Genomic DNA, 57,671 nt, shown 5'->3' on the forward strand with positions numbered 1-57,671 from the left:
CCCAGCCATGAAGCAGTCATTTACATGGGGGACTTTAATTCTGATGCGGGTAGAAAAGACGGAGAATCTGAAGGGGGTGAATATTTTCAAATCATGCTGGAAACCCTGTTCAGCCGCCAGGCAGCTGATTTTACCAATACCTCTTTGCCCTATTCCTTTGACATCCATAGCAATGGAATGGCCAAAGGAAAAGGTCCTCATCAGGGTACTCTGGATAATATTCTTTGTGACAGGAGAAATGTCTGTCCAGTGAGTGGTTACCTGAGAATTTTACAGGCCAATCAAACAAATACCCGATTAGGTGTGCTTTCGGATCATTATCCCGTTGAGGGTATCCTGTATTTCACTGAGGAATAAATCTTTAAGGTTCATATTCCTCTTCCCCGGAGGCTGTCGAAAAACTCTGGTTTCCACGCTTTCAGGTCCTGTAGGGCAAAGCGTGGGAAAGAGCTGTTGGAGTTTTGCGACTGCCTCCTTGGGGTGAGTTGGTTGATTGTCTCCGAATCGGAAAATAACTCTCAGGCGTCCAGCTTTTTCTTGAGAATCTGGTTAACCATACCTGGATTGGCTTTGCCTTTTGAGGCTTTCATGGCCTGACCCACGAAGAAGCCGATCATCTTGCCACGCTTTTCGGGAGGTGCAGCGCGATAGTTTTCGACTTGTTGGGCGTTGGCAGCAAGTACTTCATCAATCATGGATTCAATGGCGCCTGTATCGGTCACTTGCTTGAGACCTTTCTTCTCGATGATTTCATCCGCATCTTTGCCTTCGCTATTCCACAAGGCTTCAAAAACCTGTTTGGCGATCTTGCCAGAAATGGTGTTGTCCTTGATGCGGGCAATCAGGCCTGCCAGTGCTTCAGCAGAAACAGGGCTGTCTGAAATTGCAATGCTTTTGGCATTCAGGGACTTGGATACTTCACCCAGAACCCAGTTGGCAGCGAGTTTGGCGTCACCACTGATTTTCGCAGCGGTTTCAAAGAAAGTGGCCGTCGCCTGATCGCCTGACAGAATTTCAGCATCCACTTCGCTCAACCCCAGCTCTCTGACAAAGCGGGCTTTTTTGGTATCTGGCATTTCCGGCATTTCAGCACGGAGTTTTTTAAGACGACTGTCTTCTATCACAATCGGCAGCAGGTCCGGGCAGGGGAAATAACGGTAATCGTTGGCCTCTTCCTTGCTGCGCATGGAGCGGGCTTCGCCGGTGTCGCCGTTATAAAGACGGGTTTCCTGAATGACTTCGCCACCGTCTTCTATCAGATCGATCTGACGTTGCACTTCTTTCAGGATTGCTGCTTCCATGAACTTGAAGGAGTTCAGGTTCTTGGTTTCGGTGCGGGTACCAAGCTCTTTCTGACCCTTTGGGCGTACAGAGACGTTTACGTCAAAGCGCATGGAGCCTTGGGACATGTCACCATCGCAGATGCCGAGTGTGGTGACGATAGAGTGCAGTTTCCTGGCGAAGGCGACTGCTTCTTCGGCATTACGCATGTCGGGCTCTGTCACAATCTCAATCAGAGGTGTGCCAGCACGGTTGAGGTCGATACCGGTCATGCCGTGGTAATCTTCGTGCAGACTCTTGCCCGCATCTTCTTCCAGATGAGCGTGATGAATACGAACGGTTTTGGTCGAGCCGTCTTTCAGAGTAATCTCTATGTGACCTGCACCGACAATGGGCTTCTCCAGCTGAGTGGTCTGATAGCCTTTTGGCAGATCAGGATAGAAGTAGTTCTTACGTTCGAAAACGTTAACCTGGTTGATCTCGGCATCAATACCCAGACCAAACCTGATGGCCATGTTAATGGCTTCTTCGTTCACCACCGGCAGGACGCCCGGCAGGCCCAGATCGACCGCACAGGCCTGAGTGTTGGGCTCGGCGCCAAAAGCAGTAGAAGCTCCGGAGAAAATCTTGGTTTTGGTGGCCAGCTGAACGTGAATTTCCAGGCCGATAACGGTTTCCCATTGATCTGTTGACAGTGGCCAGTGATCAGTGGTCTGTTGACTCGGAGTTGTTTGAGACACTTTTCAAATCCTCGAAATGTAATCCGTTGTAAATTGTCTTTCAGGAGGTAAGTCTGAAGCACAATCTACCGCCCACTGTTAACCATTAACCGGGAACTGTTTATGAAAGTCGGTGGCCTGCTGGAAGCGGTGAGCAACGTTCAGCAGTCGGGACTCATCAAAGTGACGGCCAATCATCTGCAAACCTGCTGGTCGGCCACTGGCCATTCCGGCTGGTATCGACATGCCGGGCAGACCCGCCAGATTAACAGACAGGGTGTAAATATCGGACAGATACATGGCAACAGGGTCGTTGCTCTTCTCGCCAATGTTGAAGGCCGAGGTCGGAGCGTTAGGTCCCATGATAATGTCACACTGTTCAAAAGCATTTATAAAGTCATCACGGATCAGGCGACGAATCTTCTGGGCTTTTTTGTAGTAGGCATCATAGTATCCTGAAGACAGTGCGTATGTACCCACCAAAATACGACGTTTGACTTCTTCACCAAAACCTTCGCTACGGCTGCGCTTGTACATATCCATCAGGTCAACAGGATTATCACAGCGGTGACCAAAGCGGGCACCGTCAAAGCGTGACAGGTTGGAAGAAGCTTCAGCCGGTGCAATTACGTAATAAGAAGGAATGGACAGCTCCAGATTAGGCAGGCTGACTTCTTTGACCCTGGCCCCCAGCTTTTCGAATTCAGCAACGGCGTCTCGCACACATTGTTCAACTTCAGAGTCGAGGCCCGTTGAAAAATATTCTTTTGGTAAGCCAATTGTCAGACCGTCCAGAGACTCATTCAGATTGGCTGTATAATCGGGCACTTCACGATCCAGGCAGGTAGAGTCACGGTGATCGTAGCCAGCCATTACGTTCAGCATCAGGGCCGCATCTTCGGCGGTTTGTGTCATAGGGCCTGCCTGATCCAGACTGGATGCATAAGCAATCATACCGTAACGGGATACACGACCGTAGGTAGGTTTAAGGCCCGTGATACCGCAATGAGAAGCTGGCTGACGAATGGAGCCGCCAGTATCAGTGCCGGTGGCACCGGCTGCCAGTCGTGCTGCAACGCAGGCTGCAGAACCACCGGAGGAACCGCCGGGAATGGCCCGGGTATCCCAGGGGTTTTTCACAGCGCCGAAGTGACTGTTTTCGTTGGAGGAACCCATGGCGAACTCGTCCATGTTGGTTTTACCCAGCGTGACAGAGCCGACTTCCTTGAATTTTCGGGTAACCGTTGATTCATAAGGCGCTACAAAGTTGTCCAGGATTTTGGAGCCGCAGGTGGTTTTTACACCTTCTGTGCAAAACAGGTCCTTATGGGCCAGAGGAATACCCGTCAATGCCAAGGCATCGCCTGTTGCACGACGTTCGTCGGCAGCCCTGGCTTGTTTCAGTGCCAGTTCTTCGGTCACTGTTATGTAGCTGTTGTAATTGCCATCAAGCTGTTTGATTCGCTCAAGATAGAGCTGGGTCAGCTCAACACTGGACAGTTCACCGTCGGCCAGGGCGCGGCTTTGTTCTGAGAGTGATTTATCGTACATGATTCTGGGTAATCGCTTTAAAACAGGGTAAAGGGTTGAGGTTTCTGGTATCGAGCCAGCTCACTCAATCACCTTGGGAACCAGGAAGAGTCCGTCTTCAATGGCCGGTGCACAGCTCTGCAGCTGCTCGCGATTATTCTCTTCAGACACAACGTCTTCGCGCAGGCGCTGGATGGCATCCAATGGGTGAGCCATGGGTTCAACATGATTGGTATTAACTTTCTGCATCTGGTCAACCAGTTCGAGAATGCGGCTGATGGTATTGGCAGTGGTCTCTACCTGATTGTCGTCTATGGACAAGCGCGCCAAATGGGCAAGCTTCTGAATTTCAGAGGCATCAATGGCCATGGCTATCTCCGAATTCGGGCTTTAAAAAGCGGTCATACCCAGCTTTCACCTGCTTTTTGAGGCTAAGAGAGAGCTGGACGTGAAGAATAAAGGCTAAATGTATGGGCTATGAAGGTGAATCTCAAGATGCAGTCGAGATTAATTCTTGTAGACAGAAGTCATGGGTGTCGAGTCGGTCTGGGAAGAGGTGTTGAGAAGTCAGGACCAAATCGTCAGAAGCAGGTTTGAGTCGGAACCACAAAGACGAACGGACCTTTGTGGTCCCTTCAGGGTATTACGCCGCTTGCACATGGGCTTGGGCTTCGAGTTTTTCAACCAACTCAGGCTCGAGTTTCAGCTGTCTACCCAGTTCCTCAAGATAGTTTTTTTCCATAGCATTTTGTTCATCCACAACGAGAAGGGAGGCAAGATAGACCTCAGAGGCTTCTTCAGGACCGAACACTTCATTAGCTACTTCTGCCGGATCAAGAGGTTTCTTCAATTCCTGCTGTACAAATTGATTCAGTTCTTGACTGGTTCCCATTGACTCGAAGGCTTTATAGATTCTTTCTCTTTCGGCTTCATCCACGTGGCCGTCGGCTTTGGCGGCGGCAATCATCGCCATCAGAATCACCTGATTCTGCCTTTCTTCATTTTCCTGCTGCAATTCCAGATCGCTGGAGTCTTGTTGGTTATCTTCAGGCTGATTGGCCCAGCCCTTGTAGGTTTTCAGTGCTAATGCTCCCAGGGCTGCTGCACCACCCGCTTCGGCTGCTTTACCTGCCATCGTGCAGCCTTTTTTGGCGTCAAGTAGCAGAGACAAAGCACCGCCAGTCAGTGCACCTTTTCCGAAGCCAGAAAAAATAGAGCCGCCTTCTCTGCCTGATGAAGAGGTTTTCAGTTCTCCCTCAAGTTTGTGTTTACCTTCACTGATCAGGGAAGAACCTGAGCTAACAACTTGATTAAATAAACCTTTAAAATCCATAACGGCCTCCCGTTCAGATTGTGCTCATAACGGGGTTACTATACGTGTGTTCGTCTGCTTAGCATGAATAGGCGGGGTAAAGGTTTGTTAGCATCGGGTAAGGATTATCAAAATTTTAGTGTAAGCCATCACTAATGTCAGAAGTTCGGGCTTTTTTGTATGAAGTGCGCAAGGCATGTGATTTTTAATTGGAAACGAGTATAGCTCAAATAGTTCGAAAAAGGTGAGGAGCAGGTTCATGATTTTTTATTTTATTTCAAAATTATGAATGGCGGCCATTGAGAACGCAAGCTATCTGCATTAGGTTAATCTATGGTCTGTGTTGAATAGCTTAAGTGGCAATCCTCCATTTTGACCCTGAGTAACTCTTATTGGACCATACAGATTGCGGAATTGTTGCTTGCTCTGAGTACTGTGCATTGATAGAGTTTGCGGCATTTAAAGAAAGCCTTGAATCAAGGTAATACAGAAAATGCTGAAAAGGTTACGGGGTCTGTTTTCCAGCGATTTGTCAATCGACTTGGGAACGGCTAACACATTGGTCTATGTCCGCGAAAAGGGAATAGTCCTGAATGAGCCATCGGTTGTGGCCATTCGAAACTTGGGGCCACAGAAAAGCGTAGTCGCGGTAGGCGCTGATGCCAAGCGTATGCTGGGAAGAACACCAGGCAATATTACTGCCATCCGGCCCATGAAAGATGGTGTGATTGCAGACTTTGATGTCTGCGAGCGCATGCTTCAGCATTTTATTAACAAAGTGCATGAGAACAGTTTTATACAGCCCAGTCCTCGAGTACTTGTCTGTGTTCCCTGCAAGTCCACCAAAGTGGAACGCAGAGCCATTCGTGAATCCGTTCTGGGTGCTGGTGCTCGTGAAGTTTATCTGATTGAAGAGCCCATGGCAGCCGCTATTGGTGCTGGTTTGCCGGTAGAAGAAGCCAGTGGCTCCATGGTAGTCGATATTGGTGGTGGTACCACTGAAATTGCCATTATCTCTCTGAGCGGTGTTGTCTATTCCGAGTCTGTAAGAGTGGGTGGAGACCGTTTTGATGATGCGATCGTAACCTACGTTCGCCGCAACTATGGTAGCCTTATTGGCGACTCAACCGCTGAGCGCATCAAGCAAGAGATTGCTATTGCTTATGCCAGTGATGAGTTAATGGAAATCGACGTCCGTGGTCGTAATCTTGCTGAAGGTATTCCCCGCAGCTTTACCCTGAACAGCAGTGAAATTCTTGATGCCCTGCAGGAGTCCCTGAGTGCGATTGTTCAGGCGGTTAAAAGTGCACTGGAACAGTCTCCACCGGAACTGGCTTCCGACATTGCCGAGCGAGGTCTGGTGTTGACTGGTGGCGGTGCCTTGTTGCGTGACCTGGACAAACTGATCAGTGAAGAGACCGGCCTGCCCGTGCTGGTGGCTGAAGACCCGCTGACCTGCGTTGCCCGTGGCGGTGGTCGGGCTCTGGAAATGATGGACAAACATTGTATGGATTTACTGTCCACCGACTGAACGTCATTTGGGTTGCTTTCCAGCCAAACAACAGGCCAAGCGGTTTCCGCCTGGCCTGTTGTTATGAGTGAAGCCTGTATTTTTGTGAAATTAAAAGATTGAGTTCTCCGTGCAAATCACAGGAGCCAGCCATTAAATCGATATTTAGCCAGCAACAGTCTTTGGCGACACGTTTTGTCTTTTTGCTGAGTATTTGTATTGCCCTGCTGTTTGTTGATCACCGTTATGAGTACCTCTCTACTGCACGCTCCTGGTTAACAATGGCTGTTACCCCCCTGCAGTGGATCTCTGATTTGCCCTCCCGGGCTATTAGCACAGCTGATGAACTGGTGACTTCCCGAAGTGAGCTGCTTGAAGAAAATACCCGGCTGAAAGCCCGTAACCTGATTCTTGAACAAAAAGTTCAGAAGCTGGCATCTCTGACTGCCCAGAACCTACGCCTGAAGGAATTGCTGAATTCATCCGAACTTGTGGATGAGCAGGTTCTGGTGGCTGAAATCATTGGTATTGATCCGGACCCCTATGAACATATCGTGACGATCAATAAAGGTTCTACCGACGGGGTGTTCAGAGGTCAGGCCATTGTTGATGCCCACGGGGTTATGGGGCAGGTGATTGCCGTTAATCCGGTCAGTAGCCGGGTCATGCTGGTCACAGATACCGCCAGCAGGGTTCCTGTCCAGGTTAATCGCAGTGACTATCGTGCCATTGCCGTAGGCACCGGCAGTATGGATTCTGTCGAGCTGCTTCATATTTCCGACACAGTGGATATTAAGGAAGGTGACCTTTTGACCAGTTCGGGTCTGGGACAGATTTACCCGGTGGGCTACCCCTTGGGGAAAGTCAGGAAAATAGTGCGTACACCAGGGGAGGCGTTCGCCAGGATCGAGGTTCAGCTGATGGCTGAAGTCAACAGGACACGTTTTGTTCTGCTGGTCTTCCGTTCAAACGAAGACATGGAACCGAAATTGGCACCTGAGGCTAACCAGAAGGAGAGCCCATGAGTATGCAGAAAGCCAATGCTCACTGGATTGTCTGGTTTTCCGTGCTGGTTGCTTTCCTGTTGAGTATTTTACCTCTGCCAGCCTGGATCTCCATTGCCAGGCCATCCTGGGTGGCTATGGTGGTGCTTTATTGGGTCCTGGCTCTTCCAGAGCGTTTCGGATTATTTTTTGCTTTCTTCACCGGCTTGTTGATGGATGTTGTGCTGGGAACAACCTTTGGTCAGAATTCTATGGGATTGTTGCTGGTGGCTGTGATTGTGCTGGGTCTGCACCGCCGTTTGAGAATGTTCCCCTGGTGGCAGCAGGCCTTTATGGTGTTTGTGATTGTCGGTTTTTATCAGTTGCTGAATTTGTGGATTCGCAGTGCCCTGGGTAGAACGCCGCCGACCCTCTGGTATCTGGCGCCGGCCCTCACCAGCGCCGCATTTTGGCCATGGGTGTCTGCTATTTTAGGGGCACTGAGGCGAAACTTCAGAGTGACCTGATTATCATGATTTATCTTGCTTCCCAGTCGCCGCGCAGAAAGGAACTTCTCCAACAGATCGGTATTGCCTTTCAGCAGATTCATTGCGGGATTGATGAAACTCCGCTTTTGAGCGAGGCTCCTGAAGCCTATGTTACCCGAATGGCTGAAGAAAAAGCGCTGGCCGGATGGCAGCAGCTTACTCTTGACCATTTGCCAGCCAGACCTGTGCTGGCAGCTGATACATCAGTGATTCTGGGAATGAAAATACTCGGTAAACCCGAAAATGAGCCACAAGCCTGTGATATGCTGTTGTCATTAAGTGGGAATAGCCATGAGGTATTCACAGCAGTTGCGGTCACTGATGGTAATAATCTATCTGTGAGAGTATCCAGAACAGTGGTCAGAATGGCTGCTTTTGATCGGAAAGTGGCAGAAGCTTACGTCGCCACCGGTGAACCAATGGATAAGGCCGGTGCTTACGGTATCCAGGGAAAAGGAGCCGTTCTGGTAGACAGCATAACGGGAAGCTACACCGGCGTGGTGGGTTTGCCCGTTAAGGAAACCGCAGATCTGCTTCAGAATCTGGGCATTAGCCCATGGCACTCTCAGTCAGTAAAAAACTGATCAGAAAGAACCTCGGGAGACTGTTCAACAGCTTTCCTGCCAGACAAGGCTCCTTCGGTCTGGCAAATCGTTTTCAGGTATTTGTTTTGTTTTTTTAGTTTTTCTGGCAGGTCAGGATTGTCATTGAATTTTGAACCCTTCGGACTTACAGCCAAGATGGCCTTAAGTCCGAAGGGCTCTGGGAGGCTGACCAGCTCAAGGGGAAGGGAATGAGTGAAGAGATTCTGATGAATATCACGCCAATGGAATCGCGTGTGGCGCTGGTTGAAAATGGGGTACTTCAGGAAATTTACATTGAGAGAGCCTGTAGTCGAGGCATTGTCGGTAATATCTACAAGGGCAAAGTAGTCCGGGTTCTCCCCGGAATGCAGGCTGCTTTCGTGGATATCGGTCTCGAAAGGGCCGCTTTTATTCATGCCAGTGAAATTGCTCCCCGCAATGAGAGAGACAATGATGATCAATCGGAGCGACCGATTGTCGCGCTCGTTCATGAAGGTCAGTCGCTGGTTGTCCAGGTTACCAAAGATCCCCTGGGAACAAAAGGTGCCCGCCTGACCACACATATCTCTATCCCTGCCCGCTATCTGGTACTGATGCCTCATAATAATCATGTAGGCATTTCCCTGCGCATTGAAGATGGAGAAGAGCGCGAGCGTCTCAGAAAGCTGGTTGAAGAAGGCATGAGTGACGACGGGGAAGATCAGAAAGGCGGCTTTATTCTCAGAACAGCAGCAGAAGGTATTACCGAGGCAGAAGTGAAGGCCGATATTCTTTTCCTGAGAAGGCTATGGCAGACCATTGAAGAAACGGTTAAGGAAAACACGGCTCCGGCCACGATTTATGAAGACTTGCCTCTGCACTTGAGAACTATGCGTGACCTGGTGGAACCAGATATCGAGAAAATCCGAATTGATTCCAGGGAGACCTTCAATAAGGTCTCCAAGTTTGTCAAAAAACTGGTGCCCCTGGTGGATGGCAGGGTGGAATATTATCCGGGCGAGCGTCCAATTTTTGATCTGTTTGGGGTCGAAGACGAAATCAACAAGGCGCTCAGTCGCAAGGTGCAGTTGAAGTCAGGCGGCTATCTGATTATCGACCAGACTGAGGCCATGACCACGATTGATGTCAACACAGGGGCTTTCGTAGGTCATCGTAACCTCGAAGAAACTATCCTTAAGACCAATCTGGAAGCATCTGTAGCCATTGCCCGGCAGTTACGACTGCGAAACCTGGGCGGCATTATTATTATTGATTTTATCGATATGGAAGACCCGGAGCATCAGAGGCAGGTGCTGAGAACCTATGAGAGATCTCTGGAGAAAGATCACGCCAAAACCAACATCACTGGCGTGAGTGAACTGGGGCTGGTGGAAATGACCCGTAAGAGAACACGGGAGTCGCTGGAGAATGTGCTCTGTGAACCCTGTCCAACCTGTGATGGTCGTGGCACATTGAAAACAGCTGAAACAGTGTGCTATGAAATTTTCAGAGAAATTCTTCGAGCTGTTCGCGCTTATGATAGCCAGAGTTACACCGTTCTGGCATCTGAACAGGTGGTGGACCGCCTGCTGGATGAAGAGTCAAGTAATGTGGCAGATCTCGAAGAATTTATTCAAAAACCGATTCGTTTCCAGGTTGAACCCATATACAGCCAGGAACAGTTTGATGTGGTGCTGGTATAACCGGGAATAGGAACTCGTCAATGAAAAACAGATGGCCTGGTATTTTATGAGGTCAGATTCAAGACTGGTAACTTACCTCAAGTCTGCCGCTCTATGGAGCTTCCGCCTGGTCATGGCGGCCCTTCTTTTAATTGTATTGCTGGTGGCCGGGGTCCGGATTTTTATCGGATCCCTGCCCTTGTTGCAAGACTATCTGGTTGAATATCTTAACAACACGCTCGACACTTCTTTCGCTGTCGATCAGCTGGACGCCAACTGGGCTGGGGGTACTCCTACTCTCAACATCAAAGGGTTGACGCTTCAGGGCAATGCTTCTGAAGCTCCCGGTTTTGCTATCGAGCGCCTTGATCTCGAGCTGGATTTTAAAGCCAGTCTGATGAACCGGGCTCCGGTCTTTTCCTATCTGGAAGCAGAAGGTGTCACTCTGGCCATTGAGAGCGACAGTGATGGCGTGTGGTCACTCAGAGGAGTTCAATACATCCGTGACGACGGCAAGGGCTTTAACCTGCACAAAACTCTGGAGTTATTACAGCTTCAGGAACACATTGATGTCACCAATTTTTCCCTGACAATGCAGCCTTATGGCAGTGAGCCGCTGATTATTGATACCCGCTATTTTTTCTTGGTTGAAGAAGCGTCAGATCTAAAGCATCTTCAGACCAGAATTGTGACACAACAAGGGAGTCTGGAGTTCAAAGCATTGGGCAAGGGGATTGAAAGAAATGACATGACCTGGACCGGGCTTATCAAGGCCAGTGCACTGGACCTGGCTCCCTGGTCTGCGCTCTTTTCACAAGACATTCTTCAGTTGAAAGCCGCTCATTTGAAAAGCACGGAGTTGAAAACCGCACAATTGAATCTCGATGCTGAGTGGCAATATCTCGATGGTCAGTGGCAGTTGCAGGGAGATTTGAATCTGTCATCGATTGTCTACCAGAAAGATCAGCAACTGCTGCCGAATGCTGCTTTGTCGACTGAGCTTTCACTGGCGAGTAATTATCTGATTGGAAGTACAGACTGGCAGCTTGGGCTGCAAAATATGAGTCTGACGTCCGGCGAGCATCATCTTGGTCTTAACATCAAGATTCATGGCAAGAGGGAAAGAGAGCCGACTTACACGACTTCGGTTAACTCTGTTGATCTGGCAGCGCTCAAATCTTTTCTGGTCAATACTCAGCTAATGCCAGAGCTGGCTGATGAGCTGTTCACTATTCTCAACCCGGCAGGTGAGCTCGATAACATATTTGCCCAATACCACCCTGATAAGCCACTTAGGGAGCAGCTGGATCTTTCTGCGAAACTGAAAGACGTTTCAGTGGCAGCCTGGGAGGGAGCACCGTCTGCTTCAAACGTCAATGGCCATCTAAAAATGGGCATGATCAGCGGCTATTTTGACCTGGATACAGAAAATTTTACATTGGGGCTGACCAAACTGTTTCGCGATGTCTGGCACTTTGATACTGCCCAGGCAAGGCTGAGTTGGGATGTACTGGATAAGAAGAATTTCTTTCAGCTGAGTAGCGATGATATCACCATAAAAGCACCCGAGGGTAATCTCAGTGGTCGGCTGAGGCTCGATATTCCCCTGGATGGCAAGGAGCCCATTGTCATGGACCTGAATGTGGGCATGAAAAACGGTGATGCCAGCTATACGCCAAAATACCTGCCCAGCCATCTGCCAACGCTTTCAAAAGAGCTGGTCGAGTGGCTTGATTCCAGTATCAAAGGGGCCGAAATTTACCAAGGGCGCTTTACCTACGATGGTCCGCTGGAAGACACTGACGACTCTGATGCTGTGAAGTGGGGACTCTATTTCGATGTCAATAAAGCGCGTCTGGATTATGATCCTGACTGGCCAGAAGTCTATGACGCCCGGGGACAAGTGTGGTTGGATAACGACAACATCAAGATTGAATTGGCCTCAGCAAAGTTATTGGCTGCAAAGCTCAGTCATGTCCAGGCTGATCTGGCGCTGGATAAAAATCTGGATTTGAATATCTCTGGTCAGGTGGCCGCTACAGGCACGGATCTCGAAAAGCTCTTGACAGAGACCCCCATAGCTCAGCGGCTGAAGGGAGAAGCAAAGAAGTGGACGATTCGTGGAGACCTGAATGGCAGCATTCAGTTAGGGATTCCACTTGAGCGTACCATGGATACGTCAGTTGACGTAAGTATGGAAACATCGGGAGCGTATTTTGGCATAGATGCGGCGGACATCCAGATTGAAGACATTGAAGGTGTCTTGAATTTCAGTACTGAAACCGGATTGTCTGCTGAAAAAGTGAGGGGTCGCTTTCTGGGTGATGCTGTTGAGGCTCGAGTTTACACCGATATGAAGAATAAAACTGAGCCTGAAGTCCATGTCCACTGGAACGGTTCTGTTTCTGCTGAAGGACTTCAGCAATGGCTTCAGCTGGATGCTCTCAGTTTTCTCGAAGGTGCTAGTCACTACAAAGGCGAGTTAATACTGGGCGGCAAGCCTGCTGACCTTCAGTTGAAAGTGACCAGTGACATGAAAGGCATGGAAATCGAGCTTCCGGCGCCTCTAAAAGTAGCGGCTGGCCAGACAGTGCCTTTTGAACTGCGTCTTAATCAATTCACTCATCGAGGTGAACTGGATACTGCTGTTTTGGATATAGTTCTTGGCAGGACAGCACAGGCCAGAATTCAGTTTGAGAATGGCTTCAAGTATAAGTCTGCTGTCGTTCTGCTTGGCAATAAAGGTAAATTGCCGACTATGAAGCCCGATAAAATTGTACTGTCCGGGCAACTATCCAAACTTGATCTGATGCCATGGAAACGTCAGTTTGAAGGGCAGCCGGGTGACACAACAGAAAAGACTCTGGTGAGTCAGATAGAAGTCCGTCAATTGAAGATTGACCGACTCATCTGCAATAAAGAAACTCTGAATAATCTGGTGTTTAACCTGTCTCATGAAGCCCGTGGCACACGTCTTGATTTAAGCAGTGACACGATAGATGGTAGTTTGATAATACCTGAGGATCAGAAGCAACCCTACCAACTGAATTTGAAAAAGCTGCATTTTTCCCAAGATCCTGCAAAGAATGAAGCTACTGCCGGGCATAAAGGTGTATTGGCTGATATCCGGCCTTTAGATCTGCCCAATGCTAATGTCTCCATTAGCTCTCTTAAGTTAGGCAGCAGGAATCTGGGTTCAGTTGCTTTTGGTTTGAGACCCTTTCCTGATGGCAAGCGTATTGAGAATCTGAAAATCAATCTGCAGAAGATGGAGTTATCCGGAGATCTGGACTGGACCTCTATCAATGGTCAGCAAAGAACTTTTTTTAATGAGCATCTGACGGGGTCGGGAATTCAGGCTCTTCAGGAAGCTCTGGGTATCTCACCTTTTGTTTCAGCAAAGAAGACGACCATTGAGGGAAAACTGGCCTGGGATGGACCTCCGATGGGTATCAATATGGCGTCACTGACAGGTGCCGTTCGACTGAAGCTGGAAACTGGCACCCTGCAGAAGTTGGAAGGGGGAGCCGGAGCTTTGAAAATGTTCGGCATCCTGAATATGGAGGCACTGACCCGACGTCTGCGACTGGATTTTTCTGACCTCTACAAGAAAGGCATCAGTTTTGACCGTATGGACGGGGTCGTGCGGTTCAACGAAGGGCTTATCACTTTCGATAAGCCGCTTGAAATTCAGGGGCCTTCATCGAACTTCAAGATGGATGGTCACATAGACACTCTTTCCGAGAGGATGGATATGAGTCTGGTTATTACACTTCCTCTATCGTCTAATCTGCCAATACTCAGTGTTTTGCTGGGGTCTGCGCCTCAGGTGGCTGGTCTGATTTATCTGGCGGATGTGCTGGTGGGCAAACAAGTGGATCAGCTGGCCAGTATTCGCTACCGGATCAAAGGTTCTTTTGATAATCCTGAAGTGACTCTGGATCAGTTATTCTCCGGCAAAGCCCGAAAACCAAACCAGACAGAGATTCCCAAGCGGAAAAAACCCTGACTCAAAAACAGGATTAAGCAAAATGAGAATGCTTTTTCTATCTATAGGTGTGACAATCTCACTATAACGACGTCTGCCCGCTCCGAATTCATAGGGGCAGGCTATGGATAATAGCAAAGGCCTGAATAAACTATGACCGACATTCTTACACAGGCGCGAAATCATTTGCTGGCGCCGGCAAATATCGGTGACAACGAATTGGGCAGAGTACTTGACAGTATTCTCGGCCATTCGGTAGATGCTGCGGACCTCTACTTTCAGTCCACACGCCATGAAGCCTGGTCGTTGGAAGACAGTATTATCAAGGAAGGCAGCTTCAATGTAGACCGGGGTGTGGGTGTACGTGCTATCAGCGGCGAGAAAACCGGTTTTGCCTATTCCAACGAAATTATATTACCGGCCCTGGAGCAGGCTGCGGGTGCGGCTCGCAGTATTGCCCGTCAGGGGCAGGAACATCAGATTCAGGCCTGGAACCGCAGCCAGCCACTGGCTTTATATGGCATGGATAATCCTTTGGATTCTATGAGCCGTGAAGAGAAAGTGGCACTACTCAAGGCTGTTGATCAGGAAGCCAGAAAAGCGGATCCAGCGGTTAAGCAGGTGAATGTCAGCCTGGCGGGGGCCCATGAAGTGATTCTGGTGGCTGCTTCTGATGGTACACTGGCAGCAGACATTCGCCCGCTGGTTCGTATGAGTGTCAGTGTTATTGCCGAGAAAGATGGCCGTATTGAGCGAGGTTCTGCCGGTGGTGGTGGCCGTGGTGACTATCTGCAGTTTATCCGGAATGACAAAGGTTTGGGCTACGCCCGTGAAGCGGTGCGACAGGCTCTGGTGAATCTTGAGGCCGTTGCTGCTCCGGCTGGGACCATGCCAGTGGTATTGGCTCCGGGCTGGTCGGGTGTTCTCTTGCATGAAGCCGTAGGTCATGGTCTGGAAGGCGATTTTAACCGTAAGGGAAGTTCTTCCTATTCGGGTCGCATCGGTGAAAGAGTTGCTTCCCCACTGTGCACCATTGTTGATGATGGCACTCTGACAGGCCGCAGAGGTTCCCTGAATCTTGACGACGAAGGCGTACCGACCGAATCAACGGTTCTGGTTGAGAACGGTATCCTGAAAGGTTACATGCAGGACAAGCTGAATGCTCGTCTGATGGGTGTCGCTCCAACGGGTAATGGACGTCGGGAGTCTTATTCTCATCTGCCCATGCCGCGAATGACCAATACTTACATGCTGGCCGGCAAGAGCGATCCGGGTGAGATTATTACCAGTGTTGACAAAGGTATCTATGTTGCCAATATGGGCGGTGGTCAGGTTGATATTACTTCCGGCAAATTTGTATTCTCTACCAGTGAGGCTTACCTGATTGAGAATGGCAAGATCACTACCCCGGTTAAAGGCGCTACCCTCATTGGTAATGGTCCTGATGTGATGAATCAGGTCTCCATGGTTGGTAATGATCTTGAGCTGGATCCGGGCGTTGGCGTCTGCGGTAAAGACGGCCAATCTGTGCCTGTTGGCGTGGGCCAGCCTACGCTGAAGATTGATGAAATCACGGTAGGCGGAACGGCCTGATCATTATGGGAAGTGGCCGGTGAAACTGCCTAGGAGCCTGACCGAGAATAGCGCCCGTAGCGAGGACGGCAGAAAATTGAGGATGAAAATTCGGTTTTGTGAGGAGAATAGCGAGCTATTTGACGAACAAAAGCGGATTTTCAGACCAATTTGCTGCCGCCGCAGTAGGGCAGTCTATTCTCGGTCAGGCTCCTAGCAGCCTGTCGAACTTAAGCGCCCGTAGCGAGGATTGCGAGAAATTGAGGATAAAAGTTTCTGCTTCTGAGGAGAATAGCGGTGCTATTTGACGAAGAAGCAGGAATTTTTAGACCAATTTATCGCAACCGCAGTAGGGCAGACTTAAGTCCGACAGGCTGCTAGCTATCGAACTCTGTGGGCAGTTCACGATTTTCATGATGTTGCTTCAGCAAAGCGATGTCAGAAGCAATGGTTCTCCCCTGTGAAAGAGGTGGGAGTTGATCCGGTTCGAAAAAGCCGACCTCTGATATCTCGATATTGGCAGTGGGACTACCGCCCTTGAGTTCGCAGAGAAACAGCATTTTGATCAGGTGATGGGGGTTTGTGGGGTAGTAGGGATGTTTATGAACATCGCGAACAGCCACCAGCTTCCCGGCTTTGACAACATACCCTGATTCTTCCAGAGTTTCCCGTTCTGCTCCCAGGGCCGGAGACTCACAGACGTCGGCCCAGCCACCCGGCAGGGCCCAGCGACCATCAGAGCGCTCTCTCACCAGCAGGATACGACCTTCCTGAAACACCCCGGCCCGGATATCGAGCTTGGGTGTGGTGTAGCCATTCTCAGGAAGAAAAAAATGATCAACTTTTTCAATGGGAGCACCGGCGAGAAGTGCCGTCATTTCGTGGGCAATGCCCTGGAGCTGATGGTAGCGCTCCAGGTCAAAGTCGCCATCAGCATAAGTTATTCCGTTTTGGGCTATAGCGCGAATCTTTTCAGCCCAGTCTATCCATGGATTTTTCTGCATGATATTTGCCTGTCCATTGATGAATCTATTCACTCTAGTACAGTCGGCTGGAGCTGAGTATTACTTTGACAGTTCAGCTTCTACTTCCTCTTTTGTCCGACCAGATCCGAGAAGCGCAGCAAACCTTCGGCTACCGGGTGAGGACTCCAGCAGTACTTTTATGCTGATGGTCAATGGAACTGAGAGCAGCATGCCAATGGGACCCAGTAACCAGCCCCAGATCAGTAACGATAAAAAAACGACCATGGATGAAAGGCCAAGCCCTTTACCCAAAACTCTGGGCTCAAGCATGTTACCAATCAGCATGTTGATCGCGAAATAGCCTGTTGAAACAAATATCGCTTCAGAAAAACCCAGTTGCAGCAAAGTGATCAGAATACCGGGTATCGCCGCCAGTATGGAACCAATGTTTGGAATAAAGTTCAGGGCAAAAGCCAGAATGCCACCGAGCAGGTAAAAGTTAACCCCTTGTGACCATAGCATCAGAGCGACCAGCAATCCGGTGAGCAGACTGATTGCCGTCTTCAGGGCAACATAATGATTGACCGAGGCAACAAATCTTTCGAGATCTTTCAGTTGCTGGTCCGGATTGGGCATGGCGCGGACCAGCTTATTTTTTAGCAGCGGAGCCTCGGCCAGCATGAATATAACCGTCAGAAAGATCAGAAAAGCATAACTGGTGGCACTGCCCATATGACTTAGCATGGACGTTAAAAAGCCAAACAGGGACGAGGTATCCAGTGGTTCAGTGATGGATTTCAGATCCAGATTAATGTTGCGCTGTGCCAGTTTTTCACTGACCTGGTGGATCATCTCGATCGTTTGCTGCTTATACCCTGGCAGTGCTTTGGCGAACTCCTGCAAGGCGCTGCCAATGGAAGCCACAATCATCATCATAGTAATGATAAGCACCGAGACCACTAACAAAATACCCAGCACCCTGGGAATGTGCAGTCGGCTCAAGGCATTAATGGCAGGGTTAAGAAGGATCGCCAGGAAGTAGGAAAACAGCAGGAGAGAGAGTATTTCACTGCCCAGACGGATACCGGCTAGAATAATCACCAGTGAAGCAGCTGTCACTAAATAGCGGCTAATGTTCTGTATTTCGGCTGATTGCATACTTGATTCTTGCTCCTTTTGCCTATGTTCAGGATTCAAGATCTGACTCCTCTGCTTGCAAAAATTGATTGTCATCATCGTTGCCAGCCATGGAGAGTCGAAGGCGAATGCTACGCCGATCCACCTTGGCTAACTTAGTGAGTAAGCCGCCATCTTTATACTAAAATGCTTTCAGAACAGGCTCGCCTGGATGTATCGCAGATGAAGCCGCATCAAGCTTAATCCCGACAAAGGGAGCGTCGCAATGACTGTATACAGGATTTTGAGGAAACCATCAAAAATTAAGTTGTGCCTGATCTCATTGCACAGCATGCCATGGGCAATTGGGCTTGCCTTGGTATTTGTCGTGCAAATTGAAAAGTCGATCATGCACTAAAATCCTAAAGCCAGATATTTGAGGCTAAAGATGATTAAAAATATCTCATGTTTATTTTTAATATCAATAATGGCATTTGCATCTAGCATTGCCTTATCCGGTAATTGCACAATAGTGACAAAAACATATGTAGAAAGCCTTAAGAATGGTAACGAATGCAATGGCATACTGCCATTATTCAGCAACAAGGATGACTTGGTGTATTCACCTAAATATGGAGAAATTACAGCTAAACACTTATTTTGCCATAAGGATAAAGATGTGAAATATGATGTTGTCAATCAACAGCTTTTGACTGACTGCGTGTTAAATTTAACTCTGAATATTGAGGGCATTAATAGCTCATATGTTGATGTTTTTGTGCTTGATGAAAATGGTAAGATCAAATCCTTATCCATTTTTCCTGACCCATCAACATTGTGACTGATATTCACTCCCACCCTCTACGAGGGTGTTGCAAAGCTCTCTCCGGCGTGGGAACGCGTTGACTCCCGTCATTGTCGGCTTCATTCTCGTCATTCCCGCGAAGGCGGGAATCCACACTGACTCTCCACCAGAACCATACTGCCCGGTGTCCCCCTGGCCTTGTCATCCCCGAGAAGGCAGAGATCCACCGTTGGCGCTGGATTCCCGCCTTCGCGGGAATGACGACTTCAGAGCGTGAGAACGAGCTGTTGAAGTTTTGCGACATCCTCTCTACTTGGGTGGGCCTCAGGTCTTGATCCTGCTCCTTTTAGATATGCTGGAGATTCAAGACCCGATCCCGCTGCTGCTCAGGGTAAACCTGAACCCGGTCTCGGAATGAGTGGGTCCGGAAATTTAAGGGGAGCGAGTCATCAGGTGTTCAGGTAACGACTCAAAACGTGCTGTTTGAAGTGATCTGCATTCAGTGGCTCGCCAGTAGCCTTAGTATAAAGTTCATGGGTTTCCAGCTTGCTGCCCTGCTGCCAGATGTTTTCTGTCAGCCAGTTAAATACCGGCTCCAGATCACCATTAGCGATGCGACTTTCTACATCGGGTAATTGTCGTTTAACAGCAGCAAACTGCTGGGCTGCATACATGGCACCCAGAGTATAACTCGGGAAGTAACCGAAAGCGCCCATCGGCCAGTGAATGTCTTGCATGCAGCCGGTGCTGTGATTTTTGCCGGTGGATAGGCCCAGGTAAGCCTGCATTTTCTCATTCCAGATCTGGGGCAGGTCATCCACCTGCAGGTCTCCTTCGATCAATGCCTTCTCGATTTCATAACGCAGGATCACATGCATTGGATAGCTGATTTCATCGGCATCAACACGAATAAAGCCGGGCTTTACCCGGTTGTAGATCATCTCAAGATTGGTCTGGCTGAAACGTTCATCTTCCTGACCTCTTGCCAGATGTTTCACGATCAGAGGCCTTATCAGATGCAGGAACTGGGGGCTGCGGCCCAGTTGCATTTCAAAAAACAGACTCTGGCCTTCGTGGACCCCCATGGAACGATAAGAGCCCAGCGGCAGCGCCCTCAGATCTGCCGGAAGATTCTGGTTATAGCGGGCATGACCTGTCTCGTGGATGGTTCCCATCAGGGATTCAACGAAGTCTCGTTCGTTATAACGGGTTGTGAGGCGAACATCTTCCGGAACCCCTCCACAGAATGGGTGAACACTGACGTCCAGTCGGCCATGGTCGAAGTCAAAACCCAGCAGTTTCATTACATCCAGCCCGAGGGCTTTCTGGCTTTCAGCAGGGTAGTGGCCCTGACTGGCGATCAGAGAGTCATTTTTCTGTTTTTCGACAACGGTTTGCAGGGTTTCTGGCAGCCAGCTCTTGAGGTTGCTAAAAAGGGCATCCAGCTCTCTGGAGGTCATACCGGGTTCATAAAGCTCGAGCATGGCATCGTAGCTTTTGGCACCGGAAGCAGCGGAGCGGATACTGGCCTCTTCACGGGCCAGTTTGACGACTTCTTTCAGGTTTTCGGAGAAGCCTTTCCAGTCGTTTTCCGGGCGCTGGGTTCGCCAGGCATGTTCGCACTTCGAGCTGGCCAGAGACTGAGCTTTAACCAGATCTGCTGGTATGACCGAAGCCTTTCTCCAGCTGCGTTCCATTTCCCGGATAGAACTTTGTATTAACGCATCGTCAGCTTTCTCTCTGGCTTCCTGAAGCCAATGGCCAACCTGTTCTTCAGTCAGCAGTTCGTGCATCAGGCTGGAGAGTTCTGCAAGGGCTCCAGCGCGGGCCTGATTGCCCCCGGAAGGCATCATGGCTGCCTGATCCCAGCTGGCCATGGCAGACAGATGTTGAAAACGGTAAAGCTTGTTGAAACGTTCTACCAAATGGTTGTAAGCCTGGTTCATAGTTCTGGTTCCATTGTTTTGGTTATTGTAACGGTTGAATTCTGTCGAGTAGTCATCCCGGCTTTTGGCCGTTGACAGAGCGAAGCTTCATCCAGTGCAGAATGGTTATCCTATACTAGACTCCTTTTTCTGTCGGCTATTAATTACGGGTAAGATGGAGTCTGAATTTATGCCAAAGCCGTTTTTCCTGACTGTTTCAAAACCTTATTTTCACAAATATAAAGCAAAATGCTTTGTACTTTTGTGCGCTATTCTCTTTGCGACACCCTCAGTCAGCGGGCAGGCGTCTGATGAAGACCCTGCTGTTTGTCAAAAATTTCAACCACCTGAGAGCAAGTCAGGACAATTGGTCGACTGGCTGTTGCGCAATGGCTACGAAATGAAGGAGCAAGGCTGCTGGCAGACCTATATCCAATTGGGCCCCCAGGGAATGCAGGAAGCGGCCATGCACTCGCGTTTTCAGGACCGGGTTCGAATTGCTCTGGCGGTGGCTTCCATTTACTTCTATCAGGGCGATTATGACCAGTCTCGCAAAGTGGCTGAGGAAGCCAGCAACTATGCTCAGGAGCACGAAGAGTGGGATGGATACATTGCCAGCCTGGCTCATTTGTCCGGGGTGGCCAGGGCCCAGGGTCGAGACGAGGCGGCGCTTGGCTATACCAAAAAAGGCATGGGAGTGATAGAGAAACACCCGCCCGTTGACCCGTACCTTAAGGCTAAGACGCTGTATAATCTGGGTGCGTTTCTCAGTGATTCGAATAAACCTGATCTGGGTCGTGCCAGGATAGCATTGGTGAGATCTCTTGCCCTCTATCATCATCTGAAAAATCATTACGAAATCGTCCGTACACACTTGAGGTTGGCAAGAATTGATTACCTTGAAGGTCACTACGACAGTGCTCTGATTGTTATTGAATCTGTAAAAAAACTTGAAGCCCTTGCTGGGGCTGAGAGTCCACGTACCCGGATGCTAACTCACTACATGGCGGCAAAAGTTCATCATCGTCTGGAAAATTGGGACACGGCGAGAGCGGAAGTCCTGAAATCACTGGCTCTGTCTGATCGCATGAATGCCAGGGAGGATGGGAAAAGAGCAAGAGCTTTGCTGGCTGCGATTGATAATAAGACTTTCGTTAACGATTAGTGCAGCTAAGCGTTAATATCCGTACCATTTCAACTTGCTCCCATGCTGCTGCATTGGAGTGTGACCAGCTCCCCGTATGCATTCCCTCGCAGAGCATGGGAACGAGAAGATCGTGTTTAGTCATCACTGTGGCGGTTTTTCAGTTTATTATACAGAGTTTCAGAATAGGCATTTGACACCAGCTTGATATATTCATTGACGGCAATTTTTCTGAGTTCATTCGTGAACAACAAAGAACCAATAGCGGCATCCGAGATCAAAGAAGTTGTAATCTGTCTTCCTTCTTTTTTGAACTTCTCCAGTTTTTCTCTTGAGTCCCAGATGGATTTATTGACTTTCTCCCTCACGGCACCCCGACAGTTTGCTACAAACTTGCGTTCTTGCTCGGGAGTAAGAGCAGGTAAAGATACATTGCTGTACTGAATCTTTTCTGCCACCAGCTCGAGTAATTCAGAAAAGTTTTTACCACCTGGAAAAAATTGCTGCATTCCTGCCTGAGACAGGTTGAGTACAGGTGAACTCCCCATTAGCTTTACCATTTTGATCCCGTCTTCACCCTTGAATGACTCGGGTTTTCCTTTAATCCCCAACGCAAGCTCCCGGGCTGCTCTGAAAATAAGACCGGCATTGTCAGAATCACCTCCCATACTTTCAATCCAGTCTTTTACGGCTTTTTTAAAGAAGCTATGGGATATCTTCTGGCGCAAAGCAGTATGATCCTGACCGAACTGAACATCAAAGTCAGTCTGATAAGCAGTGTTAGAAACGTTCAACCGGTTTCTTCCTATTAGATAGGAACGCAGATCATTTACCAACATAATCGAATTCGATGCTTTATCGAATTGAAACACCAATGCATCACTCGTATAATCAACAGCATCATTATCAGGCTCTTGTGCAGAATCTTTCTGTGGAGGCAGCTTCAACGCATTTAATAGCAACAGAGCCTCTTTTTCGGTTATTTTGTGCGTTGCGGGGTCATACCCCTGAGAAAAAAAAGCATCAAATACCTTATTGACGTCAGCGTCAGGAAAAGCATTCTGAAGTGCAGCTTTGAAACTATCATTGATCTCAACACGCGTTGGCTCTTTATGCTTTGGCCTGAACAGTCGGCCAATCCATGACGTTTTCGGAACAATCTTACCCGATTTGGAATTATAACTAACACATTCTGTGAGATACGCTGCCTGATGCTTATCCGTCTCAGAAGAAAAAGCAGACAAAATAGCCCGGGAAAAGTGAACCGGGGCACGCTTACTTAAAACAGGTGAAGGGGGCGTGGCTACCACATCCCTTGCCAAAATACTTTTCCCCTCCAAGGTAGAACCAGGGGCTTCAGGCGATGGAGTATATCGCCGGGAATTGTCCACCGAACTGACCCGATATCCAAATATTAGTGCTTTAGCAGCCCTGCTAACCGCAGCAATACGACTCTCGCCTTGATCCAGAGTCATTCTGTAAGTATGCTTGCACCCCTCCATACGACCCATTGGCTTTTGATCCATTGGTTTATCATCTTTGTATTCACCTTATAATGCTGTATCGGCTGAAAACTCAGGTGGATTAAGTGAGTGAGACTTTCGTTAACGATTAGTGCAGCCAAGCGTTAATCTCCGTACCATTTCAACTCGCTCCCACGCTGCTGCATCGGAGTGTGACCAGCTCCCCGTATGCATTCCAACGCAAAGCGTGGGAACGAGGAGAAACGAGTAACTGCTTGAATGGTTAGAAGGTTCTGAGAGCAACAATTCTTTTTTGGACACTTGATAAACCTTGAATGTTATTCAACTGAAAAGCTTCAATGCTGTCCTGGTGTTATTCCTGAACTTTGGTCAGCTGGATACCGGCATTAATATTCCAATATCTGATTTAAATTACCTCGGCAGTAAACCAATAAACTGACCAAGCAATGGGCTCGTTTATTCTAGTCAACAAACTTTTGGTTTCTGCAATTTTTTATTAGAACAAGCCGGTTAGAAGCTTCAGCCCTGTTAGAAAAAGGCAGATGTATAAAACCTTGTAAAAAAAATCAGTAGAGATGGTTTTAACCATCTTCATTCCAAGCCAGACACCCAGAGGGCAAACAGGTAGCAACAAAGAAGACAGTAGCAGGTTATCTGGGGTGAACTCGCCAAGGGCAGCATAGGCAGGACATTTGACCAGGTTGAGAGAACCAAAAAAGATCGCCATGGTGCCTGCCAGAAATTCCTTTTTAAGCTTCAACGGCAGCATGTAAACACTCAGGGGAGGTCCCCCGGAGTGAATGCCGAAACTGGTGAAACCACTGACGGTTGACCAGAAGATACCGGACAGTGTTCCCGGCTTGCGGGGTGAGTGAAAGTAGTGACCGAACCATTGCTTCAGGCAAAACAAAATGGCAATGATACCGATCATGCCTTTGACAGCCTGTTCACTGAGGGATGCAAACACCATCAGGCCCAGCAACAGGCCGAACAGGCCAGGAAAAATAATGATCCTGAACACAGTCCAGTCCACGTGCTTCCGCCATCCCCAGACGGCGAATCCGTCCATAGCTAACAGCAGGGGCAGGAGGATTGCGGCAGCCTGAACGGGAGGCATGGATAACGACATAAGTGGCACGGCAATCATGCCCAGAGCATTGCCCATGCCTCCCTTGCCCAGCCCCGTAATAACGACCGCCGGGATAGCCGTTATAAAGAAGGGCAGCTCTGGTATGGACGACAGCGGTGCTGAAAACATGGGAAAAGTCAGGTGAGAAGTTCGATTTCGTAATCCAGCATTTTATCCTTGTTGAACAGGTAGCGACCGATAAAACTCTTTTTCTTAAGCAACAGCGGTAACCAGTAGCGGTCATCCTCCCACATTTCATCATAAGGAATATCTTTGATATGGAACCACAGGGGAATCGCCTCGTCGGTTTCTTCGGGAATACCATCGTAGTCAGAAGCGGAAAAGGCGTAGACATGAATGGAGTAGCCATCGACAAACTGGAACAGGCATTCGCCATGGAAGGTCATATTTAGCGGGGTGATTTTCAGTTCTTCCTGAACTTCACGCACTGCGCACTCCAGTGTGGTTTCACCCTCTTCAAGCCTGCCGCCGGGCCCATTGATTTTACCGGCTCCCAGTCCGCGCTTTTTACGAATTAAAAGAATATGGTCACTTTTAACGATAAACGTCAGGGTAGCAGGATCCTGCGCTTTCCAGCTTTCCCAGTCGATGTCGGACAGTGTTCTGGCGATTATGGGCTGCATGTCAGGCTTTTGCTTTGTCGATACTTCAAATTCCCAAGTATAAAGCAGTGCTGAAAAAGATGGCGGGTTAATTTTTTCTCTCTATTTAAGTTGTGACAGTGGCAGCAGTGTCAGAGTGTTGGACCTGAAAGCCCCGGTGTCAATAAAGTGGGTATTACCGAGGGTTGTAGGATCTTCGACAATGGTGTGGCCACAGATGATATGATCAACACCTTCAACCCAGTCTGTGTTTCCGGTTTGTACTTTTGTTCTCGACCACATCAATTGCCGGGTCAGTTCCGGATCGGTCTCTATATTGCGCGGATTCCATTGCTTCAATGGGTATTCTGCGTGACAGATCGCCAGTTTGTTGCCATTAGAATGTTCAACGAGTATCAGGTAGGGCAAAGTATCAACCCAGTTGGCATACTCTCGCATTTTTTTTGCAGAAACTTTAAGATGCCAGCGACCGCCATTGAGAACCCAGTCTGCCAGAATAGCTGATGACTCAGGGTTTCGGGCAATGGTCCTCAGGGTATCTTCGTGATTGCCGCAGACAGGGTGAAACCAGGGTTCATGGATCAGGGAGAGGCAACCGGGCGAATCAGGACCCCGGTCAATCAGGTCTCCAACACTGAAACAACGATCTACCTTAAAATCAAAATCCACACGCTCCAGAGTTTCGAAGAGCAAGTCGTACATGCCGTGTAGGTCGCCGATTGCGAAATCTCTTCCTGATAAGTTGGGTCCAAAGGTTTGAAGAAACATGATAGCTCCTTTGCAGTCCATTGCTTCTGGAGTTAGAAGTAGACACGGGTCGTGTTAAGTTCCTTTGAGTGTTGCCAGACCCGATTTTGGATCAATCTGTATCCCGATGGGTGCTGACCTGAGTATAACCTTCACCTGTTTGTCATTGGCCAAAACCCTGAACGACAGTGGTGTACTCTTGGGCAGTTCGCCGTTTTTTCTTGCCTCGGCAGCGGTATCCAGGGCATTAAGGTAAAAAGGCAACACCTTCTCTACTGTTTCGGCCAGATTGCTGAGAATCATAGCGTTAGCCATTAGCGCAGGTACATAAGTCGGTGTAGCGTAATCGGTGGTCTTAAGCTGAGACTGGATATGATCGACCCAGAGTTTCTTTTTTTCTTCGGGCAACTTGTTGAAAGCTTTCAGCAACTGCTTGCCTTCTTCCGGAGTAAAGAGTCTCATCATTGCAGCCAGAGCACCAAGAGCCTCGATTTCCTGAGTCGATAGCCCGCTATTGTTTGACAGGTTCAACCACCAGGCTCGCGCTGTCAGGTAGGAAGGAATGGGATTAAAACCGGGATCTTTCTGCAGCTTGTCCAGTTCTTCTTTGATCTGGTTCATTGCCCGGTAAGTGTTCTCTGTCAGGTAAAGAGAGCCTTTGGCACTGATGTGACCTCTGAAGCCGGCAATATTATCTACCCAGTAGGCATACCAGAGGTTCAGGTCCCCGGGCTTCAGTGTGCCACTGCGAAAGCCCTCTTTCAGAGTGCTGTACATATTCAATGAACCTTCGTCGTACATCATATGGCGCAGATGACTTTCCGGCAGGAACACAATGGTGAATTTACGGCCATCGGAGTGGTATTTACTGGCAACTTCTTTAGCCAGCGGGTAGATACTGGTGGCTTTTTTCGCCGTGACCGAAAGGAAACGGGTACTGTCTTCGGGGAGTTTGGTACCAAGGACTGCAGAGGCCCGCTCCCTCGCGGTCGGTGACAGGGTAACGGCGCTGATGATCGCTGCCGCAGCCAGTGTTTCGTAGGACTCCTCGTCCAGTCCACGAATGAGCGCTGATAGCTGGTTGAAGTGTTCAAGACTCAAGACCGGCTTATCCAGATCTTTCTGAGGCAGGATAAATGCATCGTAGTCCTTTTGTGTACCGGATCTCAGCAACTGCAGTGAATAAAGGCGCGACAGGGCACGAGGGACTTCCGAATGTATATTGGAGGGTAGCTGGTCCGCCGACATTTCAGGGGTGACATTGGGATTGTCCATGACCCAGCTTAGCTGCTCTATCTGGCTGCTGGTAATATTCAGATCCTTACCATAGGTGACGCTGATGTATTCTCTGATCAGGTTGACGGCTTCACTGGCCTGAGCCTGCCAGCCAGGCAGAATCAGCATTAAAATAAAAAGAGGCTTTAATAATGTTTTCATAACTGAAAGGGTAGTGGGTGAGATGCCTAAGCATAGCAACAGGCTTGGAGTTTGCTTCAGGGTTTTTGAATCCGCTTATGAAAATTCCGTCAAGAAACCTGCGTTGACTCTACCTGCAGTTTTATATGAATATTTCAGGAACAGGGCACTATTCAGGAGGGGACAGCATGGCGGACTCCAGAGAGACCATCCGATCATTGTTTGATCTGCAGGCTGAAAACTATATTCAGCAGGACAGTGTTGGCATGCTGGATCATTATGCACCAGAAGAAGAGCTGCTGTTCTGGAGCTCAGAGGGAGCCCAGATTAACGGTCATGATGCCTTGAAGTTTTGGTATGAAACCCTCTTCAACCAGTTCGAAATCCTGTCTGTTAAATACCGAATTGAGTCTGCCTGGGAGGGACCAGACCAGATTTCCTGCAGCAGTACCTGGCAGTTGGAAACCCGGCTCAGGGATGTTGAGTGGGCGGTGGTAGAACTACAGTTTCTGCGGGCGACACACGTTTTGAGACAGTACCAGGGAGCATGGAAAATAGCACATATCCACTCTTCTCCCATTGGCCAGGCCTCAGCCGATTTTCCCGCCAGCTGATGGTTCTCCAATAGCAGGTGGTTTTTCTTGTACCAGCCCCGGGGGGCACAATGGTCTAACCTTGAGTCACTGCTCTTTTTAACCTTCCTGTCTGGGACAGTGGGCTTTTCCCTGACCAACATTAGAGTGACTTATGCGGCGTTGCATTACTGCACCCAGTGAACAGTACAAACTGGCTCTGGCTGTCTCCATGGTTGCTATGCTGGAGCTTTATGGTTCCTGATCTATGCCCTGATGGCCAGTTATATCGCCGGGCATTTTTTTCCTGCCTCGGATCAGCTGACGTCCCTGCTGGGAAGTTTTGCTGCCCTTGCTGCAAGGTATTTAACCAGACCGTTGGAAGGGCTGTTTTTCGGGCACCTGGGACCTGCATACTATCTTGTGGTCATCGGCATTATCAGTCTGATGGCGGTTCTGGCTCCCTGGCCTGACTACGATATGAAAAAAAATGAATGTCTTGACACAACACTAGCGGAAAAGGGTTGAGATTGCAGAGTCAGGGATTTATGTTCGCTCATGCAGTAAAGTTTCAGATTGCCCTGTGATGAGCCCAGTCGCGCACCGACATCTCGGCTCATTGTACTCATTAGGAAGAAAAAGAGTTTCAACCATGGATAACAATGCGACGCCTGTCTCATTCAAACAAGGACCTTTGTGGGTTGCAGTTACAGTCCTGAGTCTGTTGCCCGCTTTGGCTTTTTCATCAAGCTTCTATGAACAATGCCTCCTGAAACAGGCTATGGAAGCCGATGACCAGATCACAATGGCGGAGATCAGGGCCGTTTGCAGCAAACCCTCCGAAGAAGATGCTCTGTCAGTCGTTGCAGGTGATTCCGATATGGCCCGGGAGGGAGAGAAAAGCGCTTTTGATGAGCGAGTCAGAGGGGAACGTCAGGCATTTGATAATCGTTTCGTGATTACTCCCCATCGGCCCAATTATGTGCTTCCGGTTTCCTGGAACAGCAATGTTAACAAGGCACCTTACAATGAAGTAGGTGAGGAATTGTCGTCAACTGAAATCAAGTTTCAGCTGAGTCTGAAAGCGCCTGTCTGGGAAGGTCTGTGGAATGGTTACGGTAATGTTTATGTCGCCTATACCAACACTTCCTGGTGGCAGGCCTACAACAGCAACTCGGCACCATTTCGGGAAACGAATCATGAACCGGAGGTCTTTGCAATATTCCCGGTCGATTATTCGGTATTGGGTATGGACTTGAGGGCTGTAGTGGTCGGTCTGTCTCACCAGTCTAATGGCCGGTCGGGCAATCTATCCCGAAGCTGGAATCGGGCCTACCTGAATTTCCTGCTGGAAAAGGGTGATTTTTACATGAGCTTCAAGCCCTGGTATCGAATTCCGGAACCTGAAAAAGATCCCAATAACCCGAATGATACCGAGGGGGATGATAACCCGGATATTGAAAAGTTCATGGGGCATGGTGAGCTTCATTTTGGCTATAAACTGGACGAACATCAGATTTCCATGATGCTCAGAAACAACCTTCGTTTTTCTGATAACAAAGGCGCGGTGCAACTGGGTTGGTCCTTCCCTCTTAATGACCGTTTCCGGGGTTATTTCCAATACTTTAATGGCTATGGTGAGAGCCTGATTGATTACAATGCCAGTGTAAACCGGATCAGTATGGGTGTGATGTTGACCGACTGGTTGTGACAGTGCTTCTTACAACAACTCGACTATACTGAAGCGTCAATCATCAATAGCATGGGACGCTTTCAGTATCAGTGGGGTTCATCTCTTGATAGTATCGCCATTCCTCGTGTATCTCTGTGTGGGCGCAAAACCATCCGTCGGCAAAGAAATAATAATAAGAAAGTTCAGTGAACTTAATTTCGGTTTTTGGGTCAAAGCATCACTGAAAACGCTGTATCACAAAACAATGAAATATGATTGTTCCTGATTAGAGTGACTAACGGCGCTGTTATCGGTCGGGCTTTTGAGCTATGACCTGATGAAACGTCAGCTCTGAGCAGGCAGACAAAAAAAGGAGACTGGGCAAGATGGCAAATATTATCATAGCTGTAGCAGTGACATATCTTTATCATTGCTTTTCAGGATATGTTTCAGACAATCAGACGAAAACGAATGAAACAGTTTTGGAAGTGCATCAGCCTGTAAATAATGGGGCAGGTGTAGAAACACTGTACCGAAATTCTGACTTGGAAAAAACGATCATAAAAGAGCTGATGGATTTAGAGGGTAAAACTTTGCCTGAAGACTATGAATCCAGATTGTTCAGTTTAAGTAGGGTAAATATAAAAACGAATGCACTTAATGATGGTGAACTGGATAAGGTAAATCAGATCTTTGACGCCATAAAAGGCCATATGATTGAGTTGTTCAAAGGCCGTGGTACTTTTGATCTGGAACGGGTACAAGCTGCTGATATTGAGGCTGTTTATATTTATTCTTTTAGTCACAAAGCTGCTACTCCGGAATGTCTTACATTGAACGATATTTGTCAACCCGCTAAAACCCAGCTCATAACTCAAAGCAATAATCAAGACTTAATATTGGGTGATTATAAGAACATGTTTTCAACAGAATGGATTCTTGAAAATTCAAAAGGGGGAGCAAAATATCGGGAATTAAGTCCCGGAGACTTCCTTCTTGATGTCGACTTTGCCCAAAAAAAAATATTATATGAAAATAATTCTGATTTTCTAACGGCATCCAGAATCATTGAAAAAAATGAAACATTCCCCACTATGGGTTTCAGAGCTCTATTTGTAATGTCTGATCCTGCTAAAAAAGAATTTTTTATTCAAACGACTGGAAGAAGCTACACTCACAAAATTGATGCCGAACAGCTATCAAATATGCTTAAAACCATTCCAGGAAGACAAATATCAATGCTCACAGGGTTGGCCAAAAAGCTTTATTGAAAAATAACCCTGATATTGAAAAGTTCATGGGACAGGGTGAACTTTATTTTGGCTATAAGCTGGATGAATACCAGAATTCCATGATGCTCAGAAACAACCTTTGTTTCTCTGATAACTAAGGAGCGGTGCAACGGGTCTGCTCCTTCCCTCCTAATGACTATTTCAGGGATTTTTGCCATTACCTTTATGACCATGAAGAGAACCTGATTGATTACAACGCCAGTATAAACCGGATCAGTATGGGGGTGATGTTGACCGACAGACTATAAAGTGCGTTTCACGAGGACTCGACTATACTGGAGCGTCAATCACCAATAGCATGGGACGCTTCAGTAAGTGGGGGTCACCTCTTGATAGTATTGCCATTCTTTCTATGTCCCCGTGTGGGAGCAGAACCATCGATTTATAAAGAAATAATAACCAGAGAGTTCAGTGAACCTGGTTCTGGTTTCAGGGGCAGAAGTATCACTGAAAAAAGTATCAATGAAAACGGTTCATCTCAAACCATTGGAAGTAGGGTATTCCTGATTAGCGTCATTAGGGACACTAAGTACCTAACCAGTTGGCTTCGCATATTCTGGACGGCGGCTTTTTCCATCCCTCTGCGTTCCAACTCTGGTTGCGTAGCTATGGCTACGCACCAGTCGTTGCGCCTTGAAGGATGAAAAAATCCACTCGCCAGAATATGCGAAACCAACTGGCCAGGTACTTATGATCGTTAAGGCTCCTGAAGCTATGACTTAATGAAACGCAACCTTCAAGCAGGCAGTCAATAGAGGAGACTGGAAGACATGGCGGTAAATATTCTTATAGCAGCAGCAATAGCATATCTTTATTGTAATTCAGGAAATGCACCCGACAAACGCACCAAAAAGACTGAAACAGGCTTGGAAGTGCATCGGCCTGTAGATAGAAGGACAGGCGTAGAAACACTCTATCGAGCCTCCGGAATAGAAAAAAAGATCATCAAAGAGCTGATGGATTTGGATGGAATGACTTTTCCTGAGGACTATGAGTCCAGATTATTCACTTTAAGTAGAGGGAGTATAGACACTAATGCCCTTTCTGAAGATGAGCAGGATAAGGTGAATCAAATTTTTAACGCAATAAAAAGTCACATGATTGAGTTCTTTAAAGGCAAGGATACTTTTAATCTGGAAGAAGCTCGAGGTGATGGCATTGAGGCTGTCTATATTTACTCTTTTAGTCACAAAGCCGCTACTCTGGAATGCCTTACATCAAACGATCTTTGCCAACCTGCTAATACCCAACCCATAACGTCTAATGACAAGCGCACAGCTCAAAGCAATAACGAAGATTCGATTTTTGATAATTATAAGAACATGTTTTTATCCGAATGGATCCTTGAACAGTCCAAAGCGAGCCTGAAAGGCTATCGGGAAACAGATCCCGGCTATTATCTTTCTGGGGCGGATTTTACCCAAAAAAAATCATTGTATGAAGCATGTCTTGGTTTTATAGAGGCGTCCAGAGTCGTTGAAAAAAATAAGGCATTCCCCACTGCGGGTTTCAGGGCCGTGTTTATAATGACTGATCCAGCTAAAAAAGATCTTTATATTCAAACTGCTGGAAGAAGCTACACTCACAAATTTGGTGCTGAAAGGTTATCAAATATGCTTAAAACCATTCCAGGAAAACAAATATCCATGCTCACAGGGCTGGCCAAAAAGCTTCATACAAAAAAACAACCCTGATATTGAAAGCTTTATGGGACATGGTGAGCTCCATTCAGGCTATTGCCATTCCAGACACACACTGCGCTAAAGCAAATCAAATAACTGCAAAGAAATAATAATTAGGGTGCTCAGGGGAATTTAATTGAGGTTCTGATGTCTAAAGTACTATGGGAGGCTTCAGATTATCTCAAACCGGAGGAAGAAGGTCGTTTTTAAACGGAGCTGACTGCAGAATTGAGACTCTTTCAGAATTTATCCCTGGATAGTTAAATATCTGATGCCATGACTTTCTGAAATGCGAACGCTCAGAATAGATGTATAAAATGGAGGTGGAGACATGAAACCAATTCTCGCAGGATTAGCAGTTTACTTTGCTCTACATTATTTTTCAGAGGATATTCCAGATATTCAGACTGAAACAGAAGAGCAAGTTTATCAACCTGTAAATAATGGTACAGGCATACAGTCACTCTATCGAAATTCCAACTTGGAAAAAACAATCATCAAAGGACTGAAAAATTTAGGCGGGAGAACTTTGCCTGAAGACTATGAGACCAGATTGTTCACTTTAAGTAAGGGCGATCTGGATACTGCCAGTCTCTCTGATGCTGAGTTAGGTGAATTAAATGAAGTTTTTAGCACAATCAAGAACCATGTCATTGGGCTGTACCGACGCAGCGATGAAATTGATCTGGAACTAATAAAATCTGCTGATATTGAGGCTGTCTATATTTACTCTATTAGCCACAGTGCTACCACTCTGGAATGTCTCACATGGAACGATATTTGCCAGCCTGATAGTGCCAAATACACAGAGCATAGATTAAAAGATATAACTCAATTGGGTAATAAAAACTCAGTTCTGGATGATTATATAAACATGTTTGCATTCGATTTTATTATGAAAAAAACCATAGACGAAGGTTTTTTATACAACTACTATAGTACGTCTTACATGAACCTCATTGATGAGGTAAACATTACCAAAAAACAGTTAATACAAGAAAGAATTTCTGATCTTATATCGCTCGCCAGTATCACCGATGAAGATAAAGGGTTGCCCGCTTTGGGATATAGGGCTTTATTTGTAATGACTGATACTGATAAAAAGAACCTTTATATTCTAAGTACTGACAGAAGGTACACTGGCGCTCACAATGCCGAACAGTTATCAGAGTTACTCAAAACCATTCCGGGAAAACAAATATCAAAGTTTACAGGAATCGGAAAAAGGCTTAATAAAAAAAATTAACCTTGATATTGAAAAGTTTATAGGACATGGTGAGCTTCATTCTGGCTATAAACTCTATGAACACAAAATTTTTCACGATGCTTAGAAGTAACCTTAATTTTTCTGATAACAAAAGCCCAGTTACCACTGGGCTGGTCCTTCCCTCTTAATGACCGTTTCCGCGTCTATGTCCAATACTCTAATGGCTATGATGAAAGCCTGATTGATTACAATTTCAGTCTGAACCGAAACAGCATGGGTGTGATGCTGACCGATTGGCCATAATATTGCCTTTTACAAAGAGTCGGCTACACTCCAAAGCGTCAATTGCCAATAGCGTGTGACGCTTCAATATTATCGGGGTTTATCTTTTGTCAGTATCACCACACTTCATAATTACTCAGCCATACGGAATCGAATATTTCTGGCTTATTGGGCAGGTGCTCTGCAAGGCGCAACGACGGGAACATAGCAAGCTATGTGACCAGAGTTACAACGCATCACGACTGCATGGATGCAGGAGCTAGAGCAACGCAGGAGCAGTTGCCGCGAGTCCCTGAACAATAAGTCAGAAAATATGATTTTGTATGGTTGAGTACTTATATTCCTGTGCGGAATCAAAGCCATTTACCCAAAAAGCAATAATAACCAGAGAGTTCAGTGAGCTTAATTTCAGTTTTGGGATCAAAAATTTCGGTGAAAGTTTTTATCTCAAACCAGTGGGAAGAAGGTCTTTCCCAGTGGGAATTAGTAACCGGATTCTAATCGGTCAGGCTCCCAGAGCTATCAATTAATGAAATACTCGCTTTAAGTAGGCGTTCAAAAAAGAAGGTTAAGCAGATGTTATTAAAAACGGTTGCATTAGCAGGACTGGCATATCTTTTTGGTTTTTTTTCAGAAGATGTTCCAGATACCCGGACTGAAACGACTGAAACAGGGTTGGAAGTGCAACAATCTGTTGAAAGAGGATTGGAAGCGCCTCAATCTTTTGAAACAGGTTTGGAATTGCCTCAACCAGTCAATAGAGGAACAGGCATAGAAACGCAGCTTCGAACTTCCGGCTTGGAAAAGACGATAATCAACGAGCTGATGGAGTTAGATGGGAAAACTCTGCCCGAAGACTATGAATCCAGATTATTCTCATTAAGCAGGGGGAGTATAAACACGGATGCTCTTTCTGATGATGAACTGGAGAAGTTCAATCAAATCTTTGGCGCAATAAAAGACCATATGATTGAATTGTTCAGCGATGAGTATACTGTTCGTCAGGAACTAATAAAAGCTGCTGATATTGAGTCTGTCTATGTTTATTCTTTCAGCCACAAAGCTGCAACTCTGGAATGCCTTACGTCGAACGATATTTGCCAACCTCCTAATGCTCAACACTTAATACTTAATGCCGAAAGTACAACTCAAAGCAATGATGAAGGCTCAATGTTTGATGATTACAAAAAAATGCTTTCATTCGAATGGATTCTTAAACATTCCAAAGTGGGCTTGGCAGGCTATCAGGATTCAAATTACGCGTTAACCCTTCATGGGGTAGACTTTGCCGAAAGAAAAATGTTAGAGGAAACAGCTTCTGATTTTGTAAGTCTGTCCAGAGTCATTAAAAAAAATGAAGCATTTCCCACTATGGGCTTCAGGGCTGTATTTATAATGACGGGTACCAGTAAAGAGAATGTTTATACTGTGTCTACGGGAAGAAGCTACACTCACAAATTTGATGCCGAACAGTTATCCATTATGCTTAGAACCATTCCGGGAAAAAAAATATCAATGCGCACAGGGTTGGCCAAAATGCTTAATAAAGAAAAGCAACATTGATATTCTAACTCTATAAAAGATCGTTAAATCGTTAAGACACTCACTCAAGTCACCGGGAATGATAGGCGAATTCTGGTCGGAACCGGAGATTACTCCGGTTCAACTCTGAAATGCTTTTACAACCCATCAGTTTCATATCCCGCTCCATTTCGCTGCACAGATTACCCAGAGCCTTTTCAACGCCAGCTCTTCCCGCTGCTGCCAAAGCATAAAGATACAGGCGGCCACCTGAGCAGGCTCTGGCGCCCATTGACAGAGCTTTAAGAACGTGTGTACCCCTCTGTATTCCGCCGTCGCATATCACATCAATTCGATCTCCAACGGCATCTACGATTTCTGCCAGCTGGTCAAAGGGAGAGCGTGAGCCATCCAGCTGTCGGCCACCATGGTTGGAAATCATGATGGCTGCAGCGCCAATATCTACGGCTCTGCGTGCATCTTCGACCGACATGATGCCTTTCAATACCAATGGCTTTTCCCAGTAGCGGACAATCTCTTCAGCTGCCTGCCAGTCCATACTTTGATCCAGCATGGTATTGATGTAGCTACCGATCGAAAGGGTAATGCTGGTGCCTTCGCCAACATAGTCCTGAAGCTGAGGCAGCTCAAAGCCACCATGGGACAAGTAATTCAGACCCCAGGCCGGATGACAGGTAAAACTCAGCAGACTCTTCAATGTCAGTTTGGGGGGGATGGTAAAACCGGTGACAAGATCCCTTTCCCTGTTGCCTCCCACGGCTGTATCCACCGTTAATGCCATGGCATCGAAGTTGGCTGCCTTGCATCGGTCTATCATGTTGCGGGTCAGCCCCTTATCCTTATGTACGTAAAGCTGGAACAGCTTCGGGGTTTTAATGGTTGAGGCAATCTCTTCGATGCTGGTGGTGCCCAGAGAAGAAAGGCCAAAAAGCGTGCCAAACTGTTCTGCTGCTTTTCCTACAGCCATCTCACCTTCATGATGAAAGAGGCACTGCAGTGCGGTGGGCGATAAGAAGAGAGGGATGTCCAGATCCAGCCCCATAACCCGGGTAGAGAGATCAACATGCTCTGCACCTCTCAAAACATTGGGTACCAGGTCACAGTTGGAATAGGCCTCGGTATTTCTTCGCCGTGTGGTCTCATCATCCGCAGCGCCGTCAATGTAATGAAAAATGGGGGAGGGCAACCGTCTTCGGGCGAGTTCCCGGAAGTCTCTGGTGTTGTGGCAGTGTTTCAGGCGCATGGTTTTCCACTGGCCTGTCGTCGCTGACAGTCTGTAGTTGGATCATGAAAAATATTTGGCGCTTTAGGTATAGCACCGATTTGGAGCAGATCAACAACAAACCGAAAAAATGCGTGCCGGTTTTGCATAGCTGCTGGTCAGTTCTTCTTATGATGTCAAGCAAGCTATTTCAGAGGGAGAAACTGGTATTATCCGACGTCGGCTTCATTATGGGTTTCGACACCGTCATGGTCAGTCTTTTCCAACAGTAACGCGGCAGCTGTTGCAACCTCTTCCTCTGTGCCGTTATACAGCAGCAGAAAGTTGCCGGCAGACAGAGATTTCTCGTAGCGGACAATGCTGTTTTTAGGAATCCCCATACTGGCCAGACCAGCCCCGAGAGCTGACAGCCCGCCGACAATAACCGCACCTTCAAGCCCGCCGGCAATAGCTGATACCAGCGGTCCTGCGATCACCATGGGACCAATGCCAGGAATCACAAAAAACGCAGCACCAAACAAAATACCCCACAGACCACCCCAGAAGGCACCGATCTTGCCCCAGGCTTTCATCCGGTCCCCGGTGTTGTAGTAACCTACTACGTGCTCTTCGGTATGGTAGTCATTACCAACTACTGAAATTTTCTTCATCTCAAAGCCAGCTTTTTGCAAGCTTTTAACCGCATCATCGGCCGCATTATGGGTTTTGTAGGTAGCAACGCAGGTGTTTGGCGTCTTCATTGGAGTACTCCAGGTAGAAGTTAGCGCTCTAGGAGCCTGACCGAGAATAGACTGCCCTACTGCGGCGGCAGCAAATTGGTCTGTAAATCCGCTTTTGTTCGTCAAATAGCTCGCTATTCTCCTCACAAAACCGAATTTTCATCCTCAATTTTCTGCCGTCCTCGCTACAGGCGCTATTCTCGGTCAGGCTCCTAGGAAAAATAGTTGATTCTCGGTATCCGTCAAATAGTGGTCAAATGTCCAATAGCAGTCGAATTCAGGCTTCCAGTATCGTTTATTTGCAAAAAAAAGCCAGGAGCAAGTCCTGGCAAAAAGGAGTGTTCTCAATTATTTCGCGGTGGTGGTTCTAACCCTGGTTTTCTGTCCGTTCTGGCCTTCCAGCGGGCGGTTCTTTTCAAAGTCCTGTCTCAGATACAGTTTTGGAAAAGCGTGGTTGGCAAACTCTTGTTGAGTAAAGTCACGAATGGCTTTTTTCTCACCCTTTGTCCGGGTGTGTTTGGGTTGTGCCAGCCGTTTGATTGTTTCAGGGTTAACCTTGCCGCTTTTATCCCGGGCTACAGGGGCTTTCAGGTTATCCTCATATTTTTTTCTGGCTTCGACCAGTGCGTTTTGTCTGGCCAGAAAATCTGCAGAGAGGGCTTTCTGTTGTGCCTTGGGCTTGCGTTCATTTTTGTCACCGAAAACCACCGTGCGGATGTTCTTTTGATAACGGTCAGCGACCTCTGCTCCCGGAGTATCGAGAGGGATGGTGTGAGGCTTGGCAAGAGCCGTCATGAAGGCATGGTCTGGATTTTTCTTTAACTGGCCCACTGGACGAGGAATTCGAGATGGCGCTTTCGTGGATCGCTCTTTTAAGGGCTGTTCTTTGCTGGACGGCTCTTTGATATAGGAAGTGGTGTCAGCAACGGATACCTGCCTGTCGCCAATATCCGTTTCATCCAAATCCCACTCAAAGAACATGCCGTTCTCATAGAGGTCAAGCATATTGGTTATGGAGTCTTTCGCCATGGACCCGACTGCACTGGCTCCGGAATAAAATATGGATACTGCCCTCGAAGCACCATCACACAGCCAGTTTTTGGCTTGCTTTTTGCCCTCTGAAAATGCATTGAGAGCAAATTGCAGTGTACTGCCTGTTTCAGTGTCCGGTGATTTGGTGATCATACATGAGTACATAGGCAACTCCTTTCTATCCTTGAATGCTGTTATTGATATTCAGCTTACCCTTTTTTCAAAAGCTGCTTAATGACCTTCTGGTCAGCAGAACTAACGATCTTTCTCCAGTATGTGCAGCCAAAGCAGGTATGGGCTTCTGATTGAGTACGAATGTCTGCATTAATTCAACGCTCAATCTTTTTATGATCAAGAAGCTCAAGTTCGGATACTCTTTTTCCAACACCGGGTGAACAACAAGCTAGGATGTTAATGCTCAGATACAAGGTGGAAGGTGGATGAACATTGTGAAGAACCTGGCTGTTGCAAGCCTGATTATCTTACCGGCAGTAAGCTGTCTACAGGCACAGGCTCAAACGTCAGGCTCAATTCAGCCAACAGAAATACCACCTCAATTATTCTATGAATTTGAAGTAGATCCGAACCAGCTACCGGAAATACCCACTGCTCCTGCGCCAACACATTGTCCCCCTCACAGGGCATTGAGTATTTCATGGAATAAAAACAGTACGCTCATAGCTGTGGGAATAGGTTCTGGGGATAACGATGGCGATACGAGAAAGTGTCGGCTTTCAGGAGCCCTGCAAATCTTTAATGTGAGTGCCTCAGGATACCCGAGACTCGTGCGTACCCATCACGCAACAAACTGGATAGAAAGCGTTACTTTCAGCCCCGACGGCACTCAGCTGATAGCCGGGGGGAAGGATGGCAAGGTCAAGATTTATGGAGGGATAAGCCCGTTCAGCTACCAGGACACCCTGTCCGAAGCGCTAAGAGATTTACGAACCGTTGCCATTAACCCGAACGGCACCCTGCTGGCAGCCGGGGGATATAACACAAAGATCATGCTTTATCTTAAGAACGAAACCAATCAGTTCACCTACGTGAAAACCCTGTCCCAAGCATCACGGCTTAGTAGTGTAGTAGATCTTGACTTCAACCCCATCAACAGCCAGCTGGCAGCAGCTCAACGTCACCGAATTGTAAGAACTTATCGCGGGACCAGTCCGTACAATCTTCTGAAAACCCTGTTTGATTCGTGCTGCCAGATGTTGGCTGTTGCCTACAATCCCAACGGCACCCTGCTGACATCCGGGGATATGGTAGGACAGGTCAGGTTTTATAACGGGATGAACCCGAACAACACCCTGCACACTCTATCCGTATCAGGCCAGGTATCGAGCCTTGCCTATAACCCAAGTGGTACCCGGCTGGTAGTTGGGCAGGGCAATGGCAAGGTCAGTGTTTTTGAGGGAATCATTCCGTTCTCCCATCTGCACACCCTGCCCTCCGGCAGGTCACCGACGGTTGTTTACAGCCGCGATGGCAAATGGCTGGTCACCGGGGGGGATGATGGAAAGATCATGATTTATCGGGTCGATGGTTTAAGAGCACCGACAACAGAAGCTGTTACGAAAACCCGGATAAAAGTCAGCATAGAAAACGGCACAGAAGTACATAGCTCTTCGACATTCACAGCCCTTTCGCTAGTCACATTATTAACAACGGTTCTTCAGGGGATGATATTGCAATGATGTTTTTGGACAACTTCTCTCCGACTCCGGAGAAGTCTTGTCTCTCTATTTTCGCTGTTTTCTCTCATGACCATACCGGTCTCGGACATTATCCGAAGTATTGATAGAAAGCTGGAGGAAGATGTATTCCTTTTTTCAAAAGCTGCTTAATGACCGTCTGGTTAGCAGACCTAACGATCTTTCTCCAGTATTTGCAGCCCACCGCCTGAAAGGTTATGGAAGAAGGTGTCTCCGGGAACAATATCCACCCGACAGCGGGCTTCTTCCGGCAGGCTCTTCAGTAGCAGGTCTCTGTTTTCTGCCTTTTCCAGAACGTCGGCAGAGAACTCTCCCAGGATGACAATAGGGTGTTCCGGACTCTGCCCCGGATAATATTCGCTCTGTTTGATGTTGATAATAGTGGCCAGTTGCTCAATAACCTCATGGAAAAGGTCTTTCAGTTGAGTTCGGGCCTTGTCATAGTTGCTGCGGCTCACTGCATGCTGACCGCTGAGATAATCCTGACGGTTGCCGTCGTTGTAGATCTGGCTGACCTGGTAACCCAGAGTATTGATACCTGTGCGACCCCAGCGCTTCATCATGGCATAGGGATCACCTTTGTATTTACCATATTCCTGCACATAGTCGCTGGCGAACAGGGCCTGATGGATTGGCTGTGACGCCATATAGGGAAGATAACTTTTGTTTTTGCAGGGTGCAGGGCTGAACCAGGCGTTCTGGCTGGCCTGGCCAATATTCCAGTAACCCCCCGCCATACTCAGCCATTTCGGCAATCTGGCAGACCAGGGGGTGATCTGGCCGTTTTTGACCTGGTAAGGCACCGCTATTGTGGTGGCCTGAATCAGGTCGAAATGTCTGCTGGCTTTATGGTTTCTGTGCAACCAGCTTTTGGCACTGGCGGCCATCAGGGTATGGTCGCCCACCAACTTTACGTTTTCCACCATCATCCCGTGTTCCCTGAACAGAGCCTTTGCCATACAGGTGAAGTAAGCCTCCCGATTTTGACTAACCGGGCAGTTTTTAGTCATCAGAGATCGATATTTTGAGAGCTGGCCTGGTTCAGGTGCTGGCTTTTGGCGATAGAAATCGTAGCCAGCGATACCAATAACGAGATCCGTGCTGCTGTTGGGCGCCAGCTTCGAGTGTTCCAACATGTCTTTTAATGCGCTTTCCAACAGTTTTAGTGGCGATTCGTTGAATGCGATATTGCCGGGGTCTTCGGCCAGATGAGCATCTTTGCCTGAAGATGCATAACCTGCAAAGGCAGGCGTTTCGATGCCGGTGTGAGCAACGGCCATCCGGGCGTCGAAATTGCTTACGTAGACCGTGGTGCGGTATCTGGCCGCCAGAACGGCTTCGTTGAAGCCGAAAAAGCTGAACAGTGTCAGTACGATTTGAAAGACGATCCTTGCGTGTTTGAACATGGCTACTTCCCCGTGTGAACCAATGTAGAGCTGATCGTACGAGATTCAGACAAAGGCTTGCATAACATCTCTGTCAGCAGTGCTGACGAAACCGGAAGACCTTGTAAAACTGCACTCATACGCCTCAATTCACACGTTTACTCCCCTGTTTCCGGGGCAATAAAAAAAATCAATCAACGAGGGGCTTGTCTGGAAGCTTCAGGTGAATAATACTGTATGCATGAACAGTATTTCTGTAAAAGACAAGCCCTGGCCCAGAATGATTGCGCTGGTGGATATGAATGCCTTTTTTGCCTCCATTGAGCAGCTGGATCGGCCTCAATGGCAGCAAAAGCCGGTGTGTGTCACCAATGGCCGAACAGGGACTTGCATCATTACCGCCTCCTATGAGGCCCGTGCCCGGGGCATCAAAACCGGGATGAGGTTGCGCGAGGCCAGAGGGTTGGCACCTGACCTGATCCAGGCACCTTCCCGGCCTTATCGTTATGCCCAGATTTCTTCCAGCATTATGGCAGCTCTGGAAAGCATCACCCCGGAAATAGAAGTCTTCTCGGTGGACGAGGCTTTTCTCGATCTGACCGGCTGTCAGTCGCTTTATGATTGCCCGGTGGCCGAGATAGGTCGAAGGATCAAGGCGTGCGTTTTTGAGGCTTCCGGCCTGCTCTGTTCAGTGGGGATCAGTGGTGACAAGAGCACCGCCAAGTGGGCAGCCAAGCAGCAGAAGCCGGACGGACTGACCATTGTCCACCCCTATCAGGCTCGTGAAACCCTGTCGAATGTGCTGGTTACTGACCTGTGTGGCGTAGGGTCAGGCATTGGACGTTACCTGGCTCAATACGGGGTGCATCGCTGTGGTGATATGCAGAAAGTGCCCATCAGCGTGCTGGGCAACCGTTTTGGCAATCTGGGTAAACGTATCTGGCTGATGGCCCAGGGCATGGACCCGGAGCCACTGCATAAAGAAGTGGGCGTGCCCAAGAGCATCGGGCATGGCAAGGTGATTCCGCCGAATACCCGGGATAAAACCATCCTGAGAACCTATCTGTTGCATATGTGTGAAAAGGTGGCTGCCCGCCTCAGACGTTATGACTTTGAAGCCCGTTTGTTTGCTATTGGTATGAATACGCCCGGAGGCTGGGTCAGCAAAAAGCTGAGGACGACAACCCCGACATCCGATGGCGATCAGATCATGGCACTGGCGGACTTTTTTCTGGATGTCTATTGGGATCAAGGCGAGAGAAGTCAGGGCGTGCATCAGGTACACGTTGGAGCCCTGGACCCTCAACCCAAACATAGGCAGAGAGAGCTGTTTACGGAAGAAGATGCCAAAAAAGAAAAACTGCTGGCGACTATTGATGAGGTCAACCATCGTTATGGAGAGTTCGCTCTGTGCAAGGCCCTCTTGCTGAATCGCTCGGAAATGCCCAATGTTATCTCACCGGCCTGGCGACCAGCGGGGCCCAGAAATACTTTGGAGAGTTGACTGGACGTTTGACAGGCTCAATCTCAAGACTCGTCTGAGATGCCCTGTTTTTCCTTGAGATCTTCTACCCATCGGAAGACTTCTGCCACCGGTTCAATCAAATCGCTGGGGATGTAACTGGCAATGTCTGTATCAAACAGGGCGTGAGCCAGGGGGACATTCTCCATAACGGGGATGCCTTCCTTATCGGCAATTTTCACAATAAAGCGTGCACGTCCACCGCGACCTTTAACCGTTACCACGGGCAGTGGCGTCACATCCTGTTTGTAGTGCAGGCCGATCGCCAGGTGAGTCGGGTTTTTGATCACCACGTCTGACTTCTTGGTGTTTTCTGCTTCGTTGAGAATCTCTTGGTGGATTTCTTTTCGTTTACCTTTGATTTCAGGGCTACCTTCCATCTCTTTATGTTCGCGCTTGACTTCATCCTTGGACATTTTATTTTCTTTAGTAAACTGCTGCTTCTCGAAAAGATAGTCCAGCACAGAAATCACTATGAAAGCCGCAATGGCATAGATCATCAGTTTTTTCATCAGGACCCCGACAACAGGAAGAATACAGTCACTACCACAGTAGGGGAGGTTGAACATATCAGCGAGGCTGTTTCTGATAACGAAATAAACAACGATGGAAAGAAACACAATCTTGATAACAGACTTGAAGAATTCCACCAGGTTTTTGATGGCAAAAATGCGCTTGAATCCGGCAATGGGGCTGATCTTTTTGAGGTCGGGTTTTACCGATTCACCGGCCAGCAGAAAGCCAAACTGCATGATGTTGCCTATGATGGCAGACAGCATGGATACCATGACCAGAGGTAGCAGAAGCTCAATGGATTTTTCAAGAATGCCCTGTGTGACAATCTTGAAAGCGTCCTGAAAGTTTTCGTTATAAACCGTTGCCGGGAGGATCACCATTTCCTGAATGGTCGTGAGGTAGGTGTCGCTCATAAACCAGAGGGTGCAGAACACAGCGATAATGCCAAAGGTGCTGGAGACTTCCTTGCTCTTGGCTACCTGACCTTTTTTGCGGGCGTCACGCAGCTTTTTCGGAGTGGGTTTCTCTGTCTTTTCAGCACTCATTTCCAGAGCTCTCCCAGGGTTTTAAAGACCATGGGAATGCCTTCGTCATGTTTTTTGGCCAGTTTCAGAATCGTGCTGACGTAAATCACCAGGATGGCTGCCGCGACACCGGATTTGATCGGCATGGCGAGAATAAATACGTTAAGCTGAGGGGCTGAGCGGCTGATCAAGGCGATACCAAATTCTGTGATAAACATCGCGATAACGACAGGAGCAGAAAGCCACATGGCCAGGCCAATAATCAGGTTGAACTGATTCAGGAAAAAAGTGGAGGCTTCAGGGTTCAACCTGGGATAGAAACTGAATACAGGCCATACCTCATAGCTGATGAAAAGACTTTGCAACAACAGCAGGAATAAGCCGCTGGTCATGAAAATAGCGGTAAAGGCCTGGGAGAACAAAACACCCATGGGTGAAGTTTCGGCACCGGACAGAGGGTTCAGGGCGCTGGCCATGGAAGCACCCCGCTGGTTATCAATGAAGAAACCTGCTGATTCCAGTGCCCAGAACGGGATGGTGATACAAAATCCGATAATGGCTCCGATAAACGCTTCTTTCAGGACAATTCCGGCAGTGGCATAAATGGTGATGGTGTCATCGGGTTTGTGTTCTGCCAGCATAGGATGGAGAAACAGGATCATGCAGGCGCATATGCCATTTCTCATCATGGCACCCCCCAGCATGCGCTTGTGCAGGAAAGGAATCAGAGTGAACAGGGCAACAATTCTGGGCGTGCCCATGGTAAATACATAAAACCACTCTTTTAGCTCATCTATTGGGATGACCATGACGGATTATCCGGTTAGAGGTCTGGGATTTTGTTCATGATGGCCAGAGAGTAATGATAAATCTCAATGCCCAGCCATCGGGCAGTAGCAAAGATACTGATGATGACGGCAATCAGCTTGAAGGCGAAGGGCAGGGTTTGTTCCTGGATCTGAGTCAGGGCCTGAATCAAACTGATCAGCAGACCTACGCCAGCCGCGGCAATGATAGGCGGCATGGATAAAATCAGAGTCAGCATCAGCGCCTGGGCTGTGAGCTGGATGATGTCCGAATCTACCATGTTCTTTTCCTAGCCATAACTTAATACCAGCCCCTGAATTAAACGGGTCCAGCCGTCCAGCAAGACAAACAGGAGCAATTTGAAAGGCAAGCTGATGGTCATGGGCGAAACCATCATCATACCCATGGCCAGCAGGATGTTTGAGACGATCAGATCAATGACGATGAAGGGCAAATAGAGCAAAAAGCCAATCTGGAATGCCTTGGTCAATTCCGTGATACAAAAAGAGGGCAGCAGCACAATCAAGTCATCGCCCGAGAGTTCCTGCTGGTATTTTTTTGGCCACAGAAGGCGTGCCGATTTCAGAAAGAAGTTACGCTCATTTTCGTTGGTGTTGTCTTTGAGAAATTGCTTGTAAGGGGCGCTGGCGAGCCTGACAGACTCGATCCAGGAAAGATCCTCAAAATTAATTTTTTCAGGTTCCAGCAACTCATAAGACTCATAGCCTATAGGTGCCATGATATAGAGTGTCAGGATAATGGCCAGGGCGTTCATGGCAATGTTAGGTGGAATCTGCTGGAGACCGGTGGCGTTTCTGAGAATGGAAAAAACCACCACCAGCTTCAAAAAAGAAGTGCCCATGACTGCCATGAATGGAATCAGCGCCATCAGTGCCAGTGGCACCATCAAATAAAATGGGCTGGTTAAATTCAGAATGCCGCTTTCCATGGCGGGAACCTGCTTTAATCGATGTACTGCTTAGGATTCAGTCTTACCCGTCAGCTCTGTGATCCGGGCTCCGAGTCGGCCTTCAATTTCTACCAGCTGACATCTACCAATGAGTTGGCCATTGGCTCTGATCCTGACCGGTGCTTCTATGGGGTTACTGAGCTGGAAAACATAGCCTGGCGACAGGCTTTGCAGTTCTGCGAATGTCAGTTGTTGCTCACCCACTTCGAACATCAGTGTCACTGGCAGGTCGTGAAGATCAACAGGGCCTGCAGGTGCTTGAGGAGCTTCACCTTCCGGCATAGGCTCTTCATACCCTGTGTACCCCTGGTCATAATGTTCTTCCATAGCCTGAAGCCTCTGTGAAATAGTGACCCGGGTATCCTCGAGAGTGCCCAAAAAAGCAACATTCTGTTTGATTCCTACAATCACCTCTGAGTCACTGACGTGTTTTTCCAGAAAAACAATGTCACCTTCTTCCAGGTCATTGAGTTCACTGCGATTCAGTAAGGTGCTGCCTTTTTGCAGGGTTACCCATAAAGGTATATCGGGCAGCGAGGTGGATTGATGAGGCGGAATTGACTTCAAGAGGTTCTCTATTACCTCGGAATACTCAATCTGTATAGTTGAGCGGATGTTTTCGGCTTCAAGATCCACTGCAATGAGAGGAGCGTCTGTCGGCTCTGCAGGTTTGAGATGACTGAGCGTGACAGACTGACCTAACATCTGACCCAGGAAATTAAACAGGGGGGTCAGGCTACTGGCAATAGCAGCGTCACGAAGGCTTTCGGGCAGTTTTTTAATGATTTGATGGTCGAGTTTTTTGGGTAGAAGAAAATCCAGAACCTGTCGGCCCAGGTAGAGTTTGCCGGTGTAACCCGCCAGTTCCAGATCAGCCTGCCAACTGGATGTCTGGTGACCAAGACCGGCAAGGGAGACAGTGAATTCGATAGCGTTCAGTTGAATCTGGTAGCGGGCTTTGCGATGACACAGGAGTTGCCCCAACTGAAGCTCGGTGGCTGATATTGTTTCAAACTTCAGTGGTATCGCTTCCATTCGTGTTTATCCGCTCTTTTGGGAGTCCCTGTCGGAATTAACCGCAGTAGGACAGTCTTAAGTCCGACTAGGAATCATTGTCTTCCTGATCTTCTTCACCCACGTACTCCTGTTGGGAACGACCGTCATTCTGTTCGTTGCCATCACCAGACAGGTTGATGTTGACCTGAACTTTTTCGCCCAGCTTTTCCAGATTCTTCATCAAGCTGGCTTCGTTGGCTACCAGAAAGTTGTGGGAATCTGCTGAGGAGGTATTCATGGTGACCTGCAGTTCACCAGATACTCTCTGAATGCGGATTTCCGTGCCCGGCAGAATATTGTCTTTCAGAGTAATTCGAACTTCGGCACCCTGGATAGCGTCTTTTGAAGACACCATGATTTTATCAACCAGCTTGTTGATGACTTCATTGATCTCTTTGGGGCCAGTGACCGCCTGGATGCTTTTCAATTGAGTTTCTGAGGCCTGCTGAGTTTCCCTGACCTGACCGATCACATGGTCACTGCCGTCAAGCATAGACTTCATGGCACCTTCTTCCTGACCTTTCTGACCTTCACGACCACTACCCTGATCTTTAAACTTGCCTTCCAGGGCTTCCTTGGCACTTTTTCTGCGTTCTGCCATCAGGCTTTCAAGACTTTGACCGTCTTTGGATTCCCCTTTGGCGCTTTTCGGGTCTTCCTTCTTTTTCATCTTTTTGGAAAAGTCAGAAGCCTGATCCTCAGACACCTTCTGGCTCTGATTCTGGGTAGGCTGGTTGTTGTTATTCTGCTGAACATTCTGATTAGCGTTGGTGGGCTGCATAATTGGCCTCCTTGCGATCTGTAGACCCTAGGATTTCGGGCGAACAGTAAATTCTTCCATTTCCAGGTCTTCGAGGCGAGCGGCTTCTTTTGCGGCTTCCTGGTCCTGAACTTTGGTAAACTCTTCAAACTTTTCCACAGCCTGCATGGCTTTCATATGATCTTCACGGGCCTGTTCAAGCTGCTCTTTGGCCTTCTCGACATCCTGTCTGGCTTCGTTGATGGCCTGTTCCAGCAGTACATCCTTTTCACGCATCCTGGCTACATTGGCTTTCAGCTGATCCAGTTCGTTCTGCTTTACCTCGGTATTGATAATGTTATCGTAGAGCCTTTGTTCTTCTTTACAGCGCCAGTCAATGTACTCTTCCAGTTCCTGCTCTTTGTTTTTGACTTCCAGCTGAGCCTGTTCCAAACGGTATTCACACTTACGCACCTGGTCCTGAGCAGACTTTTCACGAATCTGCTTAACCTTGAGAAGTTCGTGCAGCATTCAGATCAGACTCCAACGACGTGACGCAGCTGCTGGATGGTCGTGTCATAGTCATTGAATTCGTCGGTGCGCTGCTTCAGAAAGGTTCGTATGGCGTCTATTTTTCGCAAGGCTTCATCAGCCACCGGATCTGAACCCGGTTTGTACTCACCGACCTTAACCAGCAGTTCAATCTCATCAAACTTGGCCAGAAGTTCCCTGAGTTTGCCCGCAGCGGCTTTGTGCTCTTCCGGGGTGATGGCATTCATGACACGGCTGGCGCTGGATAGAACATCAATAGCAGGGTAATGGTTAGCGGCAGCCAGTTTTCTGGAAAGGATAATATGACCGTCCAAAATGGATCGGGTTTCATCCGCTACCGGTTCAGTCATGTCATCGCCTTCTACCAGTACTGTATAGAGCGCCGTGATTGAGCCTGTATCTGACATACCGGCACGTTCCATTAACTTGGGAAGCGTGGCAAAGACCGAAGGTGGAAAACCCCGACGGGTAGGTGGCTCACCGGCTGCCAGTCCTATTTCACGCTGGGCACGGGCAAAACGGGTGACGGAATCCATCAGCAGCAGAACTTTTTTGCCTTTGTCTCTGAAATACTCTGCGACAGCTGTGGCGGTATAGGCAGCCTTGGCTCTTTCCATGGAAGATTTATCCGAAGTGGCAACGATGATAACGGACTTCTTGACGCCCTCCGAGCCGAGATCATGCTCAATAAACTCCCTGAGTTCCCGTCCCCTTTCACCGATCAGCGCAAGCACGGTGACATCAACCTCAGCGCCTTTCACCAGCATTGAGAGCAGCGTACTCTTACCGCCACCAGCGGCTGCGAAGATACCCATACGCTGTCCTTCTCCGCAGGTCAGGACACCATCCAGAACTCTCAAGCCCAGAGGTAAGGGTTTATCAATGATCTGGCGGGTCATCGGGTCAGGGCTGTCGGCATAAACCGGATACCAGGTTTCAGGTTCCACGCCTTCGAAGGCTGCCGGATTCAGAGGGTTTCCCATACCATCAAGCACGTGACCCAGAAGATGAGAGCCAACGCCCACATGGTGAACCTTACCTGTAGGAATTACTTCTGTCGTGGAGGAGATACCCATGATTTCACCCATGGGGGAGAGTACTGTTTCGTGACCCTGAAAGCCTACCACCTCGGCATAGCTGGTTTTGTCATCGTTTGGAGTCACCAGCTCACACAACTCGCCAATCTTGACACCGGGAACCGCCGCCTTGATGATCATGCCCTGTACTTCGGTAACACGGCCACGAATATCTAATAGCCGACTGCTTTCAACCGCATTTTGAAGCGCTGAAGTGAGGTAGTTAAGTGCTTCGGCCACGATCCCTGTCTCCTCTGCCAGTCGTTGCTTTTGTCGCCCTATAGGGTTTGATCAGCTAGAAAGCAAAAGAGGGCTGAATAAGCCCTCTTTTTTGATGTGTTGATCAAGAGTCAGACCATCATGCCCATGTCTCCGGGTCCGCCAGGAGCGGTGGGAGGGGGCTTTGGGCCACTATCTTTAGGTGGGGCAGTCCCATCGCTTTCCGTATTATTCACTTCGGAGATCACCCACTCGAGCGTGTTGACGAACTTCTCCAGAGTGGATTCAAAGTTACCGTAGTCCGATGAAGCCTGCATAGAGCGAATCAGCAGAATTTCAGACTTGTCATGGTTCAGGGCGTGGAAGGCACCCTGCATACTGTGATGCTGAAGGTTGAGTGACAGGAGCTTTTCATACAGGCTGGTTTTGGCGTCGTCGTGAGCGTCCATGGGTTTTACTGAAGAAACGAATACCAGAGCTTCGTCTTCTTCCAGGTATTCCATGTTTACGATCAGGGTGTCATCAAAACAGAGACCACAGGCATCGTGTTCATTCAAGCTGAGCTCACCCAGACCGATGCTCTCTGCAAAATGCTGTATATTCTCTTCTACATTTTGCTTGTAACTCATTCGAACAGACCCTCCAATGGTTCTTAGTCAGAAACTGAAATAACGATAAGTAACTTTCAGTATATATCGCTCTTTTGTCTTGCGTTGGAGAATTCCTGATTACCTGCTCTGGGGAACTCCAAGACCCGATTAGAGTTTTTATCGGTCAAAGTGACGAACGTCTGTATACTTGTTTCAACTTTTTTTAAATATTCAGCTCATGGCAGTTTTATTCCCTGAGTAGTGAGATTCTTTTTTGGCAGATCAAAACAGTACCGATAGCCTCTGGATGCGCGAGGCCCTGAAGGAAGCAGAAAAAGCCCGGGAAAAAGACGAAGTTCCGGTCGGGGCCGTTGTGGTCAGGGGAGGCGAAATCATAGGTCGAGGGTATAACCAGCCCATCAGTGGCTGCAATCCGGTGGCCCATGCCGAGGTGCTCGCCCTGCAGGAAGCGGCTGCCACTCTCAACAACTACCGGTTGGTGGATTGTGAACTCTACGTGACTCTTGAGCCTTGCACCATGTGTGCCGGAGCAATTATCCATAGTCGGGTAAAACGAGTGATCTTTGGTGCTCTGGAGCCCAAGGCAGGGGCTCTGGTCAGTCAGAACCGGACTTTAGAGCTGCCCTATGTGAACTATCGGGTGGAAATGACTCCCGGAGTCCTTGAAGAGGAGTGCAGCGAAATCATTTCCTCTTTTTTCAGAGCCCGACGTGAGGCCAAGAAAGCAGAGAAGAGGCGCTTGAGGTTGTGCTGAGATGAAACTTTTTATTAAGAGGGACTGTCCTAGAATTAGCCTTTCATTGAAAGAGCAACCCAAATCCTGACTTTTGGGTGAACTTATCTTTGTGAATAGGAGTACATTTTGATGAAAAAACTTATTCTGGCGATCCCACTGGTTGTAGCACCTATCATGGCTGCTGCAGAAATACGAGAAATTGAACGAAAGCTATTGAGTGATTGGGACTCAAGAACCATGACAAGTTATTTTGACACAGTGTCTGAACAGTACTGTCTGCTGGTTGTTGACCCTAAACATTCGATTTTGGATTGCAAACCTATCCATAAGTTTTCAGAGCGGGCTCAAAGAAACATTCTTGGCAACATGTACGTACCAAAATCCTGCGCTGGCGAAAGTGGAGTTTCTAAAGGCTATTGTCCCAAAAACTGAATTTCAGTGTGTTAACCCGGACGGAAGAAATACTCAGTTTACATTTATCTCTGAAAGTACACTCAAGCTGCATTTTTAGCAAAATCGTCGTAAACCCTCGCCCAATCGAGGGTGTCGCAAAAGGGTATGGTCAGCAGGATATATCAAGATCGTCGTTCCCGCGCAGGCGGGAACCCACCACGAGCAGTGGATCTCCGCCTTCGCGGAGATGACGGTTTGAAGCTTGAAGCGTTTTAATTGACCTTTTGCGACACCCTCAATCGGGCGGGGATATAAGATGGGAACGCAGAGCGTTCCGGTTGAGCATTTGTGTGTAGTTGGTTATATTTTCCATCGGTCTGTCTCTATGCAGAGACTCACGGTGACGAAAATCAAGCACTGTTAACAAAAAATTAAGGCAGAGACAACTGCCCAACCGCCCTTGAAGAACCAGACGAGCCCATACCTGAGTGACCCGTTAAGGCTGCGGCAAATCAAACAAAAGACCAATAAATAACCGAGGGGCACCCGGTTACTGCTGATGGAGGCTTCTGTGTAAGTCCAGTCGCTATAGGCTGGTTGTAGCCTGTGAAGTCAGAAGCCTCGCCTGACAAGGCGGGGAGTGTCACAGATAGATGGGAACCATTGAAGGGAAAACCTGCCAAGATCCATAGATCAATCACTGGTTTCCATACCTGGGTTTCGATTATCATAGCGCCCCTGATTATCTCCCTGAGTCCAGTTGAGGACAGTTTTTAACATGCTCATTTTGCGTGGTGCTCCGGCTCTCTCGCCGTTTCGTAGCCAAAAGCTGCTTGAAACCCTGCAACACAGGATCCCCGAAATTACCGGTGTTTTTGCTGAATACCAGCACTTTGCCCGGGTCGACGAGGCATTGTCCGACCAGGAATTGAAAGTTCTGAAACAGCTGCTGACCTACGGTCCCCGGATGCAGGAAGGTGAGTGCTCAGGCACTTTGTTTCTTGTCGTACCCCGTCCAGGCACTATTTCCCCATGGTCCAGCAAAGCCACCAACATTGCTGAAAATTGTGGTCTCAGCAAGGTTCACCGTATTGAGCGCGGTTTGGCTTACTATGTGTATGCCGAAGAAGGCCTCAGTGAACACCAGAAAGAAGTGGTATCCAGCTTGATTCATGACCGCATGACCGAGGCTGTGTTGGCTGATGCCAGAGAAACAGAGCTTCTTTTTGCAGAAACCGAGCCAGCGCCCCTGACCCGTGTGGATATTCTTGAAGGCGGACGTGAGGCTCTGGTTGCCGCCAACCAGTCCCTTGGACTGGCTCTGGCAGAAGATGAAATCGATTATCTGGTCACCAGCTATGAGGGGTTGGACAGGAACCCCACTGATGTTGAGCTGATGATGTTTGCCCAGGCTAACTCCGAGCACTGCCGCCATAAGATTTTTAACGCGACCTGGACCATTGACGGTGAGCGGCAAGATCATTCTTTGTTCCAGATGATCCGTAACACCCACACTATGAGCAGTGAAGGTGTGCTCTCGGCCTATAAAGACAATGCCTCTGTTATTGAAGGCTCCAGAGCCGGGCGTTTTTTCCCGTCTCCTGAAAAGAAAGAGTACCAGTATCATCAGGAAGACATTCATATCCTGATGAAAGTGGAAACACATAACCATCCAACCGCCATCTCGCCCTGGCCCGGTGCTGCTACCGGTGCTGGTGGTGAGATCCGTGATGAAGGGGCTACCGGTCGAGGCTCCAAGCCAAAGGCGGGGCTGACCGGTTTCTCGGTATCCAATCTGAATATTCCCGGCTACAAACAGCCCTGGGAAAAAGACTACGGCAAGCCGGATCGGATCGTGACTGCCCTGGATATTATGCTGGAAGGTCCTCTGGGTGGTGCAGGCTTTAACAACGAGTTTGGTCGTCCAAACCTTTGCGGTTACTTCCGTACCTTTGAAGCCACAGCCAAAGGCTCTGCTGGCGAAGAAGTGAGGGGGTACCACAAGCCCATCATGCTGGCAGGTGGTCTGGGTAATATCCGCGCCGCTCATGTTGAGAAAGCTGATATTCCCGTTGGCGCCAAGCTGATTGTTCTGGGTGGTCCGGCCATGCAGATCGGTCTGGGGGGTGGTGCAGCCTCTTCCATGACTTCCGGTGAAGGTCAGGAAGATCTGGATTTTGCCAGCGTTCAGCGTGATAACCCCGAGATGGAGCGTCGTTGCCAGGAAGTGATTGACCAATGCTGGCAGCTGGGTGATGAAAACCCCATCGTCTTTATCCACGACGTGGGTGCGGGTGGCCTGTCCAATGCGCTGCCAGAACTGGTCAGCGATGGTGGCCGTGGTGGTCGCTTCCAGCTCAGGGATATTCTGAATGATGAGCCAGGCATGTCCCCCCTGGCGCTCTGGTGTAATGAATCCCAGGAACGTTATGTGATGGCGGTAGCTCCAGAAAATATGGAGCTGTTTGAAGCCATCTGTCAACGAGAGCGTTGTCTCTATGCCGTTGTGGGTGAGGCCACTGAAGAGCCAAACCTGTTGGTGGAAGACAGCCACTTTGATAACAAGCCAGTGGATATGCCTCTGGACGTTCTGTTGGGCAAACCTCCCCGCATGCATCGTGATGTGCAGGCAGAAACTATTCAACAGGATGCACTGGACCTTTCCGGTGTGACTCTGGAAGAAGCGTCTGAGCGAGTTCTCAAGCTGCCAACCGTCGCCAGCAAAAACTTCCTGATTACTATTGGCGACCGCTCTATTACCGGTCTGGTAGCCCGTGAGCAGATGGTTGGCCCATGGCAGGTTCCTGTTGCTGACTGTGCGGTCACCGCTACTGCTTTTGATACCTTCACGGGTGAAGCTATGTCCATGGGGGAGAGAACCCCTCTGGCTTTGGTCAATGCGCCTGCCTCAGGTCGTATGGCGATCGGTGAAGCGATTACCAACATCGCCAGCACCCGTATTGGCAAGCTGGGTGATATCAAGCTGTCGGCAAACTGGATGGCCGCTGCCGGTCATCCGGGTGAAGACGCCAGACTCTATGAAACCTGTAAAGCGGTTGGTATGGAACTCTGCCCGGAACTGGGTATTGCTATTCCTGTAGGCAAGGACTCTATGTCCATGCGCACCAGCTGGAAAGATGGCGATGTAGAAAAGAGTGTTACCTCGCCTCTGTCGCTGGTGATTTCGGCTTTTGCTCCCGTAACAGACATCCGCAAGACCGTTACGCCAGAGCTGCGCACCGATAAAGGTGAGACTGATCTGTTGCTGGTGGATCTGGGTCGTGACCAAAACCGTCTGGGTGGTTCTGCTCTGGCACAGGTTTATGGCCAGATTGGTGATGTGGCGCCTGATGTTTCTTCTGCGCAAGACCTCAAAGGGTTCTTTACTGCCATCCAGCAATGTCTGGAAGAAGACCTGCTGTTGGCTTACCACGACCGTTCAGACGGTGGTCTCTTTACCACATTGGTTGAGATGTCCTTTGCCGGTCACACCGGAATTGAGGTGAATCTGAATAAGCTGGCGGGCGATGAAGCGGCCATTATCCCGGCCCTGTTTAACGAAGAGTTGGGCGCCGTTCTGCAGGTTCGTCGTGCAGACAAAGGTAAAGTTAAGGATATTCTGGCTGGGCTGGGTCTGGCTTCCTGCGTGCATACCATTGCCTCTCTGAGACCGGATCAGCGCATCAACTTTGTCTTCAATGGCCAGCTGGTCAGTAGCGAAAGCCGGGTTAAATACCAGCGCTGGTGGGCTGAAACCAGCTATCGCATGCAGGCTCTGAGAGATAACCCTGAATGTGCCCGTCAGGAATTTGATAACCTGCTGGATGACGGCGACACAGGTTTACATGCCTCTTTGCCGTTCGACATCAATAGGGATGTTGCTGCTCCATTTATTGCCACTGGCGCCAGCAAACCTCAGGTAGCCATTCTGAGGGAGCAGGGTGTTAACGGTCATGTGGAAATGGCAGCGGCTTTTGATAAGGCTGGCTTTCAGGCAGTGGATGTTCACATGAGTGACATTCTTTCCGGTCGCCGTAACCTGACAGAATTCAAAGGATTGGTAGCCTGTGGCGGTTTCTCCTACGGTGACGTTCTGGGTGCGGGAGAAGGCTGGGCGAAATCAGTGCTGTTTAACAGCATGGCCCGTGACCAGTTTGCGGCTTTCTTTGATCGTCCGGACAGTTTTGCCCTGGGTGTCTGCAATGGTTGTCAGATGCTGTCCAATCTCCATGAATTGATTCCGGGTGCAGAGCACTGGCCACACTTTGTCCGTAATCAGTCTGAGCAGTTTGAAGCCAGAACCGTGATGGTCGAAGTCCAGCAGAACAAGTCCATTCTCTTCAGAGGTATGGAAGGTTCCAGAATGCCTATTGCGGTGGCTCACGGTGAAGGCTACGCCGAGTTCAAAAAGGCTGACCAAATCCGGAAACTGTCTGCCAGTGGTCAGTTGGCCCTCAGATACGTGGATAATCAGGGACGGGCTACCGAGCGTTACCCCTACAACCCTAACGGTTCTGCTCAGGGGATCACGGGCCTGACTTCGGCTGATGGCAGGGTGACGATTATGATGCCTCACCCGGAGAGGGTATTCAGGGCGGTTCAGAACAGCTGGTATCCGGATACCTGGGGTGAAGATTCACCTTGGATGAGAATGTTCAGGAATGCCCGGGTCTGGGTTGATTGAATGTTGGGCGAGTAGTAAAGCAATTGATTAAGCTGGGTACTCAATGAGTATCCGGCTTAATCACTAAAAATCAGTTTTTGGGACAACTATCCGAAGAGGCATCACACGCGCCAGCGCCAGATTTTGGTACATAGGCGTCGCCGAGAATGTTTCTCTGTGCTTGCTCTGAGAGTTCATGGACACTTTTGCAGTGCATAAGCGAATTATATCCACTAGAAACCTTATCTAAAACCACCAGACAATATTGTTGAGAAACTTTGTCAAAGTAGTTTTCAATGACCCTGTCGAACCACGGATCCCTAAACGTTTGCCAGTTTGTTCGTTCTACTTCTGCACCAACCATGGTAGACGCTGCAGCCAACAGGACTGCCAGAATGAATTTTTTCATAGAATTTACTCCTTCTTTAAATAGTCAAAGATCAGTTCACCAGAAAGTCAGGATTTGATTTGAATTTTTAATGAACGCTTAATTGTTAGACATTCGTTCTAATAAAGAGTTCCAGTGAGAGGCTTGAACAATGACGACTTATGCTTTTTGACTCAGATAGCAGAAAGAGTTTGAAACTCGGTTAACACAAAGTGATCGGTCATCCCGCTGACGTAATCAATCAATAATCTTGCCCGGTAATACCATTCCAGCTCATCCTGTTCTTGAGCGGAGTAACTGCTGCCAGGCAATGATTTCACTGCCCGGTGATACGCCATTTTATGTTTGCCAGAGAGGCGGTGGTAAAGACGTTGCTCGATAAAATGTCGGCTGGAATCTTTTTCAGTAAGACTGGCAAATTCTTCACGGCTCAGCTCCAGCAAAGGCTGGAAAATATCCATCAGTCCCATCAGGGCAGAGTAGCCCCTGAGTTCCGGAGTTTCTTTCTCCATGCTGGTAAAGACATAGCGAATAGCGACGGTTTTCAGGGTCTGCAGTGCCAGATGCTGGTCGGACTGGCCGTCAATCAGAGGCTCATCGAGCGTCCCGTCAAAGATCGCCTGATGCTTTTGCAGATAACGATTTGCAGCATAATCCACCAGATCTCTTACCAACCGGGTGCGCAGCCGGATAATAAATTCCTGCTTGTTGTTGCCGGCTCTCTTGACCGCAGACTCCATGATATTGGGCAAATACTCGTTATATTCAGTAAATTCCTCCCAGACTTCATAGAGACTGAAGCGAAGATCGCGGAAAGAGAGAATCCCCTTATCGACTGCATCTTCCAGATCGGCAATGCAGTAGGAAATATCGTCGGCGGCTTCCATGATATAAACCAGAGGGAAGCGACAACCTTCATTGATAGCCAGATGCTGCCAGATGTCACGGACCAGAATGGCTTCGGAAAAGAAGTAACCCGGCTTTTTCTTGCGATAGGCATCGGGTGAGCCTTTTTCGGGTCTGGGCTCATAGGGCGTACGGGTGTATTTCATAAGCGCGCCCATCTGGGAATAGGTCAGGTTTAGATCCTGAAGGTGATGAATAATTCTTAACGCCTGGGCATTGCCTTCGTAAATAGACAAGTCTGGCAGCAGGGTTGACTCCAGTAAGGCTGACCGGGCTTTCTGACCTTTGCACGCTTTTTCATAACATAGCCCGGCTTTATCCTGCATCCAGCGGCTGATAGCCGCCTCGCCAAAATGACCGAATGGAGGGTTGCCAATGTCGTGCATCAGGCAGGCCATTTCTACCAGATTTATAAAAGCCGTGTCCTGATTGTCTAATCCCAGCGATGTTAATTGGCCGCTTTCTGACAGGCGCTGCAGAATCGTCTGTGCCAGAAAACGACCGGTTTGTTGCACTTCCAGAGAGTGCGTCAGACGACTGCGAACAGCGGCATTGGTTTCCAGAGGGTAAACCTGAGTCTTTTGTTGCAGCCGACGTATGGCCGCTGACTGAATGATTCGCCCCCGGTT

General features: G+C 48.4%; 52 protein-coding genes (2 of these 52 running past the window's edge). 25 read left to right on the forward strand and 27 right to left on the reverse strand.

The genetic code is table 11. From position 1 onward, the window contains the following. Positions 1-357, forward strand: partial view of an endonuclease/exonuclease/phosphatase family protein gene (locus ACO6V5_RS00935; protein ID WP_422134786.1) — the final stretch only. It extends 699 nt beyond the left edge of the window; 357 of the gene's 1,056 nt are visible here — the last part of the coding sequence; its start codon lies off the left edge, out of view; the stop codon is at positions 355-357. A 161-nt stretch (positions 358-518) separates the two neighbouring features. Here ACO6V5_RS00935 and gatB read toward each other — a convergent pair whose 3' ends face one another. The 4 genes from gatB to ACO6V5_RS00955 form a co-directional block, all read right to left on the reverse strand. Further along, complete coding sequence (gene gatB, locus ACO6V5_RS00940; protein WP_422134785.1) at positions 519-2,021, reverse strand: Asp-tRNA(Asn)/Glu-tRNA(Gln) amidotransferase subunit GatB; 1,503 nt, start codon at positions 2,019-2,021, stop codon at positions 519-521. Between the two features lie 78 nt (positions 2,022-2,099). Further along, on the reverse strand, positions 2,100-3,551 hold the full coding sequence (gatA, locus tag ACO6V5_RS00945) for an Asp-tRNA(Asn)/Glu-tRNA(Gln) amidotransferase subunit GatA (RefSeq protein WP_422411378.1): 1,452 nt from the start codon (positions 3,549-3,551) through the stop codon (positions 2,100-2,102). A 60-nt stretch (positions 3,552-3,611) separates the two neighbouring features. Continuing rightward, positions 3,612-3,899 carry an Asp-tRNA(Asn)/Glu-tRNA(Gln) amidotransferase subunit GatC gene (gatC, locus tag ACO6V5_RS00950; protein ID WP_317145569.1) on the reverse strand — a complete coding sequence of 96 codons (288 nt, stop codon included), beginning with the start codon at positions 3,897-3,899 and terminating at the stop codon, positions 3,612-3,614. Positions 3,900-4,173: 274 nt separating this feature from the next. Further along, positions 4,174-4,863 carry a tellurite resistance TerB family protein gene (locus ACO6V5_RS00955; RefSeq protein WP_422134783.1) on the reverse strand — a complete coding sequence of 230 codons (690 nt, stop codon included), beginning with the start codon at positions 4,861-4,863 and terminating at the stop codon, positions 4,174-4,176. 472 nt (positions 4,864-5,335) lie between these two features. On the opposite strand from ACO6V5_RS00955, the gene ACO6V5_RS00960 reads away from it, so the two are divergent. The 7 genes from ACO6V5_RS00960 to tldD all read left to right on the forward strand — a co-directional run bounded on the left by ACO6V5_RS00960 (position 5,336) and on the right by tldD (position 15,709). Next, entirely contained in the window at positions 5,336-6,373 is a 1,038-nt protein-coding gene (locus ACO6V5_RS00960; protein WP_317145571.1) for a rod shape-determining protein, read from the forward strand. Positions 6,374-6,471: 98 nt separating this feature from the next. Next, a complete protein-coding gene (gene mreC / locus ACO6V5_RS00965) occupies positions 6,472-7,377 on the forward strand; it encodes a rod shape-determining protein MreC (protein ID WP_422134782.1) in 906 nt (301 codons plus the stop codon). Beyond that, entirely contained in the window at positions 7,374-7,862 is a 489-nt protein-coding gene (gene mreD / locus ACO6V5_RS00970; protein ID WP_422134781.1) for a rod shape-determining protein MreD, read from the forward strand. The genes mreC and mreD overlap by 4 nt, the downstream gene beginning before the upstream one ends. Before the next feature lie 5 nt (positions 7,863-7,867). Next, a complete protein-coding gene (locus tag ACO6V5_RS00975) occupies positions 7,868-8,467 on the forward strand; it encodes a Maf family protein (protein WP_422134780.1) in 600 nt (199 codons plus the stop codon). A 209-nt stretch (positions 8,468-8,676) separates the two neighbouring features. Beyond that, the gene (gene rng, locus ACO6V5_RS00980) at positions 8,677-10,149 is read left to right on the forward strand and encodes a ribonuclease G (protein WP_422134779.1); all 1,473 of its coding nucleotides are present in this window, start codon (positions 8,677-8,679) and stop codon (positions 10,147-10,149) included. Positions 10,150-10,180: 31 nt separating this feature from the next. Further along, positions 10,181-14,137, forward strand: coding sequence for a YhdP family protein (locus tag ACO6V5_RS00985; protein ID WP_422411382.1), 3,957 nt, complete (start codon positions 10,181-10,183; stop codon positions 14,135-14,137). A gap of 132 nt (positions 14,138-14,269) precedes the next feature. Further along, a complete protein-coding gene (tldD, locus tag ACO6V5_RS00990; RefSeq protein ID WP_422134777.1) occupies positions 14,270-15,709 on the forward strand; it encodes a metalloprotease TldD in 1,440 nt (479 codons plus the stop codon). Positions 15,710-16,065: 356 nt separating this feature from the next. Here the strand turns inward: tldD and ACO6V5_RS00995 are convergent, their stop codons facing one another. Both ACO6V5_RS00995 and ACO6V5_RS01000 read right to left on the reverse strand, forming a co-directional pair. Continuing rightward, positions 16,066-16,692 carry an NUDIX hydrolase gene (locus ACO6V5_RS00995; RefSeq protein ID WP_422134776.1) on the reverse strand — a complete coding sequence of 209 codons (627 nt, stop codon included), beginning with the start codon at positions 16,690-16,692 and terminating at the stop codon, positions 16,066-16,068. Positions 16,693-16,752: 60 nt separating this feature from the next. After that, positions 16,753-17,850 (reverse strand): AI-2E family transporter, encoded by a 1,098-nt coding sequence (locus tag ACO6V5_RS01000; protein WP_422134775.1) that lies wholly within the window; start codon positions 17,848-17,850, stop codon positions 16,753-16,755. A gap of 367 nt (positions 17,851-18,217) precedes the next feature. On the opposite strand from ACO6V5_RS01000, the gene ACO6V5_RS01005 reads away from it, so the two are divergent. Both ACO6V5_RS01005 and ACO6V5_RS01010 read left to right on the forward strand, forming a co-directional pair. Further along, positions 18,218-18,610 (forward strand): hypothetical protein, encoded by a 393-nt coding sequence (locus ACO6V5_RS01005; RefSeq protein ID WP_422134774.1) that lies wholly within the window; start codon positions 18,218-18,220, stop codon positions 18,608-18,610. A gap of 61 nt (positions 18,611-18,671) precedes the next feature. Beyond that, positions 18,672-18,851, forward strand: a complete 180-nt coding sequence (locus tag ACO6V5_RS01010) for a hypothetical protein (protein ID WP_422134773.1) — start codon at positions 18,672-18,674, stop codon at positions 18,849-18,851. 172 nt (positions 18,852-19,023) lie between these two features. On the opposite strand, the gene ACO6V5_RS01015 is transcribed toward ACO6V5_RS01010, so the two are convergent. Then, the gene (locus ACO6V5_RS01015) at positions 19,024-20,520 is read right to left on the reverse strand and encodes a carboxypeptidase M32 (RefSeq protein WP_422134772.1); all 1,497 of its coding nucleotides are present in this window, start codon (positions 20,518-20,520) and stop codon (positions 19,024-19,026) included. Between the two features lie 169 nt (positions 20,521-20,689). On the opposite strand from ACO6V5_RS01015, the gene ACO6V5_RS01020 reads away from it, so the two are divergent. Further along, positions 20,690-21,664 (forward strand): tetratricopeptide repeat protein, encoded by a 975-nt coding sequence (locus ACO6V5_RS01020; RefSeq protein WP_422134771.1) that lies wholly within the window; start codon positions 20,690-20,692, stop codon positions 21,662-21,664. Positions 21,665-21,780: 116 nt separating this feature from the next. On the opposite strand, the gene ACO6V5_RS01025 is transcribed toward ACO6V5_RS01020, so the two are convergent. From ACO6V5_RS01025 to ACO6V5_RS01045, 5 genes are all read right to left on the reverse strand, one after another. Further along, on the reverse strand, positions 21,781-23,169 hold the full coding sequence (locus tag ACO6V5_RS01025; protein ID WP_422413223.1) for a hypothetical protein: 1,389 nt from the start codon (positions 23,167-23,169) through the stop codon (positions 21,781-21,783). A 454-nt stretch (positions 23,170-23,623) separates the two neighbouring features. Beyond that, a complete protein-coding gene (locus ACO6V5_RS01030; protein ID WP_422134769.1) occupies positions 23,624-24,385 on the reverse strand; it encodes a sulfite exporter TauE/SafE family protein in 762 nt (253 codons plus the stop codon). A gap of 8 nt (positions 24,386-24,393) precedes the next feature. Continuing rightward, positions 24,394-24,900 (reverse strand): 8-oxo-dGTP diphosphatase, encoded by a 507-nt coding sequence (locus ACO6V5_RS01035; RefSeq protein ID WP_422134768.1) that lies wholly within the window; start codon positions 24,898-24,900, stop codon positions 24,394-24,396. 81 nt (positions 24,901-24,981) lie between these two features. After that, positions 24,982-25,647, reverse strand: coding sequence for a metallophosphoesterase (locus ACO6V5_RS01040; RefSeq protein ID WP_422134767.1), 666 nt, complete (start codon positions 25,645-25,647; stop codon positions 24,982-24,984). 54 nt (positions 25,648-25,701) lie between these two features. Then, positions 25,702-27,063, reverse strand: a complete 1,362-nt coding sequence (locus tag ACO6V5_RS01045) for a hypothetical protein (RefSeq protein ID WP_422134766.1) — start codon at positions 27,061-27,063, stop codon at positions 25,702-25,704. A gap of 125 nt (positions 27,064-27,188) precedes the next feature. On the opposite strand from ACO6V5_RS01045, the gene ACO6V5_RS01050 reads away from it, so the two are divergent. From ACO6V5_RS01050 to ACO6V5_RS01090, 9 genes are all read left to right on the forward strand, one after another. Further along, on the forward strand, positions 27,189-27,656 hold the full coding sequence (locus tag ACO6V5_RS01050; RefSeq protein ID WP_422134765.1) for a YybH family protein: 468 nt from the start codon (positions 27,189-27,191) through the stop codon (positions 27,654-27,656). A 234-nt stretch (positions 27,657-27,890) separates the two neighbouring features. Then, complete coding sequence (locus ACO6V5_RS01055; RefSeq protein WP_422413228.1) at positions 27,891-28,142, forward strand: hypothetical protein; 252 nt, start codon at positions 27,891-27,893, stop codon at positions 28,140-28,142. Between the two features lie 124 nt (positions 28,143-28,266). Further along, positions 28,267-29,325 (forward strand): phospholipase A, encoded by a 1,059-nt coding sequence (locus ACO6V5_RS01060; protein ID WP_422134763.1) that lies wholly within the window; start codon positions 28,267-28,269, stop codon positions 29,323-29,325. Between the two features lie 347 nt (positions 29,326-29,672). Beyond that, complete coding sequence (locus ACO6V5_RS01065; RefSeq protein ID WP_422413230.1) at positions 29,673-30,557, forward strand: hypothetical protein; 885 nt, start codon at positions 29,673-29,675, stop codon at positions 30,555-30,557. 26 nt (positions 30,558-30,583) lie between these two features. Further along, positions 30,584-30,676 carry a hypothetical protein gene (locus ACO6V5_RS01070; protein ID WP_422137132.1) on the forward strand — a complete coding sequence of 31 codons (93 nt, stop codon included), beginning with the start codon at positions 30,584-30,586 and terminating at the stop codon, positions 30,674-30,676. A 672-nt stretch (positions 30,677-31,348) separates the two neighbouring features. Then, positions 31,349-32,272, forward strand: coding sequence for a hypothetical protein (locus ACO6V5_RS01075; RefSeq protein ID WP_422413232.1), 924 nt, complete (start codon positions 31,349-31,351; stop codon positions 32,270-32,272). A 319-nt stretch (positions 32,273-32,591) separates the two neighbouring features. After that, on the forward strand, positions 32,592-33,506 hold the full coding sequence (locus tag ACO6V5_RS01080) for a hypothetical protein (RefSeq protein WP_422441943.1): 915 nt from the start codon (positions 32,592-32,594) through the stop codon (positions 33,504-33,506). 126 nt (positions 33,507-33,632) lie between these two features. Next, positions 33,633-33,770, forward strand: coding sequence for a phospholipase A (locus ACO6V5_RS01085; protein ID WP_422492191.1), 138 nt, complete (start codon positions 33,633-33,635; stop codon positions 33,768-33,770). Between the two features lie 555 nt (positions 33,771-34,325). Continuing rightward, positions 34,326-35,312 carry a hypothetical protein gene (locus ACO6V5_RS01090; RefSeq protein ID WP_422412132.1) on the forward strand — a complete coding sequence of 329 codons (987 nt, stop codon included), beginning with the start codon at positions 34,326-34,328 and terminating at the stop codon, positions 35,310-35,312. A gap of 49 nt (positions 35,313-35,361) precedes the next feature. Here ACO6V5_RS01090 and ACO6V5_RS01095 read toward each other — a convergent pair whose 3' ends face one another. From ACO6V5_RS01095 to ACO6V5_RS01105, 3 genes are all read right to left on the reverse strand, one after another. Further along, on the reverse strand, positions 35,362-36,534 hold the full coding sequence (locus tag ACO6V5_RS01095) for an alpha-hydroxy acid oxidase (RefSeq protein WP_422134758.1): 1,173 nt from the start codon (positions 36,532-36,534) through the stop codon (positions 35,362-35,364). Positions 36,535-36,722: 188 nt separating this feature from the next. Beyond that, entirely contained in the window at positions 36,723-37,253 is a 531-nt protein-coding gene (locus tag ACO6V5_RS01100) for a general stress protein (RefSeq protein ID WP_422134757.1), read from the reverse strand. Positions 37,254-37,580: 327 nt separating this feature from the next. Further along, positions 37,581-38,429, reverse strand: coding sequence for a hypothetical protein (locus tag ACO6V5_RS01105; protein ID WP_422412129.1), 849 nt, complete (start codon positions 38,427-38,429; stop codon positions 37,581-37,583). 275 nt (positions 38,430-38,704) lie between these two features. Between ACO6V5_RS01105 and ACO6V5_RS01110 the strand changes: the two genes are divergently transcribed. After that, on the forward strand, positions 38,705-39,961 hold the full coding sequence (locus tag ACO6V5_RS01110; protein ID WP_422412127.1) for a WD40 repeat domain-containing protein: 1,257 nt from the start codon (positions 38,705-38,707) through the stop codon (positions 39,959-39,961). Between the two features lie 170 nt (positions 39,962-40,131). Here ACO6V5_RS01110 and ACO6V5_RS01115 read toward each other — a convergent pair whose 3' ends face one another. After that, complete coding sequence (locus ACO6V5_RS01115; RefSeq protein ID WP_422134754.1) at positions 40,132-41,385, reverse strand: hypothetical protein; 1,254 nt, start codon at positions 41,383-41,385, stop codon at positions 40,132-40,134. A gap of 202 nt (positions 41,386-41,587) precedes the next feature. Here ACO6V5_RS01115 and ACO6V5_RS01120 point away from each other — a divergent pair, with 202 nt between their 5' ends. Then, positions 41,588-42,868, forward strand: coding sequence for a DNA polymerase Y family protein (locus ACO6V5_RS01120; RefSeq protein ID WP_422412125.1), 1,281 nt, complete (start codon positions 41,588-41,590; stop codon positions 42,866-42,868). Between the two features lie 23 nt (positions 42,869-42,891). Here the strand turns inward: ACO6V5_RS01120 and sctU are convergent, their stop codons facing one another. The 9 genes from sctU to ACO6V5_RS01165 form a co-directional block, all read right to left on the reverse strand. After that, positions 42,892-43,947 (reverse strand): type III secretion system export apparatus subunit SctU, encoded by a 1,056-nt coding sequence (gene sctU / locus ACO6V5_RS01125; protein ID WP_422134752.1) that lies wholly within the window; start codon positions 43,945-43,947, stop codon positions 42,892-42,894. After that, a complete protein-coding gene (sctT, locus tag ACO6V5_RS01130) occupies positions 43,944-44,735 on the reverse strand; it encodes a type III secretion system export apparatus subunit SctT (RefSeq protein ID WP_422134751.1) in 792 nt (263 codons plus the stop codon). The genes sctU and sctT overlap by 4 nt, the downstream gene beginning before the upstream one ends. Positions 44,736-44,749: 14 nt before the next feature. Next, entirely contained in the window at positions 44,750-45,013 is a 264-nt protein-coding gene (gene sctS, locus ACO6V5_RS01135; protein WP_317145607.1) for a type III secretion system export apparatus subunit SctS, read from the reverse strand. A gap of 9 nt (positions 45,014-45,022) precedes the next feature. Then, on the reverse strand, positions 45,023-45,682 hold the full coding sequence (gene sctR / locus ACO6V5_RS01140) for a type III secretion system export apparatus subunit SctR (RefSeq protein WP_422134750.1): 660 nt from the start codon (positions 45,680-45,682) through the stop codon (positions 45,023-45,025). A 30-nt stretch (positions 45,683-45,712) separates the two neighbouring features. Beyond that, complete coding sequence (gene sctQ, locus ACO6V5_RS01145; protein WP_422412121.1) at positions 45,713-46,738, reverse strand: type III secretion system cytoplasmic ring protein SctQ; 1,026 nt, start codon at positions 46,736-46,738, stop codon at positions 45,713-45,715. 67 nt (positions 46,739-46,805) lie between these two features. Further along, positions 46,806-47,540 (reverse strand): type III secretion HpaP family protein, encoded by a 735-nt coding sequence (locus tag ACO6V5_RS01150; protein WP_422134748.1) that lies wholly within the window; start codon positions 47,538-47,540, stop codon positions 46,806-46,808. 27 nt (positions 47,541-47,567) lie between these two features. After that, positions 47,568-48,029 carry a type III secretion system stalk subunit SctO gene (gene sctO, locus ACO6V5_RS01155; RefSeq protein ID WP_422138631.1) on the reverse strand — a complete coding sequence of 154 codons (462 nt, stop codon included), beginning with the start codon at positions 48,027-48,029 and terminating at the stop codon, positions 47,568-47,570. Positions 48,030-48,034: 5 nt separating this feature from the next. Further along, on the reverse strand, positions 48,035-49,366 hold the full coding sequence (gene sctN, locus ACO6V5_RS01160) for a type III secretion system ATPase SctN (protein WP_422412119.1): 1,332 nt from the start codon (positions 49,364-49,366) through the stop codon (positions 48,035-48,037). A gap of 110 nt (positions 49,367-49,476) precedes the next feature. Continuing rightward, positions 49,477-49,974, reverse strand: coding sequence for a type III secretion system chaperone (locus tag ACO6V5_RS01165; RefSeq protein ID WP_317145613.1), 498 nt, complete (start codon positions 49,972-49,974; stop codon positions 49,477-49,479). Between the two features lie 235 nt (positions 49,975-50,209). Here ACO6V5_RS01165 and tadA point away from each other — a divergent pair, with 235 nt between their 5' ends. The 3 genes from tadA (at position 50,210) to purL (ending at position 55,769) form a co-directional block, all read left to right on the forward strand. Continuing rightward, positions 50,210-50,710: a tRNA adenosine(34) deaminase TadA gene (gene tadA, locus ACO6V5_RS01170; protein WP_422134745.1), complete on the forward strand. Its 501-nt coding sequence runs from the start codon at positions 50,210-50,212 to the stop codon at positions 50,708-50,710. Positions 50,711-50,821: 111 nt separating this feature from the next. Continuing rightward, positions 50,822-51,124 (forward strand): hypothetical protein, encoded by a 303-nt coding sequence (locus ACO6V5_RS01175; protein WP_422412116.1) that lies wholly within the window; start codon positions 50,822-50,824, stop codon positions 51,122-51,124. Positions 51,125-51,863: 739 nt separating this feature from the next. Continuing rightward, on the forward strand, positions 51,864-55,769 hold the full coding sequence (gene purL, locus ACO6V5_RS01180; protein WP_422412114.1) for a phosphoribosylformylglycinamidine synthase: 3,906 nt from the start codon (positions 51,864-51,866) through the stop codon (positions 55,767-55,769). 70 nt (positions 55,770-55,839) lie between these two features. Here the strand turns inward: purL and ACO6V5_RS01185 are convergent, their stop codons facing one another. Then, on the reverse strand, positions 55,840-56,157 hold the full coding sequence (locus tag ACO6V5_RS01185) for a hypothetical protein (protein WP_422412112.1): 318 nt from the start codon (positions 56,155-56,157) through the stop codon (positions 55,840-55,842). Positions 56,158-56,309: 152 nt separating this feature from the next. Next, positions 56,310-57,671: the 3' portion of a dGTPase gene (gene dgt, locus ACO6V5_RS01190; RefSeq protein WP_422412110.1), read on the reverse strand. Its footprint extends 96 nt past the window's final position; 1,362 of the gene's 1,458 nt are visible here — the last part of the coding sequence; its start codon lies off the right edge, out of view; it ends in the stop codon at positions 56,310-56,312.

This window comes from Endozoicomonas sp. ALD068 (assembly GCF_049310145.1).
GTDB lineage: Bacteria > Pseudomonadota > Gammaproteobacteria > Pseudomonadales > Endozoicomonadaceae > Endozoicomonas_A.

Coding starts and splice junctions, on each gene's coding strand:
- gatA (WP_422411378.1), bottom strand. CDS start 3,551: ATGTACGATAAATCACTCTCAGAACAAAGCCGCGCCCTGGCCGACGGT.
- gatC (WP_317145569.1), bottom strand. CDS start 3,899: ATGGCCATTGATGCCTCTGAAATTCAGAAGCTTGCCCATTTGGCGCGC.
- ACO6V5_RS00955 (WP_422134783.1), bottom strand. CDS start 4,863: ATGGATTTTAAAGGTTTATTTAATCAAGTTGTTAGCTCAGGTTCTTCC.
- ACO6V5_RS00960 (WP_317145571.1), top strand. CDS start 5,336: ATGCTGAAAAGGTTACGGGGTCTGTTTTCCAGCGATTTGTCAATCGAC.
- mreD (WP_422134781.1), top strand. CDS start 7,374: ATGAGTATGCAGAAAGCCAATGCTCACTGGATTGTCTGGTTTTCCGTG.
- ACO6V5_RS00975 (WP_422134780.1), top strand. CDS start 7,868: ATGATTTATCTTGCTTCCCAGTCGCCGCGCAGAAAGGAACTTCTCCAA.
- rng (WP_422134779.1), top strand. CDS start 8,677: ATGAGTGAAGAGATTCTGATGAATATCACGCCAATGGAATCGCGTGTG.
- ACO6V5_RS00985 (WP_422411382.1), top strand. CDS start 10,181: ATGGCCTGGTATTTTATGAGGTCAGATTCAAGACTGGTAACTTACCTC.
- tldD (WP_422134777.1), top strand. CDS start 14,270: ATGACCGACATTCTTACACAGGCGCGAAATCATTTGCTGGCGCCGGCA.
- ACO6V5_RS00995 (WP_422134776.1), bottom strand. CDS start 16,692: ATGCAGAAAAATCCATGGATAGACTGGGCTGAAAAGATTCGCGCTATA.
- ACO6V5_RS01005 (WP_422134774.1), top strand. CDS start 18,218: ATGATTAAAAATATCTCATGTTTATTTTTAATATCAATAATGGCATTT.
- ACO6V5_RS01015 (WP_422134772.1), bottom strand. CDS start 20,520: ATGAACCAGGCTTACAACCATTTGGTAGAACGTTTCAACAAGCTTTAC.
- ACO6V5_RS01020 (WP_422134771.1), top strand. CDS start 20,690: ATGCCAAAGCCGTTTTTCCTGACTGTTTCAAAACCTTATTTTCACAAA.
- ACO6V5_RS01025 (WP_422413223.1), bottom strand. CDS start 23,169: ATGGATCAAAAGCCAATGGGTCGTATGGAGGGGTGCAAGCATACTTAC.
- ACO6V5_RS01030 (WP_422134769.1), bottom strand. CDS start 24,385: ATGTTTTCAGCACCGCTGTCGTCCATACCAGAGCTGCCCTTCTTTATA.
- ACO6V5_RS01035 (WP_422134768.1), bottom strand. CDS start 24,900: ATGCAGCCCATAATCGCCAGAACACTGTCCGACATCGACTGGGAAAGC.
- ACO6V5_RS01040 (WP_422134767.1), bottom strand. CDS start 25,647: ATGTTTCTTCAAACCTTTGGACCCAACTTATCAGGAAGAGATTTCGCA.
- ACO6V5_RS01045 (WP_422134766.1), bottom strand. CDS start 27,063: ATGAAAACATTATTAAAGCCTCTTTTTATTTTAATGCTGATTCTGCCT.
- ACO6V5_RS01050 (WP_422134765.1), top strand. CDS start 27,189: ATGAATATTTCAGGAACAGGGCACTATTCAGGAGGGGACAGCATGGCG.
- ACO6V5_RS01055 (WP_422413228.1), top strand. CDS start 27,891: ATGGCCAGTTATATCGCCGGGCATTTTTTTCCTGCCTCGGATCAGCTG.
- ACO6V5_RS01060 (WP_422134763.1), top strand. CDS start 28,267: ATGGATAACAATGCGACGCCTGTCTCATTCAAACAAGGACCTTTGTGG.
- ACO6V5_RS01065 (WP_422413230.1), top strand. CDS start 29,673: ATGGCAAATATTATCATAGCTGTAGCAGTGACATATCTTTATCATTGC.
- ACO6V5_RS01070 (WP_422137132.1), top strand. CDS start 30,584: ATGGGACAGGGTGAACTTTATTTTGGCTATAAGCTGGATGAATACCAG.
- ACO6V5_RS01075 (WP_422413232.1), top strand. CDS start 31,349: ATGGCGGTAAATATTCTTATAGCAGCAGCAATAGCATATCTTTATTGT.
- ACO6V5_RS01080 (WP_422441943.1), top strand. CDS start 32,592: ATGAAACCAATTCTCGCAGGATTAGCAGTTTACTTTGCTCTACATTAT.
- ACO6V5_RS01090 (WP_422412132.1), top strand. CDS start 34,326: ATGTTATTAAAAACGGTTGCATTAGCAGGACTGGCATATCTTTTTGGT.
- ACO6V5_RS01095 (WP_422134758.1), bottom strand. CDS start 36,534: ATGCGCCTGAAACACTGCCACAACACCAGAGACTTCCGGGAACTCGCC.
- ACO6V5_RS01100 (WP_422134757.1), bottom strand. CDS start 37,253: ATGAAGACGCCAAACACCTGCGTTGCTACCTACAAAACCCATAATGCG.
- ACO6V5_RS01105 (WP_422412129.1), bottom strand. CDS start 38,429: ATGTACTCATGTATGATCACCAAATCACCGGACACTGAAACAGGCAGT.
- ACO6V5_RS01110 (WP_422412127.1), top strand. CDS start 38,705: ATGAACATTGTGAAGAACCTGGCTGTTGCAAGCCTGATTATCTTACCG.
- ACO6V5_RS01115 (WP_422134754.1), bottom strand. CDS start 41,385: ATGTTCAAACACGCAAGGATCGTCTTTCAAATCGTACTGACACTGTTC.
- sctU (WP_422134752.1), bottom strand. CDS start 43,947: ATGAGTGCTGAAAAGACAGAGAAACCCACTCCGAAAAAGCTGCGTGAC.
- sctT (WP_422134751.1), bottom strand. CDS start 44,735: ATGGTCATCCCAATAGATGAGCTAAAAGAGTGGTTTTATGTATTTACC.
- sctS (WP_317145607.1), bottom strand. CDS start 45,013: ATGGTAGATTCGGACATCATCCAGCTCACAGCCCAGGCGCTGATGCTG.
- sctR (WP_422134750.1), bottom strand. CDS start 45,682: ATGGAAAGCGGCATTCTGAATTTAACCAGCCCATTTTATTTGATGGTG.
- sctQ (WP_422412121.1), bottom strand. CDS start 46,738: ATGGAAGCGATACCACTGAAGTTTGAAACAATATCAGCCACCGAGCTT.
- ACO6V5_RS01150 (WP_422134748.1), bottom strand. CDS start 47,540: ATGCAGCCCACCAACGCTAATCAGAATGTTCAGCAGAATAACAACAAC.
- sctO (WP_422138631.1), bottom strand. CDS start 48,029: ATGCTGCACGAACTTCTCAAGGTTAAGCAGATTCGTGAAAAGTCTGCT.
- ACO6V5_RS01165 (WP_317145613.1), bottom strand. CDS start 49,974: ATGAGTTACAAGCAAAATGTAGAAGAGAATATACAGCATTTTGCAGAG.
- ACO6V5_RS01175 (WP_422412116.1), top strand. CDS start 50,822: ATGAAAAAACTTATTCTGGCGATCCCACTGGTTGTAGCACCTATCATG.
- purL (WP_422412114.1), top strand. CDS start 51,864: ATGCTCATTTTGCGTGGTGCTCCGGCTCTCTCGCCGTTTCGTAGCCAA.
- ACO6V5_RS01185 (WP_422412112.1), bottom strand. CDS start 56,157: ATGAAAAAATTCATTCTGGCAGTCCTGTTGGCTGCAGCGTCTACCATG.